The sequence below is a fragment of the Streptomyces sp. NPDC058758 genome (assembly GCF_042746075.1).
GTDB lineage: Bacteria > Actinomycetota > Actinomycetes > Streptomycetales > Streptomycetaceae > Streptomyces.
Map to the genome: position 1 here is coordinate 1 of NZ_JBHYPS010000037.1, position 54,198 is coordinate 54,198.

Annotated in this window: 58 protein-coding genes (1 of these 58 only partly in view); 22 read left to right on the forward strand and 36 right to left on the reverse strand. The window is 75.5% G+C overall.

All coding sequences use genetic code 11. The features are described 5' to 3' along the window. The 4 genes from ACFW6A_RS31225 to ACFW6A_RS31240 all read left to right on the forward strand — a co-directional run. The coding region (locus ACFW6A_RS31225) for an adenosylhomocysteinase (protein WP_386487400.1) at positions 1–192 on the forward strand (192 nt) is incomplete at its 5' end. A gap of 6 nt (positions 193–198) precedes the next feature. Continuing rightward, positions 199–873 (forward strand): maleylpyruvate isomerase family mycothiol-dependent enzyme, encoded by a 675-nt coding sequence (locus ACFW6A_RS31230; RefSeq protein ID WP_351851907.1) that lies wholly within the window; start codon positions 199–201, stop codon positions 871–873. Between the two features lie 78 nt (positions 874–951). Further along, positions 952–1,260 carry a DUF2087 domain-containing protein gene (locus tag ACFW6A_RS31235; RefSeq protein WP_351851904.1) on the forward strand — a complete coding sequence of 103 codons (309 nt, stop codon included), beginning with the start codon at positions 952–954 and terminating at the stop codon, positions 1,258–1,260. Next, positions 1,257–1,868: a LysE family transporter gene (locus ACFW6A_RS31240; protein ID WP_351851902.1), complete on the forward strand. Its 612-nt coding sequence runs from the start codon at positions 1,257–1,259 to the stop codon at positions 1,866–1,868. The genes ACFW6A_RS31235 and ACFW6A_RS31240 overlap by 4 nt, the downstream gene beginning before the upstream one ends. A 30-nt stretch (positions 1,869–1,898) precedes the next feature. Here ACFW6A_RS31240 and ACFW6A_RS31245 read toward each other — a convergent pair whose 3' ends face one another. The 12 genes from ACFW6A_RS31245 to ACFW6A_RS31300 form a co-directional block, all read right to left on the reverse strand. After that, the gene (locus ACFW6A_RS31245) at positions 1,899–2,336 is read right to left on the reverse strand and encodes an NUDIX domain-containing protein (RefSeq protein ID WP_351851900.1); all 438 of its coding nucleotides are present in this window, start codon (positions 2,334–2,336) and stop codon (positions 1,899–1,901) included. A 289-nt stretch (positions 2,337–2,625) separates the two neighbouring features. Further along, positions 2,626–3,759, reverse strand: coding sequence for an FAD-dependent monooxygenase (locus ACFW6A_RS31250; RefSeq protein WP_386644578.1), 1,134 nt, complete (start codon positions 3,757–3,759; stop codon positions 2,626–2,628). Between the two features lie 61 nt (positions 3,760–3,820). After that, positions 3,821–4,387, reverse strand: coding sequence for an ATP/GTP-binding protein (locus ACFW6A_RS31255; protein WP_351851895.1), 567 nt, complete (start codon positions 4,385–4,387; stop codon positions 3,821–3,823). 5 nt (positions 4,388–4,392) lie between these two features. Beyond that, the gene (locus ACFW6A_RS31260) at positions 4,393–4,815 is read right to left on the reverse strand and encodes a DUF742 domain-containing protein (protein WP_386483804.1); all 423 of its coding nucleotides are present in this window, start codon (positions 4,813–4,815) and stop codon (positions 4,393–4,395) included. After that, positions 4,812–5,252 (reverse strand): roadblock/LC7 domain-containing protein, encoded by a 441-nt coding sequence (locus ACFW6A_RS31265; protein WP_351851890.1) that lies wholly within the window; start codon positions 5,250–5,252, stop codon positions 4,812–4,814. Before ACFW6A_RS31265 ends, ACFW6A_RS31260 begins: the two co-directional genes overlap by 4 nt. Continuing rightward, entirely contained in the window at positions 5,249–7,948 is a 2,700-nt protein-coding gene (locus ACFW6A_RS31270) for a nitrate- and nitrite sensing domain-containing protein (protein ID WP_386644581.1), read from the reverse strand. Before ACFW6A_RS31270 ends, ACFW6A_RS31265 begins: the two co-directional genes overlap by 4 nt. 163 nt (positions 7,949–8,111) lie before the next feature. Then, positions 8,112–8,783 carry a TetR/AcrR family transcriptional regulator gene (locus ACFW6A_RS31275; protein ID WP_351851884.1) on the reverse strand — a complete coding sequence of 224 codons (672 nt, stop codon included), beginning with the start codon at positions 8,781–8,783 and terminating at the stop codon, positions 8,112–8,114. Between the two features lie 142 nt (positions 8,784–8,925). Further along, positions 8,926–9,429, reverse strand: a complete 504-nt coding sequence (locus tag ACFW6A_RS31280; RefSeq protein ID WP_386644584.1) for a cupin domain-containing protein — start codon at positions 9,427–9,429, stop codon at positions 8,926–8,928. Positions 9,430–9,483: 54 nt separating this feature from the next. Beyond that, on the reverse strand, positions 9,484–10,647 hold the full coding sequence (locus ACFW6A_RS31285) for an MFS transporter (RefSeq protein ID WP_386644587.1): 1,164 nt from the start codon (positions 10,645–10,647) through the stop codon (positions 9,484–9,486). Between the two features lie 191 nt (positions 10,648–10,838). Continuing rightward, a complete protein-coding gene (locus tag ACFW6A_RS31290) occupies positions 10,839–11,144 on the reverse strand; it encodes a hypothetical protein (RefSeq protein ID WP_351851875.1) in 306 nt (101 codons plus the stop codon). A gap of 23 nt (positions 11,145–11,167) precedes the next feature. Then, positions 11,168–11,332 carry a hypothetical protein gene (locus tag ACFW6A_RS31295; RefSeq protein WP_351851873.1) on the reverse strand — a complete coding sequence of 55 codons (165 nt, stop codon included), beginning with the start codon at positions 11,330–11,332 and terminating at the stop codon, positions 11,168–11,170. A gap of 64 nt (positions 11,333–11,396) precedes the next feature. Further along, positions 11,397–12,632 (reverse strand): serine hydrolase domain-containing protein, encoded by a 1,236-nt coding sequence (locus tag ACFW6A_RS31300; RefSeq protein WP_386644590.1) that lies wholly within the window; start codon positions 12,630–12,632, stop codon positions 11,397–11,399. Between the two features lie 463 nt (positions 12,633–13,095). Here ACFW6A_RS31300 and ACFW6A_RS31305 point away from each other — a divergent pair, with 463 nt between their 5' ends. Beyond that, a complete protein-coding gene (locus tag ACFW6A_RS31305) occupies positions 13,096–13,734 on the forward strand; it encodes a histidine phosphatase family protein (protein ID WP_351851867.1) in 639 nt (212 codons plus the stop codon). Positions 13,735–13,771: 37 nt separating this feature from the next. Here the strand turns inward: ACFW6A_RS31305 and ACFW6A_RS31310 are convergent, their stop codons facing one another. Continuing rightward, complete coding sequence (locus ACFW6A_RS31310) at positions 13,772–14,515, reverse strand: PIG-L deacetylase family protein (protein WP_351851864.1); 744 nt, start codon at positions 14,513–14,515, stop codon at positions 13,772–13,774. Positions 14,516–14,693: 178 nt separating this feature from the next. Here ACFW6A_RS31310 and asnB point away from each other — a divergent pair, with 178 nt between their 5' ends. The 6 genes from asnB to ACFW6A_RS31340 all read left to right on the forward strand — a co-directional run bounded on the left by asnB (position 14,694) and on the right by ACFW6A_RS31340 (position 21,766). Next, entirely contained in the window at positions 14,694–16,532 is a 1,839-nt protein-coding gene (asnB, locus tag ACFW6A_RS31315; protein WP_351851861.1) for an asparagine synthase (glutamine-hydrolyzing), read from the forward strand. Continuing rightward, entirely contained in the window at positions 16,519–17,397 is an 879-nt protein-coding gene (locus ACFW6A_RS31320; protein ID WP_386477982.1) for a hypothetical protein, read from the forward strand. Before asnB ends, ACFW6A_RS31320 begins: the two co-directional genes overlap by 14 nt. 96 nt (positions 17,398–17,493) lie before the next feature. Then, positions 17,494–18,240, forward strand: a complete 747-nt coding sequence (locus tag ACFW6A_RS31325; RefSeq protein ID WP_351110412.1) for an SDR family oxidoreductase — start codon at positions 17,494–17,496, stop codon at positions 18,238–18,240. 39 nt (positions 18,241–18,279) lie between these two features. After that, a complete protein-coding gene (locus ACFW6A_RS31330) occupies positions 18,280–19,845 on the forward strand; it encodes a class I tRNA ligase family protein (RefSeq protein WP_351851855.1) in 1,566 nt (521 codons plus the stop codon). 170 nt (positions 19,846–20,015) lie between these two features. Beyond that, positions 20,016–21,335: a D-inositol-3-phosphate glycosyltransferase gene (gene mshA / locus ACFW6A_RS31335; protein ID WP_386644633.1), complete on the forward strand. Its 1,320-nt coding sequence runs from the start codon at positions 20,016–20,018 to the stop codon at positions 21,333–21,335. Between the two features lie 227 nt (positions 21,336–21,562). Further along, positions 21,563–21,766, forward strand: coding sequence for a hypothetical protein (locus tag ACFW6A_RS31340; protein ID WP_351851852.1), 204 nt, complete (start codon positions 21,563–21,565; stop codon positions 21,764–21,766). 67 nt (positions 21,767–21,833) lie between these two features. Here the strand turns inward: ACFW6A_RS31340 and ACFW6A_RS31345 are convergent, their stop codons facing one another. The 10 genes from ACFW6A_RS31345 to ACFW6A_RS31390 all read right to left on the reverse strand — a co-directional run bounded on the left by ACFW6A_RS31345 (position 21,834) and on the right by ACFW6A_RS31390 (position 30,839). Beyond that, positions 21,834–22,886, reverse strand: a complete 1,053-nt coding sequence (locus ACFW6A_RS31345) for a helix-turn-helix domain-containing protein (protein ID WP_351851849.1) — start codon at positions 22,884–22,886, stop codon at positions 21,834–21,836. Positions 22,887–22,935: 49 nt separating this feature from the next. Next, a complete protein-coding gene (locus ACFW6A_RS31350) occupies positions 22,936–23,979 on the reverse strand; it encodes a helix-turn-helix domain-containing protein (protein ID WP_351851847.1) in 1,044 nt (347 codons plus the stop codon). Positions 23,980–24,095: 116 nt separating this feature from the next. Then, the gene (locus ACFW6A_RS31355; RefSeq protein WP_351851845.1) at positions 24,096–24,521 is read right to left on the reverse strand and encodes a transcriptional repressor; all 426 of its coding nucleotides are present in this window, start codon (positions 24,519–24,521) and stop codon (positions 24,096–24,098) included. A 67-nt stretch (positions 24,522–24,588) separates the two neighbouring features. Next, positions 24,589–25,539, reverse strand: coding sequence for a class I SAM-dependent methyltransferase (locus ACFW6A_RS31360; RefSeq protein ID WP_351851842.1), 951 nt, complete (start codon positions 25,537–25,539; stop codon positions 24,589–24,591). A 233-nt stretch (positions 25,540–25,772) separates the two neighbouring features. Next, positions 25,773–26,252 carry a GNAT family N-acetyltransferase gene (locus tag ACFW6A_RS31365; protein ID WP_351851840.1) on the reverse strand — a complete coding sequence of 160 codons (480 nt, stop codon included), beginning with the start codon at positions 26,250–26,252 and terminating at the stop codon, positions 25,773–25,775. Positions 26,253–26,391: 139 nt separating this feature from the next. Further along, positions 26,392–27,303, reverse strand: a complete 912-nt coding sequence (locus ACFW6A_RS31370; protein WP_351851837.1) for a M56 family metallopeptidase — start codon at positions 27,301–27,303, stop codon at positions 26,392–26,394. After that, complete coding sequence (locus ACFW6A_RS31375) at positions 27,300–27,692, reverse strand: BlaI/MecI/CopY family transcriptional regulator (RefSeq protein WP_351851835.1); 393 nt, start codon at positions 27,690–27,692, stop codon at positions 27,300–27,302. Before ACFW6A_RS31375 ends, ACFW6A_RS31370 begins: the two co-directional genes overlap by 4 nt. A gap of 202 nt (positions 27,693–27,894) precedes the next feature. Next, positions 27,895–28,176 carry a metal-sensitive transcriptional regulator gene (locus ACFW6A_RS31380; RefSeq protein WP_030749685.1) on the reverse strand — a complete coding sequence of 94 codons (282 nt, stop codon included), beginning with the start codon at positions 28,174–28,176 and terminating at the stop codon, positions 27,895–27,897. Between the two features lie 38 nt (positions 28,177–28,214). Then, on the reverse strand, positions 28,215–30,479 hold the full coding sequence (locus ACFW6A_RS31385; protein WP_386477995.1) for a heavy metal translocating P-type ATPase: 2,265 nt from the start codon (positions 30,477–30,479) through the stop codon (positions 28,215–28,217). A gap of 78 nt (positions 30,480–30,557) precedes the next feature. Beyond that, positions 30,558–30,839 (reverse strand): cation transporter, encoded by a 282-nt coding sequence (locus ACFW6A_RS31390; RefSeq protein ID WP_351851829.1) that lies wholly within the window; start codon positions 30,837–30,839, stop codon positions 30,558–30,560. A 238-nt stretch (positions 30,840–31,077) separates the two neighbouring features. Between ACFW6A_RS31390 and ACFW6A_RS31395 the strand changes: the two genes are divergently transcribed. From ACFW6A_RS31395 to ACFW6A_RS31415, 5 genes are all read left to right on the forward strand, one after another. Further along, positions 31,078–32,067 (forward strand): hypothetical protein, encoded by a 990-nt coding sequence (locus tag ACFW6A_RS31395; protein WP_351851827.1) that lies wholly within the window; start codon positions 31,078–31,080, stop codon positions 32,065–32,067. 51 nt (positions 32,068–32,118) lie between these two features. Then, the gene (locus ACFW6A_RS31400) at positions 32,119–32,808 is read left to right on the forward strand and encodes a copper homeostasis protein CutC (protein WP_351851824.1); all 690 of its coding nucleotides are present in this window, start codon (positions 32,119–32,121) and stop codon (positions 32,806–32,808) included. A gap of 252 nt (positions 32,809–33,060) precedes the next feature. Beyond that, positions 33,061–33,975 carry an aminoglycoside phosphotransferase family protein gene (locus tag ACFW6A_RS31405; protein ID WP_386644595.1) on the forward strand — a complete coding sequence of 305 codons (915 nt, stop codon included), beginning with the start codon at positions 33,061–33,063 and terminating at the stop codon, positions 33,973–33,975. Positions 33,976–34,136: 161 nt separating this feature from the next. Further along, on the forward strand, positions 34,137–35,546 hold the full coding sequence (locus ACFW6A_RS31410) for a hypothetical protein (protein ID WP_386644598.1): 1,410 nt from the start codon (positions 34,137–34,139) through the stop codon (positions 35,544–35,546). 44 nt (positions 35,547–35,590) lie between these two features. After that, complete coding sequence (locus ACFW6A_RS31415; RefSeq protein ID WP_386644601.1) at positions 35,591–36,025, forward strand: DUF6892 domain-containing protein; 435 nt, start codon at positions 35,591–35,593, stop codon at positions 36,023–36,025. Here the strand turns inward: ACFW6A_RS31415 and ACFW6A_RS31420 are convergent. Both ACFW6A_RS31420 and ACFW6A_RS31425 read right to left on the reverse strand, forming a co-directional pair. Then, a complete protein-coding gene (locus ACFW6A_RS31420; RefSeq protein WP_351851814.1) occupies positions 36,022–36,435 on the reverse strand; it encodes a VOC family protein in 414 nt (137 codons plus the stop codon). The genes ACFW6A_RS31415 and ACFW6A_RS31420 overlap by 4 nt on opposite strands. Further along, positions 36,432–38,471: a UvrD-helicase domain-containing protein gene (locus ACFW6A_RS31425; RefSeq protein WP_351851811.1), complete on the reverse strand. Its 2,040-nt coding sequence runs from the start codon at positions 38,469–38,471 to the stop codon at positions 36,432–36,434. The genes ACFW6A_RS31420 and ACFW6A_RS31425 overlap by 4 nt, the downstream gene beginning before the upstream one ends. Positions 38,472–38,731: 260 nt before the next feature. Between ACFW6A_RS31425 and ACFW6A_RS31430 the strand changes: the two genes are divergently transcribed. Continuing rightward, positions 38,732–38,911, forward strand: a complete 180-nt coding sequence (locus ACFW6A_RS31430; RefSeq protein WP_351851808.1) for a hypothetical protein — start codon at positions 38,732–38,734, stop codon at positions 38,909–38,911. Between the two features lie 70 nt (positions 38,912–38,981). Beyond that, positions 38,982–39,320 (forward strand): hypothetical protein, encoded by a 339-nt coding sequence (locus ACFW6A_RS31435; protein ID WP_386644604.1) that lies wholly within the window; start codon positions 38,982–38,984, stop codon positions 39,318–39,320. 13 nt (positions 39,321–39,333) lie between these two features. On the opposite strand, the gene ACFW6A_RS31440 is transcribed toward ACFW6A_RS31435, so the two are convergent. The 3 genes from ACFW6A_RS31440 to ACFW6A_RS31450 all read right to left on the reverse strand — a co-directional run bounded on the left by ACFW6A_RS31440 (position 39,334) and on the right by ACFW6A_RS31450 (position 44,128). Beyond that, positions 39,334–40,971: a DNA repair helicase XPB gene (locus ACFW6A_RS31440; RefSeq protein WP_351851802.1), complete on the reverse strand. Its 1,638-nt coding sequence runs from the start codon at positions 40,969–40,971 to the stop codon at positions 39,334–39,336. Positions 40,972–41,043: 72 nt separating this feature from the next. Continuing rightward, the gene (locus ACFW6A_RS31445; protein ID WP_386644607.1) at positions 41,044–41,412 is read right to left on the reverse strand and encodes a glyoxalase; all 369 of its coding nucleotides are present in this window, start codon (positions 41,410–41,412) and stop codon (positions 41,044–41,046) included. Positions 41,413–41,443: 31 nt separating this feature from the next. Next, positions 41,444–44,128, reverse strand: a complete 2,685-nt coding sequence (locus ACFW6A_RS31450) for a helicase-associated domain-containing protein (RefSeq protein ID WP_386644610.1) — start codon at positions 44,126–44,128, stop codon at positions 41,444–41,446. 76 nt (positions 44,129–44,204) lie between these two features. Between ACFW6A_RS31450 and ACFW6A_RS31455 the strand changes: the two genes are divergently transcribed. Beyond that, positions 44,205–45,491, forward strand: coding sequence for a hypothetical protein (locus ACFW6A_RS31455; RefSeq protein ID WP_386644613.1), 1,287 nt, complete (start codon positions 44,205–44,207; stop codon positions 45,489–45,491). On the opposite strand, the gene ACFW6A_RS31460 is transcribed toward ACFW6A_RS31455, so the two are convergent. Genes ACFW6A_RS31460 through ACFW6A_RS31470 form a run of 3 tightly spaced genes read right to left on the reverse strand, consistent with a single transcriptional unit; the run spans position 45,453 to position 48,396 of the window. Beyond that, positions 45,453–46,313 (reverse strand): ABC transporter ATP-binding protein, encoded by an 861-nt coding sequence (locus ACFW6A_RS31460; RefSeq protein ID WP_351855647.1) that lies wholly within the window; start codon positions 46,311–46,313, stop codon positions 45,453–45,455. The two genes, ACFW6A_RS31455 and ACFW6A_RS31460, sit on opposite strands and share 39 nt — an antisense overlap. Beyond that, positions 46,310–47,395, reverse strand: coding sequence for an iron chelate uptake ABC transporter family permease subunit (locus ACFW6A_RS31465; protein WP_351855644.1), 1,086 nt, complete (start codon positions 47,393–47,395; stop codon positions 46,310–46,312). The genes ACFW6A_RS31460 and ACFW6A_RS31465 overlap by 4 nt, the downstream gene beginning before the upstream one ends. Beyond that, on the reverse strand, positions 47,392–48,396 hold the full coding sequence (locus ACFW6A_RS31470) for an iron chelate uptake ABC transporter family permease subunit (RefSeq protein ID WP_351855642.1): 1,005 nt from the start codon (positions 48,394–48,396) through the stop codon (positions 47,392–47,394). Before ACFW6A_RS31470 ends, ACFW6A_RS31465 begins: the two co-directional genes overlap by 4 nt. An 80-nt stretch (positions 48,397–48,476) precedes the next feature. Between ACFW6A_RS31470 and ACFW6A_RS31475 the strand changes: the two genes are divergently transcribed. Then, on the forward strand, positions 48,477–49,133 hold the full coding sequence (locus ACFW6A_RS31475) for an HAD family hydrolase (protein ID WP_351855639.1): 657 nt from the start codon (positions 48,477–48,479) through the stop codon (positions 49,131–49,133). Here ACFW6A_RS31475 and ACFW6A_RS31480 read toward each other — a convergent pair. Beyond that, positions 49,130–49,387, reverse strand: coding sequence for a hypothetical protein (locus ACFW6A_RS31480; protein WP_351855636.1), 258 nt, complete (start codon positions 49,385–49,387; stop codon positions 49,130–49,132). The genes ACFW6A_RS31475 and ACFW6A_RS31480 overlap by 4 nt on opposite strands. Before the next feature lie 142 nt (positions 49,388–49,529). On the opposite strand from ACFW6A_RS31480, the gene ACFW6A_RS31485 reads away from it, so the two are divergent. Beyond that, positions 49,530–49,913: a cold-shock protein gene (locus ACFW6A_RS31485; RefSeq protein WP_189954685.1), complete on the forward strand. Its 384-nt coding sequence runs from the start codon at positions 49,530–49,532 to the stop codon at positions 49,911–49,913. Between the two features lie 3 nt (positions 49,914–49,916). On the opposite strand, the gene ACFW6A_RS31490 is transcribed toward ACFW6A_RS31485, so the two are convergent. The 4 genes from ACFW6A_RS31490 to ACFW6A_RS31505 form a co-directional block, all read right to left on the reverse strand. After that, complete coding sequence (locus ACFW6A_RS31490; RefSeq protein WP_351855634.1) at positions 49,917–50,780, reverse strand: 1,4-dihydroxy-6-naphthoate synthase; 864 nt, start codon at positions 50,778–50,780, stop codon at positions 49,917–49,919. After that, positions 50,771–51,511, reverse strand: a complete 741-nt coding sequence (locus ACFW6A_RS31495) for a futalosine hydrolase (RefSeq protein WP_386478021.1) — start codon at positions 51,509–51,511, stop codon at positions 50,771–50,773. The genes ACFW6A_RS31490 and ACFW6A_RS31495 overlap by 10 nt, the downstream gene beginning before the upstream one ends. A 7-nt stretch (positions 51,512–51,518) precedes the next feature. Continuing rightward, positions 51,519–52,004, reverse strand: coding sequence for a DUF2771 domain-containing protein (locus ACFW6A_RS31500; RefSeq protein WP_351855628.1), 486 nt, complete (start codon positions 52,002–52,004; stop codon positions 51,519–51,521). A gap of 132 nt (positions 52,005–52,136) precedes the next feature. Then, on the reverse strand, positions 52,137–53,513 hold the full coding sequence (locus ACFW6A_RS31505; protein ID WP_351855626.1) for an MFS transporter: 1,377 nt from the start codon (positions 53,511–53,513) through the stop codon (positions 52,137–52,139). A gap of 440 nt (positions 53,514–53,953) precedes the next feature. On the opposite strand from ACFW6A_RS31505, the gene ACFW6A_RS31510 reads away from it, so the two are divergent. Beyond that, positions 53,954–54,198, forward strand: the 5' portion of a protein-coding gene (locus ACFW6A_RS31510; RefSeq protein WP_351855624.1) for a DUF3027 domain-containing protein. It continues 691 nt past the right edge of the window; only the first 245 of its 936 coding nucleotides appear in the window; the start codon lies at positions 53,954–53,956; its stop codon lies beyond the right edge, outside the window.

Genomic DNA, 54,198 nt, shown 5'->3' on the forward strand with positions numbered 1-54,198 from the left:
ATCGAGCTGTTCACGAAGCCGGAGCAGTACCCGACCGACGTGTACACGCTGCCCAAGCACCTGGACGAGAAGGTCGCCCGTCTCCACCTCGACGCGCTGGGCGTGAAGCTGACGACCCTCCGCCCGGAGCAGGCCGCCTACATCGGCGTCAAGGTCGAGGGCCCGTACAAGCCCGACCACTACCGCTACTGAGCCCGCATGTGTACCGACTGTCTTCCCGCCGGCCGGGACCCCTGGCTGCCCGACCGGCTCCTGCGGACGGAACGGGACCTGCTGATGCCGCTCCTGCGCCGCACCCCCGAGGAGGCGTACGAGCTGCGCACCGCCTGCCCCGGCTGGACCGCGCGCCAGGTCCTCGCGCACTGCGGCGCGGCGCTGGTCCGGATCGTGGAAGGGCGCCTGGAGGAAGGCGTCTTCCTCCCCGAGGCCAACGCCTGCGACGTGGCCGAACGCGAGGACTGGCCGCTCGGCCGGATCCTCGACGAGCTGGAGCGCGGACTCACCGAGGCGGGCCCGGTGATCGCCGGGCACGAGGACGGGCGGCTCGACGCGGTCGCCCTCGGGGAGTGGGTGCACGCCGGGGACGTCCGGGAGGCCTTCGGCGAACCCGGCGCCTACTGCGGCGAGGCCCTCTCCCTCGCCCTCCCCCTGCTCTCCGTCACCAGCCGGAAGCGGGAGACCCCGCGGCTGGTCGGCCGGCTCGCCGACCACGCGGGGGAGGTGGCCCTCGGCAACGAGATCGAGGGCCGCCCGCCCGCCGTCTTCGACGGCGACGCGGCCACCCTCATCCGCATCTACGCGGGCCGCCCCCTGGTCCGCACCCGCTACGCCCTCACGGGCGCGACCGAGGAGGAGCTCCTGATCTACCGCTGAGCCCCGGCGCCCCGCACCCGGGGCCGCCGGGCGAAAACCCTTTGCGGGCACGGGGGCGGGGCGGCCACCCTTCCCCCCATGAGCCATCCTTCCCCCCGCCCCGTGGCGGACCTGTTCTCCGCCGAGGGGCGCCTCGTCGCGATCCCGCGCCGGCAGGCCCGCCGCGAGGCGCTCCTCGCGCACCTCGCCGAGACCCTCTTCGACCTCGGCCGCCTCTACCGCGAGGCCGAGGTCGACGAAGCGCTGAAGACCGTCCACGACGACTACCCGGCGCTGCGCCGCCACCTCGTCGTCGGCGGCCACCTGGCCCGGACGAGGGACGGCGCGGCCTACCACCGACAGCGCACGGCCCCGGCCCCCGGAGGTGCGGCCCCCGCCGTCGCGTGACGTCCGCGGCGGTGGCCGGCCTGCTGGCCGGCTACGGCATCGCGATCCCGGTGGGCGCCGTCGGCGCGCACCTGGTGGCGGTCGCCGCCCGCAGCCCGTGGCGCACGGGAGCGGGCGCGGCGCTCGGCATCGCGGCGGCGGACGGCGCGTACGCCCTGGTCGCGGTCGCCGGCGGGTCCGCCCTGGTCCCGCTCCTCGCGCCGGTGGCGACGCCCCTGCGCTGGGCGTCCGCCCTCGTCCTGCTGGCCCTCGCGGCGGCCTCGGCCCGTACGGCGCTGCGCGCGCACCGCGCCGGGATCCCGCCGGAGCGACGGCCGGTGACGGCCCCGCACCGCGCCTTCTGGACCTTCCTCGGCATCACGGTCCTCAACCCGATGACGGTTCTCTACTTCACGGCCCTCGTCCTCGGCGGCCACGTCACGACGGGCCCGGCCGAGGCGGCCGTCTTCGTCGCCGCGGCCTTCGCCGCCTCGGCGAGCTGGCAGCTCCTCCTGGCCGCCACCGGCACCCTCCTCGGCCACGCCCTGACCGCCCCCCGCCCCCGGCTCCTCACGAACCTGGCGTCGAGCACCCTGATCGCGGTCCTGGCGGTGGGGCTGGTGGTGTGAGCCCTTGAGGGAGGGGGCTTCGCCGGAGGCTCAGAGCGACGCCTCGACTCCGGGCCCTCCGGCGCCGAAGGTTTCCCGCAGGACGTGGGCGATCTCCTCGGGCTTGAGGTCGATGCCGTCGAGCCCCTCCGCGGTCAGCGGAATCTCCTCCAGCGCGTACGCGCCGCGGCCTTCGGCGCTGAACTCGGGGCCGGTGCGGTCGTCGAAGGACCAGGTGGCGATGCGGGCGAGGTAGAAGAGCTGGCGCTCGTCGTCGGACTCCATCGTGTGGAGGAGGCGGACGATGTCGGCCTTCCCCGCGATCTCCTCGTGGATCTCGCGGTGGAGGGCCGCCTCGCGGGACGCGTCGCCGGGTTCGACGCCGCCGCCGGGCAGGACCCAGTACGCGGGGATGCCGGGCCGGGTGCGGCGGATGACCAGCATCGTGTCGTCGGGGGTGACGAGGACAGCGCGGACTCGTTCGATCATTCCGGTTGTTCTCCCTGCTCGTCGAGAATCCCAGTGGAGCAGCCGGCCGCCGTCGACCTGGACGGACCGCCCCGTGACGAACGAGGCGGAGGGGCCCACGAGGCACGCCACCAGGGCGTCCGCCCGGTCGAGGTCCGGGCAGCACTCCGGGACGTGCGGGTCCGCCCGCGGCGGTACGACGGTGTCCCGGAGGCTCAGGAGTTCCGCGAACGGGCGATGCGTACCGCGGCCCGATCTGCCGTTCGGAGGTTTCGCACGGCACCGGACCGCCGGCCGGCGGGTGCGGATCCTAGTACGGCCGGGCCAGGACGTGGGCGGCGCCCGGGATGCCGATCTCGAGGAGTTCGTCCTCCTCGCGGGTCGTGGGGGTGCCCGTCTCCTGCTTGAGGACCGCGCGGGACAGTGCCTGCACCCACAGGGCGCGGGGGCGGCGGCGGGCCTCCCAGGCGGCGAGGGCGGCGGGGACGGTCTCCTCGTCGCGCAGCGAGTCGGCGAGGACGAGGGCGTCCTCGACGGCCATCGCCGCGCCCTGGGCGAGGTGCGGGGTGGAGGCGTGGGCGGCGTCTCCGGCGAGGACGACCCGGCCGACGTGCCACGGGTCCTCGACGGTCACCTGCGAGATGCGGGTGTAGACGACGGACGCCGGGTCGGTGACGGAGGCGAGCGCCTCGGCGACCGGGCCGGAGAACATCGCGAGCCGCTTGGCCAGCTCCTCGTGGGCGGTGTCGGGGCCGGGGCGGAAGGACTCGTCCTCGGCGAAGACCGCGCCCAGGTACATGAGGTCGTCGGTGATGGGGGTGAGGAGGGCCTTCGCCTCGGGGCCGGCCATGCACATCACGACGCCCTTCACCCGGGGGAGGCGGGGGACGGTGACGCGCCAGTTGGCGAAGCCGGTGTACTCGGGGGTGTGGCGGTCGCCGTAGAGGCGGGTGCGGAGCGGGGAGCCGATGCCGTCGAAGCCGGCGACGAGGTCCCAGCGGCCGGCGGAGCCGTCGGTGAGGGTGACGTCGACGCCGTCGCCGTCGTCGGTGAGGGTCTCGACGGTCGCGCCGTACCGGAGGGTGGCGCCGGCCTCGCGGGCGGCGTCGGCGAGCAGCCGGGCGAGCGCGGGGCGGGGGATGCCGTTGGCGGGCGGGGCGCCGTCCATGCGGGGCTGCGGGATCTCGGCGCGCGGGGTGCCGGCGGGGTCGGCGATGGTGAGGATCTCCCACTCGAAGCCGGCCGCGAGGCAGGCGTCGAGGAGGCCGGCCTCGCGCATCACGTGCAGGGCGTTGGAGGGCTGGATGATGCCGACGCCGAGCGCGTCCGGCGCCTCGCGGACCTCGACGACCTCCACGGTGTGGCCGCGGCGGGCGAGCAGCGTGGCGAGGGTGAGCCCGCCTATGCCGCCGCCGTGGACGAGGACGCGCAGGGGGGTTGTCATCTCGGGTGCCTCCAGGGGCTGGTGCGTACGGAAGGAGGAGGTGGGGGGCGGGTTCGGGCGGTCAGGCCGGGGCCGGGAGGCTCATCAGGTGGTCGACGAGGGCGAGGAGGGCGTCCTTGCCGAAGGCGCGCTGCCGGACGTCGCCGATGAGCAGCGGCACGTGCGGGTCGAGGTCGAGCGCGGCCCGGATCTCCTCCGCGGTGCGGGTGTTGTGCCCGTGGAAGCAGTTGATGGCGACGACGAAGGGGATCGCGCGGCTCTCGAAGAAGTCGATGGACGCGAAGCTCGTCTCCAGGCGGCGGGTGTCGGCGATGACGATGCCGCCGAGGGCGCCCTGGACCAGGTCGTTCCACATGAACCAGAAGCGTTCCTGGCCGGGGGTGCCGAAGAGGTAGACGACCAGTTCGTCGCTGACGGTGATGCGGCCGAAGTCCAGGGCGACGGTGGTCGTTTCCTTGGCGCCGACGCCGGCGAGGTCGTCCACGCCGACGCTGGCGGTGGTGAGGTACTCCTCGGTGCGCAGCGGGGTGACCTCGCTGACCGCGCCGACGAGGGTGGTCTTGCCGACGCCGAAGCCGCCGGCGACGAGGATCTTGACGGCGGCGGGGGCCGTGGCGGGGCTGGTCATGGGTGTCAGAGTCTCCGGATTCCGTCACGGACGGCGGCCAGCAGGTCGTGGCGGGCGCCGCCGGCGGCCCGGGCCATCGAGAGCGGGGCCCGGGCGGTGAGCAGGCCGAGGCCCACGAGGTCGCCCAGCAGGATCTTGGCCACCGATACGGGCAGGCCGAGGGCGGCGGCGACCTCCGCGACGGCCAGGGGGCGGCGGCAGCGGTCGAGGATCAGCCGGTGCTCGGGCTGGAGCCGCTGGGGGCGGAGCGGCCGGCCGAACTCGTCGAGGGGCTCCTCGACGGTGGTGATCACCGTGATGAGGGTGAAGTCGTCGCGTTCGGGCGCGGTCCGGCCGCGGGTGACGGTGTAGGGGCGGACCATGGTGCCCGCGGCGTCGTCCTCGTAGCCCTCGTGGTCGCCGGGGGCGTCCTCGTACCCGCTGGTCATCCGCGGGGACCGGGTGCGCTGCCGAAGGCGTCGAACTCGGAGCGGGCGGGCGTGCCGAGCTTCTGGCCGACCTGCTGGACGAGGTTGTGCATGGCGAGCGACATGACCTCCGCGTCGACCTCCTGGGAGGCGACGACGGCGAGGTGGGTGCCCTGGCCGGCGGAGACGATGAAGAGCCACAGCTCGGAGAGTTCGACGATGACCTGGTGCACGGCGCCGCCGTCGAAGAGCTGGCCGACGCCGCGGGCCAGGCTCTGCTGGCCGGTGCAGATCGCGGCGAGGCGCTCGGCGGAGGCCCGGTCGAGGGAGCGGGAGTGGCTGACGACGAGGCCGTCGTCGGAGAGCAGGACGGCGCTGCGGGTCTCGGCCACGGACTCCACCAGTCCGTCGAGCAGCCAGTCCAGCTCCTGATGGGTGGCGGTGGTGCGGGTGGTCATGACCAGTCTTCTCTCGTGGAGGGGGCGGGGGAGGGGTCGGCCTGGGCGCGGGCCGCGCGGGACCGGCGCTGGAAGGCGCCGATCGTCGCTCCCGCGCGGCGGGGCGCGGGCCGCAGCAGCGGGTCGGTCCGCCAGTCCGGCGGGGGAGCGGTCGGGGTCCTGGACGCGGCCGGGTCGACCCGCAGCTCGTCGACGAGGCTCGCCTGCCGCACCCGGCGCGGCAGCGGCGCCGAGTCCGGGTGCGTCGGGCCGGCGGGGGCGGGCGCGGCGAGCACGGGGGCGGGCGCGGCGGGGTACGGCTCGGGGGCGGGCGCGGGTACGGCTCCGGGCGCGTGCGGTGGCGCGTACGGCTCCGGCGCGGGCGGACCGGCGTACGGCTCGGCGTACGGCGCGGGGAAGGGTTCGATGACGGGCGGCGCGGCGTACGGCTCCGGGTGCGGTTCCGCGTACGGATCGGGGGAGGCCTCGGGGAAGGGCCGTCCCTGCGGTTCGGGGAACGGGCTTCCCTGCGGCTCCGCGTGCGGGAGCGGCGGCTCGTCCGGGCGGGTGTGGTGGTGCTGTCCCGTGACCTCGGCGAGGGCCCGGCCCCGGCCGCGGCTGGGCAGCGGGGCCTCCTCGTGCCCGGGGCCCGCCGGTCCGGCGGGGGCGGGCGGTTCGGCCGGGAGCGGCAGCGGGGTGACGCCCTGCGGGGCGGCGGGCGCGGCCTCCCCGGGGCCGGCGAGGAGCTCGTGCGGGACGAGGACGACGGCGCGGGTGCCGCCGTAGGCGGAGGAGCGGAACTCGACCCGGAGGCCGTACTGGGCGGCCAGGCGGGAGACGACGTGGAGGCCGAGGCGGATGTCCTCGGTGCGGGCGAGGAGGTCCATCCGCGGCGGACGGGCCATCAGCTCGTTGAGTTCCGCGAGCTGTTCCTCCTCCATGCCGAGGCCCCGGTCCTCGACCTCGACGGCGAGGCCGCGGCTGACGTGGGCGGCCCGGATCTCGACGGGGCTGGGCGGCCGGGAGAAGGAGAGGGCGTTCTCGATCAGCTCGGCGAGGACGTGGGTGACGGGGCCGACGGCGCGCGGCGCGAGCCAGGGGCTGCCGTCGAGGTCGAGCACGACCCGCCGGTAGTCCTGCACCTCGCCCTGGGCGGAGCGCATGACGTCGAGCAGCGGCACGGGCCGGCGCCAGCGGCGGTGCGGGGAGCCGCCGGCGAGGATGACCAGGTTCTCCTCGTACCGGCGCAGGCGCGCGGTGAGGTGGTCGAGGTCGAAGAGGTCCTCCAGGAGCCGGGGGTCCTCGTGCCGGTGCTCCAGGTCGTCGAGCTTCTTCAGCTGCTGGCCGATGAGCTGCTGGGTGCGGCGGGCGATCCGCTGGAGCAGCCGCTCGAAGCCGCGGTGCTGGTCGGACTGGCGGACGGCGGCTTCGAGGGCGCTGGTGCGGGCGAGGTTCAGGGCATCGCCGAGGCGGGTGAGTTCGTCGTCGGCGTGGTCGTCCTCGTCCTGCCGGATGCGCTGCACCTCGGCCTCGACGTCGATGCGTTCGCCCTGGCCGAGCCGTTCGACGATGTCGGGGAGGCTGCGCTCCAGCGCCTCGGCCTGCTCGCGCAGCCGGTCGATGCGGCGGCGCAGGGTGCGGGTGAGGCGCCAGGTGACGGTGATGACGGCGACGATGGCGAGCAGGCCGATGAGGGTGGTGAGCGCCATCCGCAGCAGCAGCGACATGACGGTGCCCTTGCCCTCCTCGACGACGAGGGCGGTGCGGTGCTGGAGCAGGGCCTCGACGCGGTCGTCGAGGGCGTCGACGGACGTGCGCCAGGTCCTCTCGTCGGCGGTGAGGGGCACGGAGCCGGTGGAGCCGGTCCGGCCGGGGGCGAGGATCGCGTTCTCGGCGGCGGTCTTCGCCTTCCACTCCGGGCTGTCGACGATCGCGTCCCACAGGGCCTTCTCGTCGGCCGGGAGGTAGGGCACCACGGCGGCGGAGTAGGTGGGCTGCTGGGCGGAGACGACCTGCCGGAACTCGGCGAACTCGCGGGCGCTCAGGCTCTTGTCGGCCCAGCCGCGGGCGAGCAGGGCGTCCGAGCGGGAGATCATCTCCTTGACCCGGAAGAGGTCGACGAGCGGCTGCGACAGGGTGGTGATGCGCCCGTTGTCGACGTGGCTGAGGGCGGCGAAGAGGTCGAGGTCGACGGCGATCAGGTCGGTGTAGTAGTCGTACACGGCCTGCTGCTGGTCGTCGTCGCCGCCGTCGACGAGGGAGCGCTGGGCGTCGAGCCGGGCGATGGCCGCGCGGGCCCCGGCCACGGCGTCCAGGACCTCCTGGGGGGCGCCGTCCTCGGAGACGTCGGAGAGGGTCTGGAACTGCCGGACGGCCTCGTCGGTCCGCCCCCGCTGCTCCTTGAGCGCGGCGGCGGCGCCGGAGCGCCCGGCCAGGACCTCGGCGCTCAGGCGCCGTTCCTCCTGGAGGCTGTAGTAGACGAGGTTGGACGGCTGGCCCGCCTTCTCGGCGAGCAGGCCCTGGCCGGCCTGGCGCTGGAAGTCGAGGAAGACCTGCCCGCTGGTGACGGCCCACAGGGCGATCAGCGCGAGGGCGGGGACGAAGGCGATGACGAGCAGGGTCCGGCCCAGGGAGGGGGAGGACGCTCTGCGGGTCCGCTCGGATATGCGCTTGCGCAGGGCATGCTCCTCGACCGGGAACGGATGTGACCGTTCCAACACCACACCTACATCGACGCGTGCATATTAGTCACCTCTCGATCACAATCGATCGGGAGGTATGCGGAATACACCATTCCTGCATATCAATTGATGTGGGATCAGACAGAACGCCCTTCCGGGCCGTCCGTCCGGGCTGTCCTTCCGGGCCGTACGTCCGGGCTCAGGCGCCGGTGGCGTACCGCGCCAGGAACAGGTCGACTCCCGAGCCGATCGTCCGCTCCAGCTCGGCCTCCTCGATCTCCGCCTCCGGGGAGAAGGTCCGCACCAGCTGCGGTACCCCGACCGTCGCCGCGACCAGCTGCTGCACCGCCAGCTTCGGGTCCGGCACGTCGAGGACGCCGCGCGCGGTCAGCTCGGTGAACGCCTCGACCAGCGGCCCGTTGTTCATGTCGTAGCTGACGCGGTACCAGAGCTGCCCCAGCTGCGGGAAGCGGTCTATCTCGCCGATCACGAGCCGCCGCAGCGACATGATGTCCGGGCGCAGCAGGATCCGCGCCCAGTCCGTGGTCAGCCGCACCAGCGCCGAGCGCAGGTCGGGGGCGGCGGCGATGGTCGAGTTCGCCGGCTCCAGGTCCGCGTACGTCTTCGGCAGCACGCCGCCGACGACGGCGAGGAACAGCCGCTCCTTGCTGCCGAAGTGCTTGTAGATCGTCGCCTTCGACACCCCGGACCGGGCCGTGATCGCGTCCATCGACGCCGCCGAGTACCCCTCCGCCAGGAACTCCGTCAGGGCGGCGTCGATGATGGCCTGCCGCTTGCGGGAGGCCGCGTCGGCGGGGTCGGGGATGACCGGGATCCCGTACTCGTCGAGGACGTCCTTGCCGGCTGCCATGGGTGCGTCCTCGGGGTCGGGGATCGGGCGGGTGTCGGAGGGGCCAGTATATGAACTGAACGGTTCGGTCCGTAAAGAAGCGGCGGGGTCGGTTCCGTTTCCGCTCGGTTCCGGTTCCGCTCGGGTCCGGTTCCGGTTCCGCTCAGACGAAGAAGCTGTCGTGCTTCACGAGGAACGCGGCCCGCTCCTCGTCGCTGAGCCCCGCCAGTCCGCCGACCTGCTCGAAGTACTCCTCGCGGGGCGCGCCCGGCGCGAACAGCATCAGCATCGACGCCGGTTCGCCGGACTCGTTCCGGAAGGCGTGCAGCCCGCCGACGGGCACGTAGAGGTGGTCGCCGGAGCGGGCGTCCACCCACCGCTCGCCGTCGAAGAGCCGGATGGTCCCGGAGAGCACGAAGAAGGCCTCGGACATCGCCTTGTGGAAGTGGGTGCTCGGCCCGGCCGACTCGGGGCCCATGTCGACCCGGTAGAGGCCGTACTCGCCCTGGGTGGACAGGGTGGTGGAGAGGTAGTGGTACGCGGCGGGCGCGGCGCCCGTGGCGACGAAGTCCGGCGGGGTGTCGGCGGACCGGTAGCGGGCGCTGATCTCGCCGTGCTCGCCGGTGTAGCGGACGGCGGGGTACGCGCGGGGGTCGGGGTACGACATCGGGGCTCCTGTGGAGAAGGCGGGTGGGGCGCGGTGGGCGCGGGGGACGGCGGGTCAGACGAGGGCCGCGGCGAGCGCCGGGCCGGCGGCGACGCCGGTGAGGAACGCGAGGTTGAACAGGCCGACGGCGGAGTCGCGCAGGGACTCCGGCAGCCCGGCGGCGGAGGCGCCGGTGAGCAGCCCCTGGCCGCCGGCCGTGGCGAGCGAGCCGACGGCGGAACCGAGCAGGACGAGCCAGGCCCAGGGTCCGACGGCGGCGAGGGCGACGGCGAGGACGCCCCCGGCGGCGAGCAGCGCCCGCACCCGCGCCGTCCCCAGCCGGGGGCCCAGCCGCACGAGGCCCCACGACGCCAGCGCTCCGGCCAGTGCGGCCAGCGCGGCGTACGCCCCGATCGGCACCGGACCCCAGCCGGTCAGGGCGGCGACGCGCACGGGGCCGGCGTACATGAGACCGAAGTTCACGGTGGAGAGGGCGAGCATCAGTCCGGCGGCGGCCAGGAAGGGGGCGGAGCCGAGGATCCTCGGGACCCCTCCACCGCCGCGCTCGGCGGTCCCCGCCGCCCGCACGGTCTCCTCCGCCGTCTCCGCCGCCCCTGTCGTCTCCGCCGTCTCCGGGGCCTTCGCGCCGGCGGGCCGGGCGGCCGTCGCGTCGCGCAGCACCGGGACGAGCGCGGCGAGGCTCAGGAGGGGGAGGACGAGTGCCGCCCGCCAGTCGACGGCCGAGGCCACCGCCGCGCCGCCGAAGAGCCCGGCCGTGCCGCCCGCGGCGCTGCCGATCGCGACGAGCCCGGCGGACCGGCCGCTGCCGTCCCGGCCGGCGAGCTGGAAGGCGGCGACGTTGAAGCCCGCCGCCCCGGCCGCCAGCAGGGCCCGCCCGGCGAGGGCGCCGGCGAAGCCGGGCGCGACGGCGACGGTCACCGCCCCGGCGAGGACGAGGGCCGCCGCGACGCGCAGCGTCCCGCCGGGCCCCCGGCGCCGTCCTGCGGCGGTGAGCAGCGGCGTACCGGCGGCCATGCCGATTCCGAACACGGTCAGGAGCCAGGCCGCCGCTCCCACGGACACCCCGAGCGAGGCGGCGGCCTGGGGCACGACGAGCGCCGGCCCGGAGACCCCGGCGGCGGCCGGCGCGGCGAGTCCGGCGAGCAGTAACCCGCGTCTTCGTTCCGCCACTTGGGCGGCCCGAGGGCGGGGAGGGGAGAGGGCGGGTGTCGTCGTCATGCGGCGAGAGAACTACACCGTTCGGTTCACTGTCAAGACTGAACTGTTCGGTTGACGTACTGAACGGTTCGGTTTAGTTTCGTCGTCGCACCGTCGACGTCCCCGCAGCCGCGCCGGCCGACGGCCCGTCGTCCAGGGGGACTTCCCCGGGTGAACCGCTCGGGGGCTCCTCCGGGAGCTGCCCACCGCGCTCAGGACGAAGACCGGGTCCCGAGCCCGACCGCCGTCACGGCCACGGCCGCCGCGGTGAGGGCGGTGCCTGCGGCCATCACGCCGCACCGCGACCGCCAGGACAGGGCCGACCAGCGGGACTCCGCCGAGAGGAGGGAGCCGAGGCTGGCCCAGGAGCCCACGGAGAGGACGGACGCGGCCGAGCCGACCGAGCCGACGGAGAGGAAGGAGCCGACCGAGCCGATCGACAGCGTCGAGCCGACCGAGCCGATCGACAGGAACGAGTTCCGGGAGCAGAGGGACCAGCGGGAACCGTCAGCGCTCATGCCCCGATCGTAGGGGCGGCCGCCTATCCGGCGCAGGCCGGCAGGAACTCCAGGCCCTCCGGCGTGCCGAAGCGGACCACGGCGAGGTACGCCTCCGGATAGTCGCAGCCGACCTCGGTCCACCGCAGCGCGAAGAACGTCCAGACGGCGAACCCCGCGAGCAGCCACCAGCCCCAGCCCTTTGACATGTACGGCCCGTACCCGCCGGGCCGCCGGAGGAACCGGTTCCCCCGGCGGCCCTTCGCGGGAGGGTCAGCCGCGCGGGGTGACCGAGCCCGCGTAGACGTTCTCCGGCGTGACGATCCCGGTGACCGCGCGGGCCACCAGGGTGGAGGGCTCCTGGCCGCCGCTGAGGGAGTCGGTGTTGAGCATCAGGACGAGGGTGGCCTTCCTGGCGGGGAGGTACACGGTGACCGTCTCGTACCCGGGCAGCGAGCCGTTGTGGCCGATCCAGCCGTTCGTGTTCAGGATGCCGAGGCCGTAGGAGGTGCCGGGGAAGCCGGTCGGGAGGGTCCTGAGGCGCTGCGCCTGGGTGGCCGGGTCGAGGAGTTCGCCGGTGGCCAGGACCCGGGCCCAGCGGCGCAGGTCGTCGAGGTCGGAGATCATCGCGCCGGCCGCCCACGCCCAGCTCGGGTTCCAGTCGGTCGCGTCGGCGACGGCGCCCGTGAGGGTCTGGTCGGTGTAGCCGCGCGGGTGCGGCCGCGGGAACTCCGCGCCCTCGGGGAGGAAGGAGTGCCGCAGTCCGGCCGGGCGGATCACCCGCTCGTGCAGGACCTCCGCGAGCGGCCGGCCGGTGACCTTCTCGACGACCAGGCCGAGCAGGACGAGGTTGGAGTTGGAGTACTGGAAGGCCGCGCCCGGCCGGAAGGTGTTGGCGTGCCGGTAGCCGTACGACACCGCCTCCCACGGGTTGAACGGCCGCTCCGGCGCGCTCAGCAGGTCGTGCGTGAAGTCGGGGTCGGCGGTGTACGGGAACAGTCCGCTGCGCATCCCGGCCAGCTGCCGCAGGGTGATCCGGTGCCCGTTCGGCACCCCGCGGACGTAGTCGTCGATCGGGTCGTCGAGCCCGGCCTTCCCCTCGTCGACGAGCCGGAGCAGGGCGGTGACGGTGAACGTCTTCGTCTCGCTGCCGATCCGGACGAAGCCGCCGGGGGACATCGGCTCGCCGGTCCTCTTGTCCGCGACCCCGGTGGCCCGGACGTAGCAGCCCTTCCCCGGCATCCAGAGGCCGACGACGAGCCCGGGGATCCCGGCCTCCCGCCGGACCTTCTCGACGGTCGTGTCGAGGCGCGAGGCGAGCGCCGGCGGAAGGCTGCTGCCGCCGTCCCCGTCCGCGCAGGCGCCGTCGCCGTGCCGGTCGGCGCCGGCGAGGGGCACGGGGGCGGGTCCGGGCGCCGCCGAGGCCGGGAGCGCGGCGGGCGCGAGGGCGGCGGCCGCGAGGAGCAGGGCGGCGGCGAGGAGCCGGCGGCGGGGGGTGGTGCGTCGCATGGGGGAGCGCCTTCCGGGATGCGGGGGCGTCGGGCCCGCGGGCCCCTGGGGGCCGGGGCCGCGTGACGTGGGCGTACGGGCGCTGCCAGATCAGCACCGGCACCCGCGCCGGTGCCCGGCCCGCCGGCGGGACCGCCTCCGAGTCCACTCGTTCGGCGCCGCCGACCCCTTGCCGCCCACCCCCGGTCGGCCCAGCGGCCGGTCGGCCCAGCGCCCGGGCGGGCGTCACGACCGGGCCCCGGCGGCGGGACCGCCGGCACCCGTGGGCCGCCGGCGCGCCCCGACTCGCCCGTGGGCCTCGACGGCGGGTCCGGCCGGCGGGTACGGGGCGCGGTCGCCGGCGGGGCTTCCGTCGCCCCGGGGCCCTGGACCGGCGTGGCCGGGCCCCCGGCGTGGCCGGGCCCCGGCGGGCGGGCCCGTCCGCGCCCGCAACCGGGAGGCCCCGGGAGGCGTCCGTCCTGGCATGACCGGCACAGACGGCACCACGATGGCCGACCGCTACCTCTACGTCACCCGGCACGGCGAGGCCACGCCCGACGAGAGCGGGCTCACGGACGCGGGGCGGCGGCAGGCGGCGCTGCTCGGGGAACGGCTGCGGGGCGTCCCGCTGGCCGCCGTCCACCACGGGCCGCTCGCCCGCGCCGCCGAGACCGCGCGGCTGATCGGCGAGCGGCTCGACGGGGTGCCCGTGCGGCCCGGCGAGGCGGCCGGCGACTACGTCCCGTACGAGCCCTCCCGGGAGGAGCTGCCGGCGGAGGTCGCCGACCCCCTGCTCGGGTTCCTGGCGCAGTTCCCCGCCGAGGAGCGGAAGCGGGGCGCGGAGCTGGCGGCGGAGGCGATGACCCGTTTCACCGGGCCGGTGCCGGGGGACGAGCCGCGCCACGAGCTGCTCGTCACGCACAACTTCCTCGTCGGCTGGCTCGTGCGGGACGCGCTGGACGCGCCGGCCTGGCGGTGGACGGGCCTCAACCACGGGAACGCGGCGCTCACGGTGATCCGTTACGCCCCCGGCCGCCCCCCGGCCCTCCTCGTCTACAACGACACCGCCCACCTCCCCGAGGACCTCCGCTGGACCGGCTTCCCGCCGGCCCTCCGCGTCTGAGTCCGCCGGGTCCGCGCCTTTCCGCGCGGTCCGGGGGTCAGTCGATGTGGACGGTCTGGAAGGCCTCGGCCATGCGGCCCGGGGGGAGGCCCGCCGCCCTGGCGTGCTCGGAGAGCCAGGTGCGGAGGAGGCCCGCGAGGTCGTCGAAGTGGGCCGTCTGGGAGGTGTGGAGGCGCAGCGCCTCCACCTTGCGGTCGAAGACGGGCGTGACGTCGACGTACTGGTTGGGCGTGGGGCCCGTCATGAGCCACAGCTCGTGGACGGTCCACGGCTCCAGGCCCTCCTCCTTGAGGAGCGAGGGGTGCGCGAAGGGGTTGCGCGCCTCGGGGTACAGCGCCCGCAGGCACGCGTCGCCGACGGCCCGGTGGTCGGGGTGGAGGTCGGCGGCGCGGGCCCAGTTGATCTCGGGGGAGGGGATGACGGCCCGCTGCGGCCGCACCTCCCGGATGATCCGGCACAGGTCCCGGCGCAGTTCGACGCAGGGCTCGACGAAGCCGTCGGGGTAGCCGAGGAAGCGGACGTCGGCGACGCCGCTGAGCTTCGCCGAGTGGACCTGTTCGGCGCGCCGCAGGTCCGCCATGGCCTGCCGGGGCAGCAGCGGGTCGTATCCGCCGGCGCCGCCGTCGGTGACGATGCAGTAGGTGACGCGGGTGCCGCGCGCGATCCACTGCATGACGGTGCCGCTGACGCAGAACTCGATGTCGTCCGGGTGCGCGGCCACCACCAGCAGTGATTCCGGCGCGCTGCGGTCGGTGGGGTGGGCGGTCGCCAAGTCCTCCATGCGCCCAGCCTGTTGGCGGCGCGGGGGCGTCGCAAGGCCGATTCGTGGCGTGAACAGGACATGGCACTTACGCGCCATTCAAAAAATTGGTAGATTCAAATCACTGAACTTCTCGCCGAAGTGTGCGCGGCACCGCTCACCGAAGCGCCCACCGAAGTGCCCACTGAACTGCTCCCCGATGGTTTCGGACGACCCGGAGGCGACCGGCATGTGCAGGATCCTCGGCTCCTTCGCCGCGAGCGCGGCCCGCCCCGACCCGGCCGCGCTCGCCTCGGCCTCGGCCCGCCAGCGCCACGGCGGCCCCGACGAACACCGGGTGCTCAGCGGCCCCGGCTGGTCCCTCGGCTGCGACCGGCTCGCCGTCACCGACCCCCGCGGCGGCCGGCAGCCGTACCGCCTGCCCCACCTCCCCGGCGTCCTCGCCGTCCTCAACGGCGAGATCTACAACCACGCCGAGCTGCGCCGCGCCCTCGCCGCCCGCGGCCACCGCTTCCCCGACCGCTGCGACGGCACCCTGCTGCCCGCCCTCTACGCCGAGCACGGGCCCGCCTTCGCCGAACACCTCGACGGCATGTTCGCCGTCGCCGTCCTCGACCTGCGGCCCGGCCGCTCCCAACTCGTCCTGGCCGTCGACGACCTGGGCATGAAGCCGCTCCACCTCCACCACGACCCCGAGGACGGCTCCACCCGCTTCGCCTCCGAGGTCCCCGCGCTCCTGGCCTTCGGCGGCGTGCGCTTCTCCCCGCGCGCCGACTCCCTCGACACCGTCCTCGCCACCCGCACCTCCTTCTCCACCGGCACCGCCCTCGACGGCGTCAGCGTCCTCCCGCCCGGCGCCACCGCCCTCGTCCGGCCCGGCGCCGCGCCCGTCGTCCGGCGCCGGGCGCCGCACCGGACCGCGCCCCTCGGCGACACCCAGGACGTGCTGCGCCGCGAGGTCCGCAGGCTCGCCGACGCCGACGTGCCCGTCTGCGCCGTCACCAGCGGCGGCCTCGACTCCGGACTGGTCACCGCGCTCACCGCCGAACGCGCCCGCGAGACCGACGCGGAGCCGCCGCACACCTTCCACCTCACCTACCGCGGCAACTGGCCCGGCTCCGAGGCCGCCCACGCCCGCTCCGTCGCCCGCCGCGCCCGCACCGTCCACCACGAGATCGCCCTCGACCCCGACGAGCTGCCCTCCCTCCTCACCCGCACCGTCCGCCACCTCGGCCAGCCCAACGCCGACCCCATCGCCCTCTCCACCTACGCCCTCTTCCGCGCCGTCCGGCAGAAGGGCTTCACCGTCGCCCTCACCGGCGACGGCGCCGACGAACTCTTCGGCGGGTACGACCGGATGGCGGCGGCCCTCGCCGCCCCGCCCGGCACGGACTGGGCCGCGGCCTACGCCGACGCGCTCTCCGCCGCCCCCCGCCTCCTGCGCGAGCACCTCTACACCGCCGACTACCGCGCCCACATCGCCGACACGGGCTCCGCCGCCGACCGCGTCGAGCAGGAGCTGCGCTCCGCCGAGGCGGCGGGGGCCGACCGGATCACCGCGACGACGGCCCTGGAGACCCGGTGGCGGCTGCCCGCCTACCACCTGCGGCGCGTGGACCACCTCGCGATGGCCTGGGGCGTCGAGACGCGGCTGCCCTTCTGCCAGCCCGCCGTCGTCGCCCACGCGCGCGCCCTGCCTGCCGCCGCCCGCACCGGCAAGCGGGCCCTGTACGAGGCGGGCGCGGAGCTGCTCCCCGCGGCTGTCCTGCGCCGGCCCAAGCAGCCCTTCACGCTGCCCGTCGAGGCGATGATCGCGCCCGGCGGCCCGCTCCTCGACACCGTCCGCGAACTGCTCTCGCCGGCCCGTCTGGTCCTCGGCGGCAAGGTCCGCGCCGACCGGGTCGCCCGCCTCCTGGCCCGCCAGCTGGACCGCCCCAACCGCCCCGACGCGCAGGCCCTGTGGGCCCTGGCGGTGCACGAACTCTGGACCGAGGTCCACCGCACCCTCCAGGTCCCCGCGAACTATGCGGCCGCCTGACCCCGCCCCCGGCGGCCCCCCGCGCCGCGGCCTGCTGGTGCGGGCCCACGACGCGCCGGGCGAGACGCTCGTCGTCCGCGCCGACGCGCTGCCCGCCGGGACCCTGGGCCTCGCGCCGGAGCTGGCCCGGCTGCCGGCGGGCGGGGCACGGAAGCTCGCCTTCTACGGCGACGACGGGCACGGCGGCCTGCGGTACCGCTTCGTGCAGGTGCTGCCGGGCGGAGGCTTCGACTTCCGCGCGGGGTGCGGGCACTCGCTGCTCGCGTGCGTGGTCGCGGAGGGGCGGCCGGGACCGGTGACCGTCCGCGCGGTCACCACCGGCGACACCGTGCTGTGCGAGCCGGAGCGGGACCCGGGGGCGTACACCCTGCACTTCCTGCGGCCGCCCGACGCCCCCGGCACGCTGCCCACCGGACGCCCCCGCGACCGGCTGCTCGGGGTGCCGGTCAGCCTCGTGTCGTACGGCAACCCCTACGTGTTCGTCGACGCCCGGCACGTCCGCGCGCCCGCCGAGGCGCACCTGCTGGCGCTCCGCGCGGAGGCCGCGCGGCTGCTCGGGCACCCGCCGGGCTCCGCCCTGCCGAAGATCGCCGCGGTCGAGGCCACGCCCACCGGGCTCTCGGTCCGCGCGCTCACCGTCGGCGGCTGGCACCCGCGGCTCGCGCTGACGGGCGCGGCGGCGCTGGCCGCGGCGGGGGCGCTGGACGGGACCGTCGTGCCCCGGGTCGACGGGCCCGTGCGGACCCCGGGCGGCACCGTCACCGTCTCGGCCCGGCCGGGCCGGGTCAGCGTGCACCACAAGCGGGCGACCGTGCTGCGCGCCTGCCCGCTCCCCGGCCGCTGGCGTATCCACGCAACGGCGTGAACGCGCAGCCTTTTCGCAGGTCCCGCGCTTCCTTCCTCTGCCACGCTGAAACGGACCGGCCATTGGCAGCCGTATCCGTGGGGAGAGCAGACGCACATGAAATTCGAGAATCTGCGTGTCGTCGTGACCGGCGCGTCCCGCTCCTTCGGCCGTGCGCTCGCCGTCGGGTTCGCCCATCTCGGGGCGGAGGTCTACGTGTCGGCGCGGACGGTGGAGGCGGCGGAGCGGACCCGCACGGAGGTGATGGGTTCGGCCCGCGACCGCATCCACGCCTTCGGCTGCGACCTCTCCCGGCCCGCCGAGATCCGGGAGTTCGCCGCCCGGGTGGGCGAACGCACCGGCCACGTCGACCTGTTGGTGAACAACGGCGCCCGCTGGCTCGACGGCATGGACCTGGAGGCCGCCGGCGACGCCGAGATCATGGAGACCATCGAGTCCACGGCCGGCGGCACCGTCCTCATGGTCAAGCACTTCCTGCCGCTGCTGCGCGGCTCGCTGCGGCCCGACATCGTGAACATGGTGGCCGTGCGGGACGCGGGGGGCGCCTCCGCGACCGCCGCCGGCGGGGCGCACGAGGCGTTCTGGGCGGCGAAGAGCGCGCAGGCCGGCTTCGCGGACATCCTGGCCCGCCGGCTGCGGCCGTCCGGCGTGCGGGTCTTCTCCCTCTTCCCGCCCGACTTCTCGACCGCCGACCCGCGCTTCGCGGAGTGGGACGGCGTGCGTCCGAGCGGCGCCGACGCCGACGACAAGCTGACCACGCAGGCGCTCTTCGAGTGCATCGTCTACGCCGTCGAGCAGCCCCGCGACTGCTTCATCCGCTCCTTCCACTTCGAGCCCCGCTGACCCCCGGACCCCCTTTCCCGCCACGCTCAGGAGGCTTCCGTGAGCACCCCCGTCTGGATCACCGCGACCCCGCCCGCCACCCACGGCGAACTCCACATCGGCCACCTCGCGGGGCCGTACGTGGCCGCCGACGTCCTGACCAGATACCTGCGGGCCGAGGGCGAGCCCGTCCGGTTCACCACCGGCACCGCCGACCACGCCAGCTCCGTCGAGCTGCGGGCGCGGCAGCTCGGCCGCAAGCCGGAGGAGGTCGCGGAGGGGTACCGGGCCGCGATCACCGCCGACTGGCTGCGCTCCGGCGTCGCCTTCGACCACATCGTCCGGCCCCGCCGCGACAAGGGGTACGGGCGCTGGGTGCGGGACCTCTTCGCGAAGCTGTACGCGGACGGCGTCATCGCCCCGCGGACCCGCCTGCTGCCCTACTGCGAGCCGTGCGAGCGGTGGCTGTACGGCGCGCACGCCACCGGCGCCTGCCCGCACTGCGGGGCGGCCAGCGACGGCGGGATGTGCCACGAGTGCGCGCGGCCCAACGACGGCGGGGACCTCATCGGGGCGCGCTGCGCGCTGTGCGGCACCCCGGCGACGGCCCGCCGCTGCCGCCGGCTCTACATCCCCCTGGAGCCGTTCCGGGAGACGCTCGCCGAGTACTGGGCGGCGGCCGGGCTGCCGCCGCGGCTGGCCGCGCTGTGCGAGTCGCTGGTGGAGGACGGGCTGCCGGACATCGCGGTCGGGCACCCGGCCGAGTGGGGCCTGGAGGTCCCGGTGGAGGGCTTCCCCGAGCACCGGATCGACGGCTGCTTCGAGGCGGCGGCGATGCACCTCTTCGGCCACGGCGCGGCGGGCCCGCTGCCGGCCCGCGCGATCCACTTCTGCGGCTTCGGGCACTCCTTCTGCCACGCGGTGCTGCTGCCGGTGCTGCTGCTGGCGCAGGGCGTGAAGCTGCCGCAGGACTTCAACGTCAACGAGTCCTTCGTGATCGAGGAGGGGGTGCGGGAGGGGAACGTGTGGGCGCTGGACCTGCTCACCGAGTACGGCTCCGACACCCTGCGCCGGCACGTCCTGCAGGCCCGGCCGCTGGGCCGCCGCACGGTCTTCCGGCGGGACCGGCTCGCGGCGGCGCGCCGGGAGCTGGACGAGAACTGGAACAGCTGGCTGTCCCGGCTCTTCGCCGCGGTCCGCGAGGAGTGCGACGGGCTCGCCCCGCAGGCGCTGCCCGGCGGCACGGGCTGGGAGGTCCTGGAGCGTCGGCTGCACCGGGCGGTGGACGACCTGCGCGAGGCGTACGGCCCCGACGCCTTCGACCCGCGCCGGGCGGTGGCCGTCCTCGACGAGATGGTGCGCTCGACGGCCGACTTCGGCCACGTCAACGCGCACGAGCGGTGCCGCCCCACCACCGCCTGCCGCCACCTGCCCGCGCTGGCCGCGCAGCTGGCTGTGGCGTCGGCGCTGACGGCGTGGGCGCGGCCGGTGATGCCGGAGGGCGCGGACCGGCTGGCGGCGGCGCTGCGGGTGGAGCCGGGGCGGGCGGTGGACTGGCACGCGCTGATCCCGCCGCTGCCGGGCACCCGGCTGGCGCCGCCGTCGGGACCGGTCTTCGGCTTCTGAACGGCACTCCCGCCGGACCCGAGCTTCTAACCCACTAAGAAGTCCTCTAGTTCCCTCCGACGAGACGTCCGACCCACCCCAACCCCTCCGCCGCGTGCGCCGGCGCGACCCGCGCGGGGGCACGCGGCTCCCCCTCCCCTCAGGAGCTCCTCGTGTCCCTGCGCGTCGCCATGCTCAGCGTCCACACCTCCCCGCTCCACCAGCCCGGCACCGGGGATGCCGGCGGCATGAACGTCTACATGGTCGAGCTCTCCCGGGCCCTCGCCGAACAGGGCGTGGCCGTCGACCTGTTCACCCGCTGCCAGGACGTCGGCGAGCCCCGGCTCGCCGATCTCGCGCCCGGGGTGCGGGTCCGGCACGTGGTGGCGGGCCCGCGCCGGGCGGTGGCCAAGGAGGCGGTGCCCGGTCTCGTCCTGCCCTTCGCCCTCGGCCTCTTCCGGCACGAGCGGGCCTACGACCTGGTCCACTCGCACTACTGGCTGTCCGGGCAGGCGGGCCGGATCGCCGCCTTCGGCTGGGGCACCCCGCTGGTGCACACCGCGCACACCCTGGCCCTGGTGAAGAACGCCCACCTGGCCGAGGGCGACGCCCCCGAGCCGGAGGCCCGGATCCTCGGCGAGCGGCAGCTGGCGGCGGAGGCCGACCGGCTGATCGCCAACACGGCGGACGAGGCGGAGGCGCTGCGGAGCCTGTACGGGGCGGACGCGGCCCGCACCGAGGTCGTCCGGCCCGGGGTGGACCTGCGGACCTTCGCCCCGGGACCCGGCCGGGACGCGGGACGGGCGGCGGCGCGGGCCCGGCTCGGGCTGCCGGCGGACGCCTTCGTGCCGCTGTACGCGGGGCGGATCCAGCCGCTGAAGGGCCCGGACGTGCTGGTCCGGGCGGTCGCGGAGCTGCTGCGGATGGCGCCGGGGCTGCGCGGCCGGCTGCTCGTGCCGGTGATCGGCGGGCATTCCGGGGCGGGGGAGCAGGGCGTGGTGGCGCGGCTGGCGGCGGAGCTGGGCGTGGCGGACGTGCTGCGGCCCTGCCCGCCGGTGCCGCAGGCGCGGCTCGCGGAGTGGTTCCGGGCGGCGGACGTGCTGGTGGTGCCGTCCCGGAGCGAGTCGTTCGGCCTGGTGGCGGCGGAGGCGCAGGCGTGCGGGACGCCGGTGCTGGCCTCGGCGGTGGGCGGACTGCCGACGGCGGTGTGGGAGGGGGTGACGGGCCTGCTGGTGCGGGGGCACGACCCGGTGGAGTACGCCCGGCGGCTGCTGTGGCTGGCCCGGCATCCGCGGGCGCGGGCGACGATGGGGGCGGCGGCGGTCGGGCACGCCCGGGGGATGAGCTGGCGGGGTTCCGCGGCGCGGACGGTCGAGGTCTACGAGGACGCGCTGGCGGCCCGGGGGGCGGCGCGGGCGGCGGGTCCGCGGGTGGGGCAAGGGCGGCGGCACGCCCCTGCCCCGGCGGCCCCTCTCTCCTGGAGGAACGAGAAGGCCGTCGCACGAGTCTAGCATCTCTTTTGGTCCGACCAAAGGTTAGGGGCGGTACGGACCGGCCAATTCCGTTGATTCGGCGGCCGATTGACGCACACACGCCATGGCGGGTCCACGCATCGGAGAACCGTGGATTCACCAACGGGGCCTCGACAGAATGGAGTTGTCTTCAGGGAGAGCCCGGCGGCACGGGCCCCCGGAAGCGCGCACCAGCCCATTCGACCGTTCCGAATCCTGGAGGAACCATGTCCGTCGAGAAGAACTCCGGAATGCAGAAGACCGCCCGCCAGTTCCTGGTCGCCCTCACCGCGTGTCTCGCGGTCGGCGCCGGCGCCGCCTTCGCGGTCGCCCCCGGCGGGGCCCCGGAATCCCCGGTCCAGCACGCCGGCGTCACCGTCGACTGGCCGCACAGCACGGCGACCGCCACCCCCGCCCCGCCGGTGAACTGAAAGGCCCCCTGAGGGAATCCGCCGAAGCCCCGTGATCGCTGCCACGATCACGGGGCTTTCCGCGCGCTCAGTCGAGCCAGCCGAGCCGCACCGCGCGCACGCCCGCCTCGAACCGGCTCGACGCCCCCAGTTCCTGCATGAGCTCCGAGAGCATGCGGCTCACCGTCCGCAGCGACACCCCGAGGTTCCGGGCGATCTTCTCGTCCTTCATTCCGTCCGCGAGCATCTGGAGCGCCGCCCGCTGCTGCTCGGACAGGCCGTCGCCGCCCCGCTCGGGCGCCACGTCGTCGCCGTACGGGGTGGCCGTGTGCCAGCAGTGCTCGTACAGGCTCAGGAAGGAGCCGACGAGGAGCGGGCCGCGGGCCAGGATCGCGCCCCGGCCGGGCTCCTCGGGGTGCAGCGGCACCAGGGCGTACTGCTGGTCCACCAGGACCATCGTCATGGGGAGTTCGGGCGCGATCCGCACCTCGACGCCCAGCTCGGCGCGGCGCTTGATCACGGCCGCGGCCTCCGGCCGCACGGCGTCCTGGACGCGGTAGGCGGCCCGCAGCCGTATCCCCTGGGAGAGCTGGCGCGCGTCCCGCTCGAAGATCCGCTCGGGGACCTGGCGGCCCGGGCCCGTGGGGTACATCGAACAGGACGCCTCCTGGGTGACGTCGACGATGTCCTCCAGGGCCTGCTGGATCCGCCGGTAGTCGGTGATCGCCTCGACGGCGATCTCGGAGCCGGACAGCGAGCCGGGCCGGAGGAAGGCCCCGGCCAGCGTCTCCAGGGTGCTGTACGCCTGGTCGGCCTCGGCCAGGTGCTCGCGGAGCCGGGCCCGCTCGCGGTTGAGGATCCGCAGCAGCGCGATCTCCGGGTGCACCGACGCGACGGCGCCCTCCTCGGGCCGCCAGTCGGCGTTGCGCAGGTCGGCGGCGGTGGCGTGCCGGCTGGTGGTCGGGACGATCAGGCCGAGGGAGAGCAGTTCGGCCCGACATCGCTCGTACTCCTCCGGCGCGAGCCCTAAGCCGGCGGCCACCTCGGTGTAGTTCGACACCCCGCGACGGCGCAGCTCCTGGTAGAGCGTCACCAGCAGCCCGGTCCTGCCGTCCTCCGTGCCGCCGTCCGTGGTGACCATGGCGAACTTCCCCCTCGTCGTCGCGAATCGACCGTGCGGACCGTTCAGGCTACGCGGTGTGCCGCGGTGTCCCGAGGCCCTCGGGAGCGCCCTCGCCGTCCAGCAGGCCCAGCCGGGCCGCCTTCACGCCCGCCTCGAAGCGGCTGGCCGCGCCGAGTTCGTGCATCACCTCGGAGATGAGCCGGCTCACCGTGCGCAGCGACACCCCCAGGGTCCGCGCCACCTGCTCGTCCTTGATGCCCGAGGCGAGCATCCGCAGCACGGTCCGGTGCTGCTCGGTCAGCCCGTCGCCGTCCTGCCCGTCGGCCTCCCGCCGGTCGCCGTACGGGGTCGCGGCCTGCCAGCAGTAGGCGTACAGCGCGCGGTAGACGCGCACCAGGCCGGGGCCGCGGGCCAGGATCGCGGGGGAGCCGGGGTCGCGGGGGTCCGTCGGCAGCAGGGCGAAGGAGTCGTCGGCGAGGACCATGTTCATGGGGACGACGGGGGAGAGGCGGATCTCGGTGCCGAGGGCGGTCCGGGCCGCGAGGTGCTGGCCCATCTCCGGGACCTGGCCGAGCCGGGCGCTGTACATGGCCTGGACGCGGACCCCGCGGGCCACCCGCTCGCGGTCCCGGTCCAGCTCCAGGGCCATCTCCTCGCGCCGGACCGAGCCGGTGGCCATGGAGTGGACGGAGCTCCGGGCGGTCTTCGTCAGGTCGTCGAGCGCGCGCCGGATCCGCTCCGGGTCGTCGACGATCTCGACCTCGACGTCGGAGCCGGGTTCGGCGCGGGCCCGCAGGAACGGTCCGGCGAGGGTCTCCAGGGCGGTGTGCGCGCGGCTGGTCTCGGCGAGCCTGCTCTCCAGCCGGTCCCGCTCGTGCCGCAGCAGTCCGAGCAGGGCCACGTCCGGGGCGATGACCAGCGGGGCCGGCGCGCTCGTGTCGATCAGGCCGAGGGCGGTCAACTCGGCCCGGGCCCGGTCCCGTTCGGCATCGGTGAGGTCCAGCGCGCGGGCCGCCTCGTCGAGCGGGGCGCCCGGGGCGGCGCGGAGGGCCTGGTAGAGGGCGAGGGCCTGCTCGCCTCCTGTACGTACTCCGGCGGCGTTCTTGGACACGGCGGCAGCAGACTCCCCTCGGATCGCGCGGATCCCGTTGAAAAACGCCCCGGCAGACCCTGCCACACATTCGAACGCTCCGCACGAGGTTCACGGACGAAGCCGCACGAGCGGGATCAGGCGGGCTCTTCCGCGCAATCGGGGCACAGCCCCTTGAAGACCAGCTCGGTCTCGTCGGTCCGCCAGCCGGGCAGAGCTCCGCGCGGCGGCGCGGGCGCGGCCGTCTCGACGTTCTCCACCCGGCCGCAGCGCACGCACAGGGCGTGCTGGTGACGGGGGCCGGAGATCTCGAAGACGGCCGGCAGGCCGGGGCGGTCGAACTTGCCGACCAGGCCGGTCTCCTGGAAGTGCCGCAGCATCTCGTAGACGGCCTGGCTGGTGAGCGAGCCCAGCCGCTCGCGGGCGGTCGCGGTGATCGCCTCGACGTCGAGGTGACCGCCGGCGGCGAGCACCGAAAGGACCTCCAGGCGCGGCCCGGTGACCCGCAGGCCCACGTCCCGCAGGCGCTGGATCACCGCCTCGCGGCCCGTCAGCTCTTCCACGACTGCCCTCTTCTCCGGCCGCCGCCCGGTCGCGCCCCGGCCGGCCGCCGGGCTCCGTCTGGTCGGCTCAAACTTTTGTGGGCATCGTACCTCTTGCCCGTCCGCCCCGACAGGCGGCGGCCGGCCGGTCGTCCGCGCGGCAGACCAGCAGCACCGACTCCGTGCGCTCGTCGATGCGCTGTCGCCGCCGGCCCTCGACGCGCAGCCCCGCGGAGTGGAGTTCGTCCGCCAGCCGCTCCTGGTCCACGATCCACTTGTCGGTGGTCAGCACCGTCCGCTCCGAGGAGAGCTTGCCGGTCCTGGCCGTGTAGTAGGTGATCCGCTCGCTCATCGCCCCCAGGTCGAAGACCTGCCGGGCCACCACCCACTCGTCGATCCCGTCGAACCGCGGCACCTGGAACGCCCAGGTCCGCCGCGGCTCCGCCACCAGCCCCGGCCACAGGTGCGCGGTGTAGTCCAGGGCCAGCGCCCCGCCCGCCTCCAGGTGGTCCGCGACCTCCCGCAGCAGCCCGGGCCGCCGGGCCGGCGGGACCGCCGAGACCATCGCGCCCGCGAGCAGCGCCAGCCGGTAACTCCCGCTCAGCCGCAGCTCGGTGAGGTCCGCGCGGTGCGTCGCCACCAGCCCGGCCACCTGCGGGCCGATCCGCCGGGCCCAGCCTTCGAGGCGCTCCAGTGCCGAGGCGTCCCGGTCCACGGCGTCCACGGCGAAGCCGTGCCGGGCGAAGGGGACGGCGAGCCGCCCCGCGCCGGAGCCGAGGTCCAGGACGGGTCCGCCGGTGGAGCGGGCGAGGCCGAGGTAGCGGACGATGTCCGCGCTGTGCGGGCCGAGCAGGGCGTCGTGCAGCCACACGGAGCCCTCGTCCATCGCGGAGACGGACTCCAGGCCGGGCAGCGCGTCGGGGGCGATCCGCGCCCCGGCCCCGGGCCGGGGCGCCCGCTCCCGGTCGTATCGGGACGGCAGGACCGGCGCGAGCGCTGCGGGCACGGCGGGCAGGGAAGTGCCGCTCGGGGTGTGCATCGCTCCTCCAGGGGCTCGCGCGGTCCATGCCGTCCGGGCGGGGCGCCCGTGCCGCCGGGACCGCGCCGCTGCGCCCATCCTGACCTGCGGAAGGAACCCCGATCCACCGGATCGGGCGGCGTGAACACGCGATGGCGTGGATCTGCCACGCACCCTCGCGCGCCCTCGCACACACCCCGCACGCGCTCGTACGCACCCCCGCACGCGCCCGTACGGGTCCGGTCCGCCGGTTCCTAGACCGCGCGGCCCCAGCGCCTCGGCCCCAGGGCGGCGAAGCCGTGGCCCCGGTAGAAGGGGAGCGCCGGGTCCGCCTCCACCGGCAGCTGAACCCGCTGCTCCCGCGCGTCGTAGCCGCGCGTCCGGTCGGTGGCCGCCGCCAGCAGGGCCGTACCGATCCCGCGGCGGCGCGCGCCCTCCTCGACGGCGAGGGCGTACAGCTCGCCCTCGCCCGGCACCGGCACCCCGCACGCGGCGGCGCCGACGACCCCGCCCCCGGGGCGCTCCGCGACCAGCCAGCCGAGCCAGCCGGGCGCGCCTCCCGGAATTTCTATTTCCGCGCGTATCCGGGGCAGCGCGCATTGTGCGGAGATCAGCCGGCGCAACGGGATTTCGTCCAGCATTCCGGCGTAGCTGCTCCGGATCGCGTCGGCGAGCAGCCGGGATATCGACGTCGCGTCGCCGGCCGCTGCCGTACGGACGCCAGCGAGCTGCATTGGATCTGTACCCTTCGCCGTGCCGAGCGCCGTGGTGGACCGGAGCCCCAACGTACCCACAATAGCGACCGATTCCCGGGTGTGTGACCGATGCGAAATCTACGAATTCGCTTAGTAAATAGCTGAGTTGGTGCGGACTTTAGGCCGGGAAGGAACAGCAGGCGACCACCAGCGGAGCCATCGCGAGAGCCGCCGCGCCGATCGTCAGCAGGCCCCGCAGCACGGGGTGTCCCGCGCTGTGCGGAGTCAGGATCCGGCGCATCCGGAGGGCCGCCGAAGGCCCGCCGGCGGCGAACGCGGAGCGCGGCGCGCGGCCCGCCGCGAGGGCGTAGAGCGCGGTGGCGAGCGCGTCCCGGGAGCAGCGCCGCAGGGCCCGGTCGTCGGCGGCCATCTCCAGCAGCAGCGGGACCGCCGCGGAGCCGTGCCGGGCGAGCGGCAGCCGCCGGAAGACCGTGCCGAACGCCTCGGCGGCGGCGACCAGGAGGTGGTGCCGGCCCGCGATGTGCGCCCGCTCGTGGGCGAGGGCGGCGCCGAGCTGCGCGGGGGTGAGGGCGTCGACGGCCCCGGAGGAGACGACGACCCGGCGGCTGCGGCCCGGCAGGCAGTAGACGGCGGGCCGGGCGTGGTCGAGGACGGTGGCCCGCAGCACGGGGTCGTACCGTCCGATCAGCCGCAGCACGCCCGCGTGCTCCCGCCGGGCCCGGCGGGCCCGCAGCAGTCCGCGGGCGAAGGCGCCGGCCGGCACGGCGAGGACCGCGGCGGCCACGGCCAGCGCGGCCAGTTCCCGCCCGCGCAGCGCGAACAGCTGTCCGGGGGTGGGCGGCCGGAGCGTCAGCACCATGTCGGTGAGGCGGTGGCTGGAGTCGCCCGGCAGCAGCAGCTGCGCGGGGAGCAGCGCGCCGGCGACGGCGAAGACGGCGCCGCAGGCGGCCCAGACGGTGACCGCGAGCCGGGGCACCTGCTGCGTCCAGCGGGCCCGGACCAGCAGCCAGGGCACGAGGAGGCCGGAGAGCAGGGCGAGTCCGAGGGGCACCAGGGCGTGGTGGTTCACGCGCGGCCTCCCGGCGCGGCCTCGGCGTCGGCCTCGCCGCGGGCCGCGCGGAGGGCGGCGTCGAGGGCCTCGACGTCCTCGTCGGAGATGGCCTCGACGAAGCGGAGCAGGGCGGCGGGGCGGTCCCGGCTGTCGCCGAGGGCGTCGCGCATCAGGCCGGCGGTGTACTCCTCGCGGCTGCGGACGGGTTCGTACAGCCAGGCCCGGCCCGCCTTCTCGCGGCGGAGCCAGCCCTTGCGGTGCAGGATGTCGGCCACCGTCATGACGGTGGTGTAGGCGACCCGGCGGCCGCGGTTGATGTCGTCGACGATCTCGCGGACGGTGGCGGGCCGCTGCCAGGCCCACAGCCGGTCCATGATCTCGGCCTCCAGCTCTCCCAGCCGGCGCACGTGCGTCCCCTCCCGTCGCGGGCGGCTCATCGTACGGCTCGCACACCCGCCCGAGGTATACCCCCTGGGGGTAAGGTGGCGGGTTTGCGACGGCCCCCGTTCCGGCCCGGGAGCCGCCCTGGAACGGGCCCGGAACGGCCGCCGCCCCCGTGCGGCGGCCCGCTCTCGCGGACCCCTCGCGCGGGGGCGGCCGTGAACTCCGTCAGGTCCGGATCAGCCGGGCGATCGCCTTCGACGCCTCGCCGACCTTGACCTTCGCCTGGTCTCCGCCGGCGGCGATCGCCTCCGTGACGCAGCAGCTCAGGTGCTCGTCCAGGAGGGCCACCGCGGTGGACTGGAGGGCGGCGTTGATGGCCGAGACCTGGGTCAGGACGTCGATGCAGTAGACGTCCTCGTCGACCATCCGCTGCACCCCCCGGACCTGTCCCTCGATCCGCCGGAGTCTTCTGATGATGTCTTCCTTGTGCTGCACGTAACCGGCCACGGCGGGCTCCCGTCACATCGGGGGAGAAGGGGAGGGGGTCACTTGTCCGCGGCCTGGAAGCCGCGCAGCCGCAGGCTGTTGCCGACCACGAAGACCGAGGAGAAGGCCATCGCGGCACCGGCGATCATCGGGTTGAGCAGTCCGGCCGCGGCGAGCGGCAGGGCGGCCACGTTGTAGGCGAAGGCCCAGAAGAGGTTGGAGCGGATGGTGCCGAGGGTCCTGCGGGAGAGCCGGATGGCGTCCGCCGCGGCCCGCAGGTCGCCCCGGACGAGGGTGAGGTCGCCGGCCTCGATCGCCGCGTCCGTGCCGGTGCCCATCGCGAGCCCGAGGTCGGCCTGGGCGAGCGCGGCGGCGTCGTTCACGCCGTCGCCGACCATGGCGACCGAACGGCCCTCGGCCTGGAGCTTCTTGACGACGTCGACCTTGTCCTGCGGCATGACCTCGGCGATGACCTCGCCGATGCCGACCTCGGCGGCGACGGACTCGGCGACCGCCTGGTTGTCGCCGGTCAGCAGGATCGGGGTGAGCCCGAGGCCCTTGAGCCGGCGGATCGCCTCCGCGCTGGTCTCCTTGATGGCGTCCGCGACCTCCAGGACCGCGCGGGCCTCCCCGTCCCAGGCGACCGCGATGGCCGTCCTGCCGGCCTTCTCCGCCGCGTCCTTCGCGGCCTTGAGGCTCGCCGGGAGGGACATCGCCCACTCCTCCAGGAGCTTCTCGCGGCCGACGAGGACGGCGTGCCCGTCGACGACGCCCTGGACGCCGAGGCCGGGGACGTTGGCGAAGTCCTCGGGGGTGGGCAGGGCGCCGACCTTCGCCGCGGCGCCGGTGGCGACGGCCTGGGCGATGGGGTGCTCGGAGGAGTGCTCCAGGGCGCCGGCCAGGCGCAGCACGTCGGTCTCGTCGGTGCCGGCGGCGGTGTGGACCTTGAGGAGGGTCATCCGGCCGGTGGTGACGGTGCCGGTCTTGTCCAGGACGATGGTGTCGACCTTGCGGGTGGTCTCCAGGACCTCGGGACCCTTGATCAGGATGCCGAGCTGCGCGCCGCGGCCGGTGCCGACCATGAGGGCGGTCGGGGTGGCCAGGCCCAGGGCGCACGGGCAGGCGATGATCAGGACGGCGACGGCGGCGGTGAAGGCGGCGGTCAGGCCCTGGCCGGTGCCGAGCCAGAAGCCGAGGGTGCCGAGCGAGAGCGCGATGACGATCGGCACGAAGACGGCCGAGATCCGGTCGGCGAGCCGCTGGGCGGCGGCCTTGCCGTTCTGCGCGTCCTCGACGAGCTTCGCCATCCGGGCGAGCTGGGTGTCGGCGCCGACGCGGGTGGCCTCGACGACGAGCCGGCCGCCGGCGTTCAGGGTGGCGCCGGTGACGGAGTCGCCCACGCCGACCTCGACCGGCACGGACTCGCCGGTCAGCATGGAGGCGTCCACGGCGGAGGAGCCCTCGACGACGGTGCCGTCGGTGGCGATCTTCTCGCCGGGGCGGACCAGGAAGCGGTCGCCGACCTGGAGTTCGGCGGTGGGCACGGTGATCTCGCGCCCGTCCCTGACGACGGTGACCTCCTTGGCGCCCAGCTGCATCAGCGCCTTGAGCGCGGCGCCGGCCTTCCGCTTCGAGCGGGCCTCGAAGTAGCGGCCCGCCAGGATGAAGGCGGTGACGCCGGCGGCGGCCTCCAGGTAGATGTTCCCGGCGCCGTCGGTGCGGGCGATGGTGAACTCGAAGGGGTGCGTCATCCCGGGCGTGCCGGCCGTGCCGAAGAACAGCGCCCACAGGGACCACAGGAACGCGGCGATCGTGCCGACCGAGATCAGCGTGTCCATGGTGGCCGCGCCGTGCTTCGCGTTGGTCCAGGCGGCCCTGTGGAAGGGCCAGGCGGCGTAGACGACGACCGGGGCGGCGAGCGTGAGGCTCAGCCACTGCCAGTACTCGATCTGGAGCGCCGGGACCATCGCCATGGCGATGACGGGGACGGCGAGGGCGACGGCGGTGACCAGCCGCTGCCTGAGGGGCCGCAGCTCCTCGTCGGCCTTCTCCTCGTCGGAGGGGCCGCTCTCGCCGGGGGCCTCGCCCTTCGGCGGGGCGGGCTCCTCGGCGGTGTAGCCGGTGGCCTCGACGGTGGCGATCAGGTCGGCGACCGGGATGTCGGCGGCGAAGGTGACCTTCGCCTTCTCGGTCGCGTAGTTGACGGTGGCCTCGACCCCGTCCATGCGGTTGAGCTTCTTCTCGATGCGGGCCGCGCACGAGGCGCAGGTCATGCCGCCGATGGCGAGCTCGACCTGGGCGGTGCCCGGAGTGGTCGTGGTCATTTCCTGCTCCTCGGTGTAGCGGGTTCGGGGGCCGGGGCCCGGGCGGGGGTACGGGACGGGCCCCGGCGGCCGGATCGGTCAGGCGCGGCCGGTCAGCTCGTAGCCCGCGTCGTCGACCGCGGCGGCGATCGCGGCGTCGTCGGGCGCGCCGTCCGTGGTGACGGTCACCAGGCCGCCGGCGACGTCGACGTCCACGGAGAGGACGCCCTCCAGGGCGCTGACGGAGGTGGTGATCGCGGTCTTGCAGTGGCCGCAGGTCATGCCCGAGACCGCGTAGACGGTGCTGGTGGCGTCGGCCACGGCGACCGCGGTGGTGGTGCCGGTCGAGCAGCTGTTGTCGGGGGTGCAGCAGGAACCCATGTCGTCCTCCATCGTGTGTCCGGTGGACCGGATACCCTCGGGGGGTATCGGCGGTGTGGATCCATGTATACCCCCCGGTGGTATCCGACGCAAGTGTCGGCCCGACTTGACTTGATACCCCCCAGGGGTATGGTGAAGTGCAGAGAGCGAGAAGAACGCACCACCGCGCGTCGCCCCCGCATCACCGCGTCGGCCCCGCGCACCACCGCGTCAGCCCCACGCATCAGGGAGAGCAGCCATGAACACCGGAGTGAAGATCACCGCCTTCGCCGCCGCGCTCGCCGCGACCTTCGGCACCGCGTACGGGGTCGGGAAGGGCGTCGGCCCGGTGGAGGAGCCGAAGAAGGCGGAGCACGGCGAGCACGCCGCCGCGACGCCCGAGCCCAGCGCCTCCGCCGGCGGCCACGCGGGCCACGAGGAGGCCGCCCCCGCCGGCGCCGGGCTTCCCGGCGGCCTCCAGGTCTCCGACGGCGGCTACACCCTCGCCCTGGAGACCCCCGCCCCGCCCGCGGGCCGCAGCACCCTGAAGTTCTCCATCCAGGACGCCACCGGGAAGAAGGTCACCGCCTTCACCACCGAGCACGGCAAGGAGCTGCACTTCATCGTCGCCTCGCGCGACCTGACGGTCTTCCGCCACCTCCACCCCGAGAAGGCCCCCGACGGCACCTGGACCGTCGACGCCGACCTCCCGGCCGCCGGCGCCTACAAGGCCTTCGCCGACTTCAAGCCCGCCGCGGAGGGCGCCGAGGGCCTCACCCTCGGCGTCGACCTCGCCGTCCCCGGCGCCTTCGCCCCCCAGCCGCTCCCCGCCGCCGCGTCCACCACCACCGTCGACGGCTACCAGGTCCGCCTCGGCGGCACCCTCGACCCCGGCAAGGCCGGCGAGCTGCGCCTCACCGTCTCCAAGGACGGCGAGCCGGTCACCGACCTGGAGCCGTACCTCGGCGCGTACGGGCACCTGGTCGCCCTCCGCCAGGGCGACCTCGCCTACCTCCACGTCCACCCGAACGAGGGCGGCCCCGGCCCCGACGTCTCCTTCACGGCCACCGCGCCGAGCGCCGGCACGTACCGCCTCTTCCTCGACTTCCAGCACGAGGGCAAGGTCCGCACGGCCGCCTTCACCGTGAAGGCGGGCGCCCCGGCGACGCCCCCGGCCACCGCCCCGGCGCCCGCCGCGACGCCCTCGGAGACGGGCGAGCACGATGCGGGAGGTCACTCGCACGGCTAGTCTGGTCATTGGACTAGACCTGTAGCCGTCATTCATGGAGGAATGGGCGCAATGAGCAACCGTGCTGTCCTGGAGGTGATCGCCCTCGACGAGCAGGACGCGGTCGCCGCCCAGACCGGGGGCGCCGACCGCCTCGAACTCGTCACCGACATGGCGGCGGACGGCCTCACCCCGTCGACGGCCGGCTTCACCGCCATCCGCCGCGCGGTCGACATCCCGCTCCGCGTGATGCTCCGCCTGGCGGACGGCTTCGCCGCCGGAGACGTCGACACCCTGGTGGCCCGCGCGGTGGAGCTGCGCGAGGCCGGCGCCGACGAGTTCGTCCTCGGCTTCCTCACCCCCGCCGGCGAGCCCGACCTCGTCGCCGTCGAGCGGCTCATCGCCGTCCTCGACGGCGCCCGCTGGACCTTCCACCGGGCCATCGACCGCGCCGCCGACCGCGACGGCCTCCGCAAGCGCCTCGCCGACCTCCCCGGCCTCGACACCTACCTCACGGCCGGTGCCGCGACCGGCGTGGACGACGGCCTCCCGGTCCTGGAGGCGGAAGCCGCCCGCACCGGCGAACCCGGCTACGAACCGCAGATCCTCGTCGGCGGCGGCCTCCGCCTCGACCACCTCCCCCGCCTGCGCGCCGCCGGCCTCACCGCCTTCCACATCGGCGGCGCCGCGCGCCCCCAGGGCTGGACCTCCCCGGTCTCGGCGGACGCGGTCCGCGCGTGGCGCGAGGCGGTGGACGCGTAGGAGCCGGGGGGCGACGGCCGGAGGCCCCCGCGTCCTCCCGGCTGCCGCGTCCCCCTCTTCCGCGTCCTCCCGGCTGCCGCGCCCCTCTTCCGCGTCCTCCGCTCCCCGCCTCCTCCCGCCCCACGGACGCGGGGCCACCCTGCGGAGCCCGGTGGGGAACTCCCCTTCGGGGGAACGCCGTTCGCCGCGCGCGGGCGCGCCGGCCGACGAAAAGGCGGTGCGGCGCCCGGCCCCCCTCGCTAGCCTCCCCGCATGGCGGACCCACGCGACCCCGCACCCGACGAAGACCTGGTGCGCCGGCTGATCGTCGCCCAGTTCCCCCACTGGGCCGGGCTCGGCGTGCGGCGGGTCGCCTCCGCCGGGACGGACAACGCGATGTTCCGGCTCGGCGACGACCTCGTCGTGCGCCTGCCGAAGGCGCCGTGGGCGACCGGGCAGATCGAGAAGGAGCGGCGCTGGCTGCCCCGGCTCGCGCCCGCGCTCCCGCTGCCCGTTCCGGTGCCCGTCGGGGCCGGGGTCCCGGGGGAGGGCTTCGGCGCGCCGTGGGGGGTCTACGCCTGGCTGGACGGCGCCGACGCCTGGAACGCGCCCGTCACCGACCTCGCCCACGCCGCCGAGGAGCTGGGCCGCTTCGGGGTCGCCCTGCGGGCGGCCGACGCCGGCGACGGACCCCCGTCCTTCCGGGGCGGCCCCGTCACCGCGTGGGAGGACGGCGCCCTCCCGGTGGCCGTCGCCGCCCTGGCCGACGCCGGCCTGCTCGACGCCCGCGCCGCCCTCGACGCCTGGGACCGGGTCCTCGCCCTCCCCGCCTGGGACCGCGACCCGGTCTGGCTCCACGGAGACCTGCTCCCCGGGAACCTCCTCACCCGCGACGGCCGGCTCAGCGCCGTCATCGACTTCGGCGGCCTCGGCACCGGCGACCCCGCCGCCGACCTCATGCCCGCCTGGACCCTCCTCTCCCCCGCCACCCGCCCCCTCTTCCGGGCCGCCTCCCGCGTCGACCCCGCCACCTGGTCCCGGGGCCGCGGCTGGGCCCTCTGCTGGGGCCTCGTCACCGACCACCACTACGGCGGAGGAACCGGCCCCGGAACCGCCCCCGCCCCCAACCCGGTCCTCGCCGCCGTCGCCCGCCGCACCTGGACCCAGGCCCTGCCCGAGTTCGCCTGACGGCCCGGCCGCATTCCCGTCCGCTTGGGTGGCGAAGACGCCGAGAACGCGACATAAGCGCAGGTCAGAGGCGACCGCGAGAGGTTGACCGAGATTCCGGTCCGGGTGATAGTGGCGCTCGCGGCCGGGCCTGTCCGGCCGGTTCACCAGGGTGGGGACTCTTGAACGACATCCGTACGCGCGCCGAGGCGTTCATCGCCGCCGGGCGCCCCGGGGAGGCGCGGACCGCCGCGCGGGACGCGCTCGACGCGGACGGCCCCGACGCCGGGCTCTTCCTCGTGCTCGCCCGCGCGCACATGGCCGAGGACGACGACGACCACGACGACGCCGCCGAACGGGCCTTCCGGCAGGGCCTCGACGCCTTCCCGGACGACATCGCCCTGCTGGGCGGGTACGCCGAACTCTGCGCCCGGACCGATGCGTTCGAACGGCCGGGCCGGCGTGCCCGCGGCGAGGAGGTCATCGCCCGGCTGCGGGAACTCGCCCCGCACTCAGCGGAGTTGCGGCGAGCCGATGCGGCCGGGACGTCCGTCTCCACCGGCTCCAAGGACGCCGCCTCGGTGCGGCGGGTGCAGATCTTCGACGCGGTCGCCGCCTTCGCGGCCGCGCCGACGCCCGCCGGCGCGGCCGCGCAGACGGCCCGGTGGGCCGCCGCCGCCCCGCACGACCGCCGGCTCGCCGTCCTCGCCGAGACGACCTCCGCCCTCGCCGCCCCCGGCCGGGCCTGGCCGCGAACGCTGCTGTGCCGGGCCTCCGAGTACCGGCTCCTCGGCACCGCGCTCGTCGTCCTGCTCGTCGTCCTGCGCGTCACCGTCCTCCCGATGCCGTACGGCGTCACCGTCGCCGTGCTCGTCCTGCTGAGCCTCCCGGACCTCGCCCTCCGCCGACTCCTCGGCCGGGCCCGTGACCGGGCCGCCGCCCGCCTGGCGGACGCGGTGCCGTCCGAGGCGGACGGCTCGCAGGCCCCGGCCCCCGAGGGCTTCGGCGCGCCGGAACTGCCGCCCGTACCGCGCTTCACCCGCCGAGAGCTCGCCTTCGCGGGCGCCGGCCTCGCCCTCGTGCTGATCGCCGGCGGCGCCGCGTACGCCTCCTCCCTCGCCTATCCGCGCTACCGGGTGGTCGCCCACGACGAGTTCCGGGGTGCCGAGGGCGCCGACCTCGGGGCCCTCGGCACGGCCGGGTCGATGGAGGGTGTGGAGGACTCGCTGCTCCGGATGTACGGCTCCGGGACGGACACCGCCGACGGGGACCAGCTCGTGGTCTTCGCCGCGGCCGGCGACTTCCACCGGGTGAGGGCCCAGGACGTGTCCGGACGGTACGGCATGCTCGGGGGACTGGAGGAGACCACCGACGTCCGGGAGGACTGGAGCGCTGACGCCGGCGCCCGCGGCGGCTGGGTGCAGTGCGCCCGGATCACCGACCTCACCGGGCTCCGCAGGGCCGTGTGCATGTGGGCGGACAAGGGGAGCGTCGGCTCGGCCTCCTTCGTGGCGGAACACATGGGCCGGGCGGAGATCGAGGAACTGGCCGCGGACGTCCGCGAGGCCTTCCTGCGCCCCGTCGCCGGGTGAAGTGCCGGGCGGGGGTGTCCCACCCCCGTGATACCTCTGTCCCCATGACCCAGTTCCGCGACTTCAACCTCAAGCTGCTCGTCATCGAGGAGCTCATGTACTCGGCGGGGACGCTGCTCCCGGTCTACGACCTCGGCGAGGTGCTGGCCGCCCGGGGGATCGGGGACCCCGCGGCCCACGTCCTGGAGAACGACCTCGTGGGGGAGGTGCTGCCGGAGCCCCGGGAGTACTTCGAGGCGCTGGAGATTCCGGCCGAGCTGCTCGCCACCGTCGAGGAGCTGTGCTTCGACGCGGGGGCGGACGTCTTCCGGCACTGCGCCCCGGCCTGGGACGGCGAGGACGACCTCTTCGGCGTGCGGTCGCTCGACGACCTGGACCTGCTGCCCGGCCTCCGCGAGGTCACCTTCGTGGAGGACGGGGTGCTCGCGGTGCCCGACGCGGCGGAGGTCTTCGCCGCGCGGGGCATCGAGACCGACTAGGCGGGCCGGTCGGCGGCGACCAGCTCCACCTCGAAGCCGTCCGCGTTCTCCAGGTAGGCCGCGTAGTGGCCGGGGCCGCCCGCGTGGGGGTGCCGGTCGGGGAAGAGGAGGCGCCAGCCGTGCGCGGGCGCCTCCGCGGCCAGGGCGTCGACGGCGGCCCGGCCGGCGACGTGGAGGGCCAGGTGGTTGAGGCCGGGCCGGTGCCGGTCGTGGGCGTCGCCGTGCCGGGCGGGGGACTCCTCCACCACGAGGTAGAAGGAGCCGAGCGCCCAGCTCCGGCCGCCGTCCCAGCGCTGGAACGGCGTGTAGCCGAGCGCGCCGAGCAGCCAGCCGAAGCTCTCCTCCGCGTGCGCCAGGTCGCCCACCCACAGTTCGAGGTGGTGCGGCAGGCCCGGTGCCGGGGCGGTCACGCGGCGGCCTCCAGCTGCGCGGGCAGCGGCGCCGCGTGGACGACCGTCAGGCCGGAGACGGCCCGGGTGAGGGCGACGTAGAGGCGGCGCAGGCCGGTGCGCTCGTCGGGTTCGCCGTCGACGACGGCGGCGGGCTCGTCGAGGACCACGTAGTCGTACTCCAGGCCCTTCGCGAGCGACGCGGGGACCAGCGTGAGCCGGGACTCGGCGGTCGTCTCCTCGCCGGGCGAGAGGTGGGGGAGGCCGGCCGCGTCCAGGGCCGCCGCCAGCGGCGCGATCCGCGCGTCCGCCGCGATGAGCCCGATCGAGCCCTCGTGCGCGAGGGCGTCCACGCAGGCCGCCACGACGGCCTCGTCGGGGGCGTCGCCCGCCGCCCGGATCTCGAAGGCCCCCGGGTTCTCCCGGACGGACTCCACCGGCGCCAGCCCCGGCGCCATGTGCGGCAGCAGCCGGGAGGCGTACGCGATGACCTCGCTGGGCACGCGGAAGCCGGCCGTCAGCTCCTCCACCCGGGACTCCGGCTTGCCGAGGTGGGCGAGGGCGGTCTGCCAGCTCTCGGTGGCCCAGGGCGTGGTGCCCTGCGCCAGGTCGCCGAGGACGGTCGCGGAGCCGGTCGTGCAGCGCCGGCCCACCGCCCGGTACTGCATGGGGGACAGGTCCTGCGCCTCGTCGAGGACCACATGCCCGAGCGAGTGGGTCCGCTCGACCAGGTCCGTCGCCTCGTCGATCAGCACCGCGTCCGCCGCCGACCACTTCGCCGTCCTCACGCTGCGGGCGGGCTTCGTCCACAGCAGCAGCTTCTGCTCCTCGTCGCTCAGCAGGCCCGCCGCGTGCTCCGCCAGGAAGTCCGCGTCGCCCAGCAGCCGCAGCACCAGCTTCGCGGGGTCGACCGGCGGCCAGCACTCCTTGACGACGGCCTTCACCGCCGCGTTGCGGGCCACGGCGTTCTGCACCCGGTCGTCGGGTGCCTCGCCCGCCTGCTCCATCCGGACGAGGACGGCGTGCGCGATCCGCTGGGGCAGGGCCTCGCGGGCCGCCCCGTACCGGATGTCACGCTCCGTCAGTTCCCGGACGATCTCCTCCAGTTCGTGGGCGGGGACGCGCCAGCGGCGCGAGCCGCGCACCACCATCAGGGGCTCCGTCGGCAGCTTCACGTGCGAGCGGAGCGCCCGCCGCAGCACCTCCGCCATCCGGGCGTCGCCCTTCACGACCGCGGTCGCCGCCTCGTCCGTGCCGCGCACCTCCACGTGGGCGACGAGGTCGTCGACGGTCGCCTGCTTCACCTCCAGCTCGCCGAGGGCGGGCAGCACCTGCTCGATGTACTGGAGGAAGGAACGGTTCGGCCCGATGACGAGGGTGCCGGTGCGGGCCAGCCGTTCCCGGTGGGCGTACAGCAGGTAGGCGACGCGGTGCAGGCCGACGGCCGTCTTCCCGGTGCCCGGGCCCCCCTGCACGCACAGCGTGCCGCCCAGGTCGGAGCGGACGATCTCGTCCTGCTCGGGCTGGATCGTCGCCACGATGTCCCGCATGGGGCCGACGCGGGGCCGCTCGATCTCCGTCTGGAGCAGCCGGCTGGTGCGCTCCAGCTCGGCGGGGTCGGACAGGTGCTCGTCCTCGTACGCGGTGAGCTCGCCGCCCGTGTAGCCGAAGCGGCGGCGCAGCCCGACGTCCTGCGGGTCCTTCTTCGAGGCCTGGTAGTACGGCTGGGAGACCGGGGCGCGCCAGTCGACGACCATCGGGTCGCCGTGGGCGTCGTGGACGTGCCGGCGGCCGATGTAGAAGCGCTGCCCGTGCTGGGTGGGCGGCAGGTAGTCGAGCCGGCCGAAGAAGAGCGGGGTGTGGGAGAGGTCGGCGAGCGCCTTGATGCGGTCCTCGATCTGCCGTTCCAGGACGATCGAGTTGACCCAGTTGGCGGTGACGTCCTTGATGTCCAGGGCCTCGACCTCCTCGCGCATCGCGCGCAGGGCGGCGCGGGAGGAGGTCAGGTGGGCCCGCTCGCGCACGAGCGGATCGTCGGTGGGCACGGCTGCGGACACGGGGAGGCCTCCGGTCGGTACACGGACACACGGATATGCGGATACACGGACACGCGGACACGTCGATGTGGCCGCCGGTTTCCGACCGGACGGCGGCGCTCCCGTGCGGGGACGGGAGGCGGGGAAGCCGGTGATTCTAACGGGGGCCGGGGTGCCCGGGCGAATCGGTTTCCCGTAGGGGGAGGGATCCGCCGTAAGGGTGAGCCCGGTTCCGCCCCCAGGCCGATGTGCCGCGAATGTCCGGATTCCAGAATGGAGGCATGAGCGCGACGACCTTCACCCTCGTGACCACCGTCCCCCGCCCCCGGGCCGGCCGCCTGCTGGCGGCCCTGCGGGCCTTCGGCTCCGCCGCCGTCGGCGTCGTCCTCCTCGGCGACCACGGCCCGGCGGAGGCGGGCGTCAGGAACCCCCGCCCCGTGTACGCGCCGGGCCCCGACTGAGTACGCGCCCGCCGCCGGCTGAGTACGCGGACGCCTGCCCGGGGCGGCGGCCCGGTGGTGGGATCGGGGCATGACGAAGCAGGACGCCCCCGCCCGCCGCACCCCTCCCGGCACGCCCGCCGTGCGCCGCGCCCCTTCCGGCACGGCCCCCGGCGCCACCGCCCTCCGCGTCCTCGCGGGCGTCGGGCTCCTGGTCGCCGGGGTCTGCGCGCTGGTGACGATGGCGGTCACCCTCGACGACGCGGTCTCGGGCGACGGCTCCGGCGGCGCCTTCGTGGTCGCCGGGTTCTGGGCCGCGGGCCTCGCCCACCTGGCCGGCGTGGCGGCCCTCGTCGCGCCCCGCCGCGCCCTCGTCGCCGCCGAGTACGCCCTGGCGTTCGCGGCCCCGGTCCTGGCCCTGCTGGACTGAGCCCGCCGGCCCCCTACGGTGCCAGCAGCTCGTCCGCGTCGACGATCCGGTAGGCGTAGCCCTGCTCCGCGAGGAAGCGCTGCCGGTGGGCGGCGAAGTCCTGGTCGATGGTGTCGCGGGCGACGACCGAGTAGAAGTGCGCCTGGTGGCCGTCCGCCTTGGGGCGGAGCACGCGGCCGAGGCGCTGCGCCTCCTCCTGGCGGGAGCCGAAGGTGCCGGACACCTGGATGGCGACCGTGGCCTCGGGCAGGTCGATGGAGAAGTTGGCGACCTTGGAGACGACGAGGACGTTGATCTCGCCGTTGCGGAAGGCGTCGAAGAGCCGCTCCCGCTCCTTGTTGCTCGTCTCGCCCTTGATGACGGGGGCGTCGAGGTGCGCGCCGAGTTCGTCGAGCTGGTCGATGTACTGGCCGATGACGAGGATCTGCTGCCCGGCGAACTTCCGCACCAGCGCCTCGGTCACCCGCCGCTTCGTGGCCGTCGTCGCGCAGAAGCGGTACTTCTCCTCCGCCTCGGCCGTCGCGTAGGCGAGCCGTTCCGACTCGGTGAGGTTGACCCGGACCTCGACGCAGTCGGCGGGCGCGATGTAGCCCTGCGCCTCGATCTCCTTCCACGGCGCGTCGAACCGCTTGGGTCCGATCAGGGAGAAGACGTCCGCCTCCTTGCCGTCCTCGCGCACCAGCGTCGCGGTCAGGCCGAGCCGGCGGCGGGCCTGGAGGTCGGCGGTGAACTTGAAGACGGGCGCGGGCAGCAGGTGCACCTCGTCGTAGACGATGAGGCCCCAGTCGCGGGAGTCGAAGAGCTCCAGGTGCGGGTAGACGCCCTTCCGCCGGGTCGTGAGGACCTGGTAGGTGGCGATGGTGACGGGCCGGATCTCCTTCCTGGTCCCGCTGTACTCGCCGATCTCGTCCTCGGTCAGCGTGGTCCGCTTCACCAGCTCGCTCTTCCACTGGCGGGCGGAGACGGTGTTGGTGACGAGGATCAGCGTGGTGGCCTTCGCCCTGGCCATCGCCCCCGCGCCGACCAGCGTCTTCCCGGCGCCGCAGGGCAGCACGACGACGCCGGAGCCGCCGTGCCAGAAGCCCTCGACGGCGTGCTGCTGGTACGGCCGCAGGCTCCAGCCGTCCTCGGCGAGGTCGATCGGGTGCGCCTCGCCGTCGACGTACCCGGCGAGGTCCTCGGCGGGCCAGCCCAGCTTCAGCAGCGTCTGCTTGATCTGGCCGCGCTCGGAGGGGTGCACGACGACCGTGTCGGGGTCGATCCGCGCGCCGACCAGGGGCTGGATCCGCTTCGACCGGAGGATCTCCTCCAGGACCGGCCGGTCGGTCGTGGTCAGCACGAGCCCGTGCGCGGGGTGCTTGGAGAGCGTGAGCCGCCCGTAGCGGCCCATGGTCTCGGCGATGTCGACGAGCAGCGCGTGCGGCACGGGGTAGCGGGAGTACTCCACGAGCGCGTCGACGACCTGCTCGGCGTCGTGTCCGGCGGCCCGGGCGTTCCACAGCCCGAGCGGCGTCACCCGGTAGGTGTGGATGTGCTCGGGCGCCCGCTCCAGCTCCGCGAAGGGCGCGATCGCCCTCCGGCAGGCGTCGGCGAGTTCGTGGTCGACCTCCAGCAGCAGCGTCTTGTCGCTCTGGACGATCAGGCAGGACACACATACCTCCGCAGACGGGTCGCGGCGAGGGGAACGGAGAAGTGTACCGCGACGGCCTCCCGCGGGGGCGGGTCAGCCGGTCGGCTGGAGGAACTCCAGGCGGTTGCCGAGGTCGTCGGCGGTGTGGAAGCGGGTGTAGCCGGGGAGGGCGTCGTCCCAGGTCACGGCGGTGCCCCTGCTCTCCAGGCGGGCGGCGAGGGCGTGGATGCCCGTGACGAGGATGCCGGGGTGGGCCTTCCGCGCGGGGCGGAAGTCCTCCTCGACGCCGCCGCCCCGGAACCAGCAGCCGCCCCGGGCCGCGAGGACCGGCGGCTTCGCGACCTCGGTCATCCCGAGCGCGTCCCCCCAGAAGGCGCGGCAGGCGTCCTCGCCGCCCGGCGGGATGGAGAGCTGGACGTGGTGCAGGCCGGTCAGGGCGTGGGCGGCAGGGCTGGTCGGCACGGCATCCCCCTCGATGTCGAGAATCTTGACATCAAGATAGCTCTTCGTCGGCCAGTTCCGCGACCCCCGTGATGCGGTGCAGCGGGTACGTGCGGACCTCGTCGGCCGTGTGGTCGTAGCCCGTCACGAAGCCGCCCTCCACCCGCACCGGCGCGATGACCCGCTGGCTGGCGGCGCCCTCGGCGTTGACGTAGCCGATCCAGACCGCCGAACCCGTCATCGCCGCCGCCTGCACGGTGGCCAGGGTCTCGGCGGCGGAGGTGCGGGGCAGACCGCCCGCGGCGACGGGGACGGCGGGCTCCTTGCGCACGGCCGTGGCGGCGTGGTCGCCCGCCCGGATCGCCCGTACCGCCGCCGCCAGCAGCGTGGCGTCGGGCGCCGGCGGCCCGTCGGGGACGGGGGCCGGCGCCGTGCGGGGCGGGGTGCGGCGGGCGTCGGCGCGGGTGACCAGGACGTCGCCCGCCGCGGACTCGGCGGCCGGCGCGTAGCCCATCGCGCGCAGCCCGTCGAGGAGCGAAGACGGGTCGGTCTGCGCGGCCAGCACCGTCGGCGCGAGGCGGCGCAGCCCCAGGGCGGCCGAGCGCCGGTCGGCCAGGATCTCCCCGAGCAGCGCGTCGTCGTCGCAGCGGACGTAGGCGGACGCGGCCCCGATCCGCAGGTGCCCGTGTTTGCGCGCCACGTCGTCGATGAGGTACGCGAGCGGCTGCGGCACGGGCGTGCGCGCGTGCGCGGCGAGGAAGGCGTGCAGGTCGGAGGCGGAGCGGCCGGTGTCGAGCGCGCGCCGCACCGAACCGGGGGTGAAGCGGTAGACCGTCGCCCCGCCCTTCGACTCCACGTCCGCCAGGACCGCGAGCGCGTCGGCCAGCGGGCGGAGCAGCGGGCCGGGCGCGACGGCCGTCAGGTCGGCCTGGAGCAGGACGTGGTCGACCGCCTCGGGCAGCAGCGGCTCCAGGAGCTCCGCCGCCCGCTCCGCCGCGACCTCCGCCTCCACCCCGCCGCCCTCGGCGCCCGGCTCCGCCGGCGCGTCGACCGGCAGGTTCAGCAGGGCCCGCGCGGGCGTGGACAGGGCGCCGCGGCCGGTGATCCCGAGGAGTTCGGCCTCGTCGAGCACCCAGCGGGCGAGCCGTTCGCGCAGGTCGGCGGCGGGCCGCGGGGCCGCGGCCGGAGCGGCGGGGGCCGGGGGCCTGATCTCCGAGGCCCACGGGCCCGCCGCGCCGGGCTCCGCACCCGTCGCACCCGTCGCTCCGGTCGTGCCCGCGGGGCCGGGAGCCGCGGCGCCGGCCGGCGCCGCGCCCGGGCGGCCCGTCGCGGACGTGCCGCGCGCCGGCCGCTCCCAGCGCAGCCGGGCCAGCAGCGACTCCGGGTCCGCCGCCGCGCCCGGCGGCAGGGTCGCCAGCAGGACCAGGACCCGGTGGCGCACCTCGGGGGCGGCGGCCCGGTCCAGGTCGGGGCCGAGCGCGGACAGCGTCCGCCCCTTCGCGTCCTGGCCGCCGACCAGACCCGGCGTGCGGGTCGCCGGCAGCCAGGCGGTGACCAGCCGCGCCCAGCGCTCGGCCGGCGGCTGGTCGAGCCAGTCGTCGTACGCGGGCGTCGGCGCGTACCGCTCGTCCGCCTCGCCGTCCGAGGCCAGCAGCCCCGCCCCGTAGGCCAGCTCCAGCCAGAAGGCCGCCACCGGCTCCGGCACGTCCAGCGCGGCGGCGGTCCGCTTGAGGTCCCGCACCGACAGGCCGCCGGCCCGCAGCACCGCCGGACCGCCGTGGTCCCAGGACTTCAGCAGCTCCTCGACGGTGGCCAGCGCCGCGTACGCCTGCCCGGCGGCGGCGGCGTCCACGGTCCGGGGAGGGTACGCGCGGGTCACCACCGGCTCCGGTGCGCGCGGCTCCGGCGCCCGGTGCGCCCGGCCGCCCCGCAGGTGCAGCGCCACCTCGCGCGGCAGCACCATCGTGCGCGGCGACACCGGCAGCAGCAGCCCCCGGTCGCGCAGCCAGCTCACCGGCGGCGTCGGCTTCGCCGTCACCTCGCCGTACGGCGGCCCCCACACCAGCCGGTCCAGCACGGAGAGCGCCTCCGGCGGCGCCGTGTCGAGCAGCGCGCCCATCCGCTTCCGGTCGGTGAAGAGCGCGGTCAGCGCGGCCACCGCCGACACCGGGTCGTGCGTCGACGGCAGTCCGGCCGCCGCCACGATCTCCTGGAGCCGCCCCGGCGACATGCCCGCCGTCGCCTCCGCGACCGTCGGACCCAGCCCGGTGGGGGAGGGGTGCTGCGGCGAGGGCGACAGCAGCTCGCGCGCGGTCCGCACCAGCCGCAGCCGGTCGTCCTCGCCCCACACCAGCGCCCGCTCGCGCAGCAGCGCCACCGCGCGGGGCAGCGCCGCCTCGACCTCCGGCGCGTCCGGCCCGCCGCCGAACAGGCCGGCCAGCACCGGGTAGGGCGCCGGGTCCGGCGCCACCGCCAGCGCCTCCGCCACCTGGAGCGAGAAGCGGTCGAGCCGCTCCAGGGCCCGCACCACCGAGGCCCGCGTCCCGGCCCGGGTCGCCAGCTGCGTCAGGTCGTTCGGCACCGGCCCCAGCAGATCGGGGCGGGCCCGCAGCAGCGCGGCCAGCCCGTCGTCCCCGCGCGCCCGCAGTGCCTCGGCCAGCGTGCGCGGACCCGCCGCGGTCCCACTCGGACGTCCCTCGGGCACGTGCGCCTCCCGGTCCAGCTCGCCGATCCCCATCCGCCCCACGTTATCCGCTGCGCAGGCGCTACCGTCAGGACCGGGACGGCGTTCGGCCGGACGGTGGAGGGGCGGCGTGGGCATCGAGAGCGACCGGATGGTCATGGACTACCTGAGCGAGGTCGGTGACCTCGCCCAGCAGCGGCAGCTCCCGCCGGGCGACCGCAGCGCGCTCGTCGCCGGTCTCCGCGACGAGATCGACCGCCGCCGCGCCACCCACGGCGAGGAGTCCCCCTCCGCCGTCCGGGGCATCCTCGGCGACCTGGGCACCCCGGCCGAGGTGGTGACGAGGGCGAAGAACAGGGGAGAAGCCGGCACGCCCTCCGGCACCGGCACCGGTCGTGGCACCGGCACCGGTCGTGGCGCCGGTACCGGTCGTGGCTCCGGCACCGACTCCGACCCCCGCTCCGGCTCAGGCACCGGCCCTCGCCCCGGTTCCGCTTCCGCTTCCGGTACGGCTCCGGTCCCGGCGCGGCGCGGGCGGGCGTGGTGGTCCGACGCCGGCGCGCCCGCCGACGAGGAGCCGGGGGCCGGTACGCCGCAGCGCGGGGCACCCGGAAGGACACCGGGCAAGACCCCGGCGAAGGCACCGGGCCGGGCGCCCGGGAAGGCGCGGGGCAGCGCGCCCGGGAGGGCCCCCGGCAAGGGGACCCCCGTGGACGCGCCGCCCGCCGTCCCCGGCCCCCGGGGCTGGTGGCACGGCGGCCCGGCCACGGACGCGGACTTCGGCGCGGGCGCAGGCACCGGCGCAGGCGCGGGCTCCGACTCCGACGGCTTCGGCTCGGACGCCTCCGGCTTCGGTTTCGGCTCCGCCGGCGGCGGTCCGATCGTCCCCGGTTTCGTGGGCGGAGTGGAGGCGCCCGAACTCTTCCGCCCGCCCGAGCCCGAGGAAGCGGAGCCGGAGGCCCCGGGGGAGGAGCCCGCCCCGGCCGGCCGGGGCCGCCGCCTGGCCCGCCTGCTGCTCCGGCGCCCGGCGCGGGCGGGGGCGGAGGAGGCGGCGGAGCCGGACGCGCCCGCGGTCGCGTCCCGCGGCTTCGCGCACCCCTTCCTCCTCCTCGCCGCGCTGCTGCTGGTCGCCGGCGCGGCCTTCGGCTGGCTGCTCGCGCTGGCCCTCGGCTGGCTCGTCGCGTACGGCTCCCGCCGGCTGAGCCCCGCCCAGGTCAAGACGGCCGTCTTCGTGCTGCCCGGCGTGGCGGCGGCGGGCGGCGCCGGCTGGCTGTGGGGCAGGCTCCGGGGCCGCTGGGGCGAGCCGGTCCCGCCGGGCGCCCTGGACACCGCCCTCGCCGAGACCTGGCCGTGGACCCTCAGGGCCGCCGCCCTGCTCTCAGCCCTCTACCTCCTGCACCGCTCCCGGCGCCGCTGACTCCCCGTCCCAGGGCGCCCCCGGCACCACCAGCGGGGAGCCGGTCACCGGGTCGGGGACGACCACGGCGGGCAGGCCGAAGACCTCCCGGACCATCGTGTCGGTGACGACCTCGGACGGCGGGCCCTGCGTCACGACCCGGCCCGCCTTCATGGCGATGAGGTGGTCCGCGTAGCGCGCCGCCTGGTTCAGGTCGTGGAGGACCAGGACGACCGTGCGCCCGCGCGAGCGGTTGAGGCGGCGCACCAGGTCCAGCACCTCCACCTGGTGCGCGATGTCCAGATAGGTGGTGGGCTCGTCGAGGAGCAGCAGGTCGGTCTCCTGCGCCAGGGCCATCGCGATCCAGACGCGCTGGCGCTGGCCGCCGGACAGCTCGTCCACGGACCGGTCCGCGAGCGGGGCGACGTCCGTGCGGGCCATCGCCTCCGTGACGGCCCGCTCGTCCTCCTCGGACCACTGCTTCCACCACGCCTGGTGCGGCTGCCGGCCGCGCGCGACGAGGTCCGCCACGGTGATCGCCTCGGGCGCGACGGGCGTCTGCGGCAGCAGGCCGATCGAGCGGGCGATCCGCTTCGTGGGGAGCTTCGCCAGCTCCTCCCCGTCGAGGAGCACCGCGCCCCGCACGGGCTTGAGGAGCCGTCCGAGCGCCCGCAGCGTCGTGGACTTGCCGCACGCGTTGGGCCCGACGATGACGGTCACCCTGCCGTCGGGGACCACCAGGTCGAGGTCCTCGACGACGACCCGGTTCTCGTAGGCGAGGGTCAGCCCGCGGGCGGCCAGCCTGCCGCCGGGGCCCGCGCCCGTCTTCGTACCTTCGCTCATGCCTTCTCTCCCGTGCGGCTCCGGACGATGAGCCAGATCAGATACGGGGCGCCGACCGCCGCCGTGAGGACGCCCACCGGCAGTTCCACCGGTGAGAACAGCCGCCGCCCGACCAGGTCGGCGGCGACGACGATCAGCGCGCCGAACAGCGCCGAGCAGAGCAGCGGGATCTGCGCCGTCCGGGTGACCCGGCGGGCGATCTGCGGGGCGAGCAGCGCCACGAAGTCGACCGGCCCGGCGACGCCGGTGGCGACGGAGGCCAGCACCACGCCGACCGCGACGAGCCCGAGCCGCACCCGCCCGAGGCGGACGCCGAGCGCGGTCGCGGTGGAGTCGTCGAGGGAGACGGTCCGCTGGGCGCGGGCCGCCCACAGCACGGCCGGCACCATCACCAGCAGCGTCCAGCGGACCGGCGCGGACTCCTCCCAGCCGCGCCCGTTGAGCGAGCCGGTCATCCAGATCTGCGCCTGCTGGGCGACGAGGTAGTCGCCCTTGGTCATGAAGAGGGTGATCAGGGACCGCAGCGCGATGGCGAAGCCGATGCCGATGAGGACGAAGCGGGTGGCGTGCAGCCCGCCGCGCCACGCGAAGACGTACACGAGCGCGGCGGCCAGGACGCCGCCGGCGATCGACAGGTACGGCAGGACCGCGTACGAGGCGAGCCCGAAGGTCATCGCGCCGACGGTGAGCGCGCCGGCGCCCTGGCTGATGCCGATGATGTCGGGGGAGGCGAGCGGGTTGCGGGCGACGGTCTGGATGAGCGCGCCGGCGATCCCGAAGGCGGCGCCGACGGCGAGCGCGGTGACGAGCCGGGGCTCGCGCAGCTCCTCGACGACGAACGCGGCGGGGGAGTCGCCGCCGGTCAGGATGGTGAGGACCTCGCCGGGGGCGACGGTCCGCTCGCCGACGCAGAGGTACGCGACCGAGACCGCGGCCAGCAGCAGGAGCAGCACCGCGGCGGCGAGCACCGACCGCCGGTGGACGAGGAAGGAGACCGGTCCGGTGCGGACCAGCCCGTATCCGGCGGGCCGGGCGGCGGCGGGCCGCGTCCCGGCGTCCGGGGCGTGCTGCGCGAGGCTCATGCCGGGACCGCCTTCCGCCGCACCAGGGTCACCAGGAACGGCACGCCGATGAGCGCCGTCATGACGCCGGCCGGCACCTCGCCGGGCGGGAAGACGACCCGGCCCGCGACGTCCGCGACCAGCACCATCACGGGGCCGATCAGCGCGGCCATCGGCAGCGTCCAGCGGTGGTCGGAGCCGACGACCGCGCGGGCGATGTGCGGGACGGCGAGGCCGACGAAGGCGATGGGTCCGGCGGCGGCGACGGCCGCGCCGGTGAGGACGGTGGCGCCGAGGCCGCCGGCGATCCGGACGGTGGCGACCTTCTGCCCGAGCCCCTTGGCGACGTCCTCGCCGAGCGCGAGCGCGTCCAGCCCCCGGGCCACCGACAGCACCAGGACGGCGCCGAGCAGCAGGAAGGGCCAGATCTGCCCGATCGTGGCCGCGTCGCGCCCGTCGAGGGAGCCGGTCTGCCAGAACCGGAACTCGTCCAGCGCGGCGGCCTTCGTCGTGAGCACGCCGGTCGTCACGGACAGCAGCAGCGCGTTGATCGCCGCGCCGCCGAGGGCCAGCTTCACGGGCGTGGCGCCGCCCCGGCCGCTGGAGGCGATCGCGTACACGGCGACCGAGGCGACCGCGGCGCCGGCGAAGGCGAACCACACGTAGCCGGAGAGGCTGTGCACGCCGAGGAAGGCGATGGCGAGGACGACGGCGACCGAGGAGCCCTGGCTGATGCCGAGGATGCCGGGGTCGGCGATCGGGTTGCGGGTGATGCCCTGGAGGGCGGTGCCGGCGAGCGCGAGGGCGGCGCCGACCATCAGCCCGATGACGGTGCGCGGCACCCGCAGCTGCCGCACCACCTCGGCGTCGTCGCCGGTCCCGCCGTGCAGGAGGGCGTCGAGGACGGTGCCGGGGGCGATCGGGCGGGCGCCGACGGCGAGGCTGAGGAGGACGGCGAGCAGCAGGGCGACGACGGCCGCCGAGGTCGCGAGGACCCGTCTGGAACGGAAAGCGGCTGTCATGAGCACCCATCGGGCGAGGAGGAGGTTCGGTAAGGCTTGGCTCAGTTTAAGCAAGGGCCCTATTCGAACACCCGGGCACAATGTCACCCATGACGACGAACACATCCGAGGCCCCGCTCACCGTGGGCTTCGACCTCGACCTGACGCTCCTCGACACCCGCCCCGGCATCCGCGCCGCCTTCGTGGCGTTCTCCGAGAAGTACGGCGTCGCCGTCGACGCCGACCTCGTCGTCACCCGGCTCGGCCCCCCGCTGGAGCAGGAGATGGCGCACTGGGTGCCCGCCGCGCAGGTCGCCGAGATGACCGCCCGCTACCGCGCCCTCTACCCCGAGCACGCGATCGAGCCGACCGTCCCCATGCCGGGTGCCCGCGACGCCCTCGACGCGGTCCGCGAGGCCGGCGGCCGCACCGTCGTCGTCACCGCCAAGAACGGCCCCGACGCCCAGCGCCACTTCGCCCACCTCGGCATCGAGCCGGACGCGGTCGTCGGCCGCCTCTTCGCCGAGGCCAAGGCGGAGGCGCTGCGCGCCCACGGCGCCTCGGTCTACGTCGGCGACCACGTCGGGGACGTGCGCGGCGCGAAGGCCGCCGGCGCCCTGTCGGTCGCCGTCGCGACCGGCCCGTGCGACGCCGCGGAGCTGCGCGCCGCCGGCGCCGACGTGGTCCTGGAGGACCTGACGGACTTCCGCGCCTGGTGGGCGGCGCACCTCGCGGCCCGCCCCGCTCGGGAGGTCTAGGAGGCCCGCCGGGCCTGCCGCCGCTGGGCCGCGACCGAGCGCAGCACCCCGGCGGCGGCGAGCGCGAAACCGACCCCCATCAGCATCGACACCAGGTAGGCGACGGTCGGGAAGGGGTCGGTCCCGAGGAGGAGCGGAGCCACCGTGACCAGCGTCGCGAGCGCGCCGACCGCGAAGACGACGACACCCGCCTTCACGAGCCCGTCGCCGGGCCCGGACTCGTCCACCGGTCCTGTGGGGGTTTCACTGCGCATCCGGCCAGGGTAGTTCCCCGGCCGGAGGAACACTTCGGCGGCGTCTTGTCACGCGTCCCCGGAGCATTAGCCTTGGTGCCGGCGGGCCAGTCGACCCGCTGTTTCTTTTACCCCGACGAGTCAACGAGGACGAGGGACAGACGTGCCTACCGGCAAGGTCAAATGGTTCAACAGCGAGAAGGGCTTCGGCTTTCTCTCCCGCGACGACGGCGGTGACGTCTTCGTGCACTCGTCGGTGCTCCCCGACGGAGTCGACGCACTGAAGCCGGGCCAGCGGGTGGAGTTCGGCGTCGTCGCGGGCCAGCGGGGCGACCAGGCGCTCTCGGTGACGGTCCTCGACCCGACGCCGTCGGTGGCGGCGGCGCAGCGGCGCAAGCCCGACGAGCTGGCGTCGATCGTGCAGGACCTGACGACGGTCCTGGAGAACATCACGCCGATGCTGGAGCGCGGCCGGTACCCCGACAAGGCGGCCGGCAAGAAGATCGCGGGCCTGCTGCGGGCGGTCGCGGACCAGCTCGACGTCTGACCCTCAGGGGAACGACAGCGCGTCCGGGCCGAGGGGCGGTACGAGTCCCTCGGCCGCGGCGCGGGTGAGCAGGCCCCGGACCGCCGCGTAGCCGTCCTCGCCGAGGTCGGCGGTGAACTCGTTGACGTACAGGCCGATGTGCTGGTCGGCGACCTTCGGGTCCAGTTCCTGGGCGTGCTCCATGACGTACGGCCGTGAGGCGGCCGGGTCGTCCCAGGCCATCCGCACCGACGTCCGGGCGGAGTCGGCGAGCAGCCGGAGCGTCTCGGCGCCGAGCGAGCGGCGGGCGACGATCGCGCCGAGCGGGATCGGCAGGCCGGTGGTGGACTCCCAGTGCTCGCCCATGTCGGCGAGGCAGTGGAGCCCGTAGGACTTGTAGGTGAAGCGGGCCTCGTGGATGACGAGCCCCGCGTCGACCTTGCCGTCGCGGACGGCGGGCATGATCTCGTGGAACGGCATCACGACGACCTCGCCGACGCCTCCGGGCACGGTCTCGGCCGCCCACAGCCGGAAGAGCAGGTAGGCGGTCGAGCGCTCGCTCGGCACCGCGACCGTCTTCCCGGCGAGGCCGGCGCCGTCCCCGGGCCCGTCCCCGGGCTCCCGGGTGAGCACCAGCGGGCCGCAGCCCCGGCCGAGCGCCCCGCCGCAGGGCAGCAGCGCGTACTCGTCGAGGATCCAGGGCAGGACGGCGTACGAGACCTTCAGGACGTCGTGGCCGTCGGCGCCGCCCTCCGCCCAGCCGTTGGTGACGTCGATGTCGGCGAAGGTGACGTCGAGGCGCGGCGCGCCGGGGACGCGGCCGTGGGCCCAGGCGTCGAAGACGAAGGTGTCGTTCGGGCAGGGCGAGTAGGCGATCTTCAGCTGCACGGCCGGGCCTCCAGGGTGCCGAGGACGGGTACGAGGGCCGCGGCGGCGGCCCGGAGCGCGGTCAGGGCGTCGCCGATGCGCCAGGCGGCGCGGTCGCGGGGACCCACGGCGTTCGACACGGCCCGCAGTTCGAGGACGGCGGCGCCGTGCGCGGCGGCGGCCTCGGCGACCCCGAAGCCCTCCATCGCCTCGGCGGCGGCCCCCGGGTGGCGGGCGGCGAGTTCGCCGGCGCGGGCGGCGCTGCCGGTGACGGTGGAGACGGTCAGCACGCCGCCGGTGGTGTGCGGGAGCCCGGCGGCCGCCAGGGCGGCGGCGGCGGGTTGGGTGAGGGCGTCCGGCACGCGGTGGACGGAGCGGCCGAAGCCCAGCTCCTCGACGGGGAGGTACCCGTCGGGCGTGTCGGCGCCCAGGTCGGCGGCGACGATCGCGTCGGAGACGACGAGGGAGCCGAGCGGGGCGCGGCCGGGGAAACCGCCGGCGATCCCGGCGGAGACGACGAGGCCGTACGGCTCGCCGGCGAGCGCGGCGCGGGTCAGCGCGGCGCCGGTCGCGGCGGCGACGGCGGCGGGCCCGACCCCGCCGACGAGCAGGTCCAGGCCCTCGTACCGGCGCAGCAGGAGACCGCCCGGCACGGGAAGCTCCCCGCCCGGGCGGGCGAGGGGGGCGAGACCGCCGGCGACGGAGTCCGCCTCCGCCGCCACGGCCGTCACGATCAGGGTCCGGTGGGGCACCGGAGGATCAGGATTCCTTCTTCAGCTTGAAGTGCCAGATGCCGGTGAGCGTCTTGCCGGTGTTCTCGACGATGGTCACCTGCGTCTCGTCCGCGGCGGCCTCGCCGGGGGCCTGGCTGGAGAAGAAGGCGCTGGCCGGGATGGTCCGGTACGTCTTCTTGTACGGCTCGGGCTCGGCCTGCTGGCCGCCCAGGAAGATGGTCCAGCCGTTGTCGGCGATCTCCGGGTCGACACCGAAGCGGATCTTGTCGTCCATGGCGACGGTGATCGACTTCTCGGCCTTCTTGTTGAGGCACTTCTGGACGTCGGACTCCTTGATGGGGTCGCCGTCGTTGTAGCAGGCGGCCTCGGAGTTGATCGATTCGGTCCCGACCGTGACGGTCGCGATCGGAGTCGGCTTTTCGCAGGCGGTGAGGACGAGGAGCCCGGCGGAGACGGCCCCGAGGGCGACGGCGGCCCGGCGGCGCGAGCCGGAGAAGAACGCAACGGTCATGAGCCGAAGGCTATCGGGCCGCCGCGCCGCTGCCACGCGGGGGTACGGCGTGCCGTGCCGGGGCCGTCGGTATGGCGGTGGTTCCGGCCGCCCCGCGACGCCCGGGAACGGAGCCGCCGGTACCGAGCCGGGTCAGGCGACCTTCGTGCGCTGGGGGCGGTCCGAGGTGCCCGTGCCGCGCGACGACAGCAGGCCCCGTACGGCGAGCAGGGCGCCGATCGCGAGGAAGCCGGCCGCCGCCGCCATCCCGACCGTCCCGTTCAGCGGCATCACGATGCCGAGCCCGCCGCCCACCACCCACGCCATCTGCAGCGCCGTCTCCGAGCGCGCGAACGCCGAGGTCCGCACGACCTCGGGCACGTCCCGCTGGATCAGCGCGTCCAGCGACAGCTTCGACAGGGCCTGCGTCAGCCCCGCCACCGCGCCCAGCACCGCGACCATCACCCCGCCGAAGAAGACGGCGGCGCAGACCGCCGCCGCGAGCACGGTCGAGATCATCACCGCGATGATCACCTCCGGGCGGTGCCCCCGGTCCCGCAGCAGCCCCCCGGCCGCCGTCCCGCACGCGTTCCCCACCCCCGCGGCCACGCCCACGATCCCCAGCGACACCGCCGCCGACTGCCCCGACAGCGGGTGCTCGCGCAGCAGGAAGGCCAGGAAGAAGATCAGGAAGCCGGAGAGCATCCGCTGCGCCGCGTTCGCCTGGAGCCCGTGCAGCACCGCGGGACCCACCGTCCGCAGGCTCGGCTTCCTCTCGCCGTGCGTCAGCAGGTGCGCCCGCCGCTCGCCCTTCGCCGAGTCCACCTTGTGCGGCATCCGCACCGCCCAGTACGTGCCCAGCAGGAACAGCGCGCACGCCCCGAACAGCGGCCACCGCGGCCCCACCATCTGGAGCCCGGCCCCGATCGGCGCGGCGACGCCCGTCGCCAGCAGCCCCGCGAGCGTGACCCGCGAGTTCGCCTTCACCAGGGAGAAGCCCGGTGGCAGCAGCCGGGGCACCACGGCGCTGCGCACCACCCCGTACGCCTTCGACGCCACGAGCACGCCGAGCGCCGCCGGGTACAGCTCGATCCCGCCGGTCGCGACCGCCCCGGACATCAGCACGGCCAGCACCGCCCGGGTGAGCATCGCCGCCGCCATCGCGGCCCGCCGCCCGTGCGGCAGCCGGTCGAGCAGCGGTCCGATCACGGGCGCGAGGAGCGTGAAGGGGAGCATGGTGATGGCGAGGTAGAGCGCGACCCGCCCGCGGGCCTCGTCGGTGGGCACCGAGAAGAACACGGTCGACGCGAGCGCCACGGTGATCATCACGTCCCCGGCGCCGTTCACCGCGTGCAGCTCGATCAGCTTCCCGAGGCCCGACTCGCCCGCGCCGTGCGCGTGGGTCGCCCGCCGGATCCCCCGCGCGGTCCCCGTGAACGGCAGGTGCAGAGCACGCCCCGCCGCCCGGCCCGCTCGGCGGAGCGGCCCGGGGCGATCGTGGGATCGACCAGAGGACCGTGCGGCTGCCACCACCTCATAGTGCCCCACCCGCCCCCCGCCCGAACCGAGCCCGCGCTCCCCGGGGGTGTCGGGCACCGGGGGGAGGCGGCTCCGGGACACGCCGGGAGGCGGACGGGAAGGGGGCGGCGAGGGGCGGGGAGGGCCGGGGAGGGGCCGGGTCCGGCGGGGGCTCCGGAGCCCGATCCGGGTCACTTGGGGCGCGCAGGTGGGCCCAGGCCCGCGAACGGGGTAGCGTGCGTAGCGCGCCACCGGCGGTTCCTCTCGACCGCGCGCCCCTTCGGCATCCCGCAGAATGGATGACGATAGGTGTGCCCGAGACGTGTGAGATCCGGTCGGGTGCGGACGTCGATGCGGCCCCCAGGTCCGCTCCGCCCGCCCCGCTCCCGGAGCCTCGCTCCCGGACCTCGGCCGGCGCACCCGTGAGACGGCGTAGGAGAGAAGCGATACCAGTGAGTGCTGCGACGACGCGAGACCGTGCCCCGCGTACCCCGCGAGCCACGCGTACCCCGGCCCCCGACCGCCTCTGCGCCGAGGCCGTGGACCTCGCGCGGGAGGCCGCCGAGGAGGCCGCCGCCCCCGGCGTCGTCGGCGAACACGCCGGAGTCGTCGCGGAGGGCGACCGGGTCGTCACGCACTTCTTCGCGTGCAAGGAGCCGGGCTACCGCGGCTGGCGCTGGGCCGTCACCGTCACCCG

Excerpts from the sequence above, each read along its gene's own strand:
- ACFW6A_RS31230 (WP_351851907.1), top strand. The coding sequence starts at position 199 with ATGTGTACCGACTGTCTTCCCGCCGGCCGGGACCCCTGGCTGCCCGAC.
- ACFW6A_RS31235 (WP_351851904.1), top strand. The coding sequence starts at position 952 with ATGAGCCATCCTTCCCCCCGCCCCGTGGCGGACCTGTTCTCCGCCGAG.
- ACFW6A_RS31245 (WP_351851900.1), bottom strand. The coding sequence starts at position 2,336 with ATGATCGAACGAGTCCGCGCTGTCCTCGTCACCCCCGACGACACGATG.
- ACFW6A_RS31250 (WP_386644578.1), bottom strand. The coding sequence starts at position 3,759 with ATGACAACCCCCCTGCGCGTCCTCGTCCACGGCGGCGGCATAGGCGGG.
- ACFW6A_RS31255 (WP_351851895.1), bottom strand. The coding sequence starts at position 4,387 with ATGACCAGCCCCGCCACGGCCCCCGCCGCCGTCAAGATCCTCGTCGCC.
- ACFW6A_RS31260 (WP_386483804.1), bottom strand. The coding sequence starts at position 4,815 with ATGACCAGCGGGTACGAGGACGCCCCCGGCGACCACGAGGGCTACGAG.
- ACFW6A_RS31265 (WP_351851890.1), bottom strand. The coding sequence starts at position 5,252 with ATGACCACCCGCACCACCGCCACCCATCAGGAGCTGGACTGGCTGCTC.
- ACFW6A_RS31275 (WP_351851884.1), bottom strand. The coding sequence starts at position 8,783 with ATGGCAGCCGGCAAGGACGTCCTCGACGAGTACGGGATCCCGGTCATC.
- ACFW6A_RS31280 (WP_386644584.1), bottom strand. The coding sequence starts at position 9,429 with ATGTCGTACCCCGACCCCCGCGCGTACCCCGCCGTCCGCTACACCGGC.
- ACFW6A_RS31285 (WP_386644587.1), bottom strand. The coding sequence starts at position 10,647 with ATGACGACGACACCCGCCCTCTCCCCTCCCCGCCCTCGGGCCGCCCAA.
- ACFW6A_RS31290 (WP_351851875.1), bottom strand. The coding sequence starts at position 11,144 with ATGAGCGCTGACGGTTCCCGCTGGTCCCTCTGCTCCCGGAACTCGTTC.
- ACFW6A_RS31295 (WP_351851873.1), bottom strand. The coding sequence starts at position 11,332 with ATGTCAAAGGGCTGGGGCTGGTGGCTGCTCGCGGGGTTCGCCGTCTGG.
- ACFW6A_RS31300 (WP_386644590.1), bottom strand. The coding sequence starts at position 12,632 with ATGCGACGCACCACCCCCCGCCGCCGGCTCCTCGCCGCCGCCCTGCTC.
- ACFW6A_RS31305 (WP_351851867.1), top strand. The coding sequence starts at position 13,096 with ATGACCGGCACAGACGGCACCACGATGGCCGACCGCTACCTCTACGTC.
- ACFW6A_RS31310 (WP_351851864.1), bottom strand. The coding sequence starts at position 14,515 with ATGGAGGACTTGGCGACCGCCCACCCCACCGACCGCAGCGCGCCGGAA.
- asnB (WP_351851861.1), top strand. The coding sequence starts at position 14,694 with ATGGTTTCGGACGACCCGGAGGCGACCGGCATGTGCAGGATCCTCGGC.
- ACFW6A_RS31320 (WP_386477982.1), top strand. The coding sequence starts at position 16,519 with ATGCGGCCGCCTGACCCCGCCCCCGGCGGCCCCCCGCGCCGCGGCCTG.
- ACFW6A_RS31325 (WP_351110412.1), top strand. The coding sequence starts at position 17,494 with ATGAAATTCGAGAATCTGCGTGTCGTCGTGACCGGCGCGTCCCGCTCC.
- mshA (WP_386644633.1), top strand. The coding sequence starts at position 20,016 with ATGCTCAGCGTCCACACCTCCCCGCTCCACCAGCCCGGCACCGGGGAT.
- ACFW6A_RS31340 (WP_351851852.1), top strand. The coding sequence starts at position 21,563 with ATGTCCGTCGAGAAGAACTCCGGAATGCAGAAGACCGCCCGCCAGTTC.
- ACFW6A_RS31345 (WP_351851849.1), bottom strand. The coding sequence starts at position 22,886 with ATGGTCACCACGGACGGCGGCACGGAGGACGGCAGGACCGGGCTGCTG.
- ACFW6A_RS31360 (WP_351851842.1), bottom strand. The coding sequence starts at position 25,539 with ATGCACACCCCGAGCGGCACTTCCCTGCCCGCCGTGCCCGCAGCGCTC.
- ACFW6A_RS31365 (WP_351851840.1), bottom strand. The coding sequence starts at position 26,252 with ATGCAGCTCGCTGGCGTCCGTACGGCAGCGGCCGGCGACGCGACGTCG.
- ACFW6A_RS31385 (WP_386477995.1), bottom strand. The coding sequence starts at position 30,479 with ATGACCACGACCACTCCGGGCACCGCCCAGGTCGAGCTCGCCATCGGC.
- ACFW6A_RS31390 (WP_351851829.1), bottom strand. The coding sequence starts at position 30,839 with ATGGGTTCCTGCTGCACCCCCGACAACAGCTGCTCGACCGGCACCACC.
- ACFW6A_RS31395 (WP_351851827.1), top strand. The coding sequence starts at position 31,078 with ATGAACACCGGAGTGAAGATCACCGCCTTCGCCGCCGCGCTCGCCGCG.
- ACFW6A_RS31400 (WP_351851824.1), top strand. The coding sequence starts at position 32,119 with ATGAGCAACCGTGCTGTCCTGGAGGTGATCGCCCTCGACGAGCAGGAC.
- ACFW6A_RS31405 (WP_386644595.1), top strand. The coding sequence starts at position 33,061 with ATGGCGGACCCACGCGACCCCGCACCCGACGAAGACCTGGTGCGCCGG.
- ACFW6A_RS31415 (WP_386644601.1), top strand. The coding sequence starts at position 35,591 with ATGACCCAGTTCCGCGACTTCAACCTCAAGCTGCTCGTCATCGAGGAG.
- ACFW6A_RS31430 (WP_351851808.1), top strand. The coding sequence starts at position 38,732 with ATGAGCGCGACGACCTTCACCCTCGTGACCACCGTCCCCCGCCCCCGG.
- ACFW6A_RS31435 (WP_386644604.1), top strand. The coding sequence starts at position 38,982 with ATGACGAAGCAGGACGCCCCCGCCCGCCGCACCCCTCCCGGCACGCCC.
- ACFW6A_RS31450 (WP_386644610.1), bottom strand. The coding sequence starts at position 44,128 with ATGGGGATCGGCGAGCTGGACCGGGAGGCGCACGTGCCCGAGGGACGT.
- ACFW6A_RS31460 (WP_351855647.1), bottom strand. The coding sequence starts at position 46,313 with ATGAGCGAAGGTACGAAGACGGGCGCGGGCCCCGGCGGCAGGCTGGCC.
- ACFW6A_RS31465 (WP_351855644.1), bottom strand. The coding sequence starts at position 47,395 with ATGAGCCTCGCGCAGCACGCCCCGGACGCCGGGACGCGGCCCGCCGCC.
- ACFW6A_RS31470 (WP_351855642.1), bottom strand. The coding sequence starts at position 48,396 with ATGACAGCCGCTTTCCGTTCCAGACGGGTCCTCGCGACCTCGGCGGCC.
- ACFW6A_RS31475 (WP_351855639.1), top strand. The coding sequence starts at position 48,477 with ATGTCACCCATGACGACGAACACATCCGAGGCCCCGCTCACCGTGGGC.
- ACFW6A_RS31480 (WP_351855636.1), bottom strand. The coding sequence starts at position 49,387 with ATGCGCAGTGAAACCCCCACAGGACCGGTGGACGAGTCCGGGCCCGGC.
- ACFW6A_RS31500 (WP_351855628.1), bottom strand. The coding sequence starts at position 52,004 with ATGACCGTTGCGTTCTTCTCCGGCTCGCGCCGCCGGGCCGCCGTCGCC.